At 70.8% G+C, this 55,939-nt stretch carries 54 protein-coding genes, 1 tRNA gene and 1 pseudogene (1 of these 56 running past the window's edge); 37 read left to right on the top strand and 19 right to left on the bottom strand.

The window, feature by feature from the left end; translation table 11 throughout:
• Window positions 1-13: 13 nt before the first annotated feature.
• Window positions 14-1,843 (top strand): glycoside hydrolase family 3 protein, encoded by a 1,830-nt coding sequence (locus tag IE247_RS18220; protein WP_190124215.1) that lies wholly within the window; start codon window positions 14-16, stop codon window positions 1,841-1,843.
• A gap of 353 nt (window positions 1,844-2,196) precedes the next feature.
• Here the strand turns inward: IE247_RS18220 and IE247_RS18225 are convergent, their stop codons facing one another.
• Window positions 2,197-3,444, bottom strand: a complete 1,248-nt coding sequence (locus IE247_RS18225; RefSeq protein ID WP_190124216.1) for an MFS transporter — start codon at window positions 3,442-3,444, stop codon at window positions 2,197-2,199.
• A gap of 186 nt (window positions 3,445-3,630) precedes the next feature.
• Here IE247_RS18225 and IE247_RS18230 point away from each other — a divergent pair, with 186 nt between their 5' ends.
• Window positions 3,631-4,110 carry a MarR family winged helix-turn-helix transcriptional regulator gene (locus IE247_RS18230; RefSeq protein WP_229869199.1) on the top strand — a complete coding sequence of 160 codons (480 nt, stop codon included), beginning with the start codon at window positions 3,631-3,633 and terminating at the stop codon, window positions 4,108-4,110.
• 600 nt (window positions 4,111-4,710) lie between these two features.
• On the opposite strand, the gene IE247_RS18235 is transcribed toward IE247_RS18230, so the two are convergent.
• Window positions 4,711-5,271: a carboxymuconolactone decarboxylase family protein gene (locus IE247_RS18235; RefSeq protein ID WP_190124217.1), complete on the bottom strand. Its 561-nt coding sequence runs from the start codon at window positions 5,269-5,271 to the stop codon at window positions 4,711-4,713.
• Window positions 5,272-5,524: 253 nt separating this feature from the next.
• Between IE247_RS18235 and IE247_RS18240 the strand changes: the two genes are divergently transcribed.
• The 8 genes from IE247_RS18240 (at window position 5,525) to IE247_RS18275 (ending at window position 12,763) form a co-directional block, all read left to right on the top strand.
• Window positions 5,525-5,947, top strand: coding sequence for a hypothetical protein (locus IE247_RS18240; RefSeq protein ID WP_190124218.1), 423 nt, complete (start codon window positions 5,525-5,527; stop codon window positions 5,945-5,947).
• Window positions 5,948-6,036: 89 nt separating this feature from the next.
• Window positions 6,037-7,524, top strand: coding sequence for a hypothetical protein (locus tag IE247_RS18245; RefSeq protein WP_190124219.1), 1,488 nt, complete (start codon window positions 6,037-6,039; stop codon window positions 7,522-7,524).
• A gap of 35 nt (window positions 7,525-7,559) precedes the next feature.
• Complete coding sequence (locus tag IE247_RS18250) at window positions 7,560-8,189, top strand: hypothetical protein (RefSeq protein WP_190124220.1); 630 nt, start codon at window positions 7,560-7,562, stop codon at window positions 8,187-8,189.
• Between the two features lie 51 nt (window positions 8,190-8,240).
• Window positions 8,241-8,909 (top strand): hypothetical protein, encoded by a 669-nt coding sequence (locus IE247_RS18255; protein WP_190124221.1) that lies wholly within the window; start codon window positions 8,241-8,243, stop codon window positions 8,907-8,909.
• 83 nt (window positions 8,910-8,992) lie between these two features.
• A complete protein-coding gene (locus IE247_RS18260) occupies window positions 8,993-9,634 on the top strand; it encodes a hypothetical protein (protein WP_190124222.1) in 642 nt (213 codons plus the stop codon).
• Window positions 9,635-9,693: 59 nt separating this feature from the next.
• Window positions 9,694-10,524 carry a histidine kinase gene (locus tag IE247_RS18265; protein ID WP_190124223.1) on the top strand — a complete coding sequence of 277 codons (831 nt, stop codon included), beginning with the start codon at window positions 9,694-9,696 and terminating at the stop codon, window positions 10,522-10,524.
• A gap of 60 nt (window positions 10,525-10,584) precedes the next feature.
• Window positions 10,585-11,268: a response regulator transcription factor gene (locus IE247_RS18270; protein ID WP_190124342.1), complete on the top strand. Its 684-nt coding sequence runs from the start codon at window positions 10,585-10,587 to the stop codon at window positions 11,266-11,268.
• A gap of 94 nt (window positions 11,269-11,362) precedes the next feature.
• Window positions 11,363-12,763 carry a sensor histidine kinase gene (locus IE247_RS18275; protein ID WP_190124224.1) on the top strand — a complete coding sequence of 467 codons (1,401 nt, stop codon included), beginning with the start codon at window positions 11,363-11,365 and terminating at the stop codon, window positions 12,761-12,763.
• Here the strand turns inward: IE247_RS18275 and IE247_RS18280 are convergent.
• Entirely contained in the window at window positions 12,726-13,232 is a 507-nt protein-coding gene (locus IE247_RS18280; protein WP_190124225.1) for an SgcJ/EcaC family oxidoreductase, read from the bottom strand. The genes IE247_RS18275 and IE247_RS18280 overlap by 38 nt on opposite strands.
• Before the next feature lie 212 nt (window positions 13,233-13,444).
• Here IE247_RS18280 and IE247_RS18285 point away from each other — a divergent pair, with 212 nt between their 5' ends.
• The 10 genes from IE247_RS18285 to IE247_RS18330 all read left to right on the top strand — a co-directional run bounded on the left by IE247_RS18285 (window position 13,445) and on the right by IE247_RS18330 (window position 24,920).
• On the top strand, window positions 13,445-14,305 hold the full coding sequence (locus IE247_RS18285; protein WP_190124226.1) for an SMI1/KNR4 family protein: 861 nt from the start codon (window positions 13,445-13,447) through the stop codon (window positions 14,303-14,305).
• Window positions 14,306-14,417: 112 nt separating this feature from the next.
• Window positions 14,418-15,848, top strand: coding sequence for a chondroitinase-B domain-containing protein (locus tag IE247_RS18290; RefSeq protein WP_190124227.1), 1,431 nt, complete (start codon window positions 14,418-14,420; stop codon window positions 15,846-15,848).
• 170 nt (window positions 15,849-16,018) lie between these two features.
• Window positions 16,019-16,267 (top strand): hypothetical protein, encoded by a 249-nt coding sequence (locus IE247_RS18295; RefSeq protein WP_190124228.1) that lies wholly within the window; start codon window positions 16,019-16,021, stop codon window positions 16,265-16,267.
• A 109-nt stretch (window positions 16,268-16,376) separates the two neighbouring features.
• Window positions 16,377-17,801: an MFS transporter gene (locus tag IE247_RS18300; RefSeq protein ID WP_190124229.1), complete on the top strand. Its 1,425-nt coding sequence runs from the start codon at window positions 16,377-16,379 to the stop codon at window positions 17,799-17,801.
• Window positions 17,779-19,014, top strand: coding sequence for a tetratricopeptide repeat protein (locus tag IE247_RS18305; protein ID WP_190124230.1), 1,236 nt, complete (start codon window positions 17,779-17,781; stop codon window positions 19,012-19,014). Before IE247_RS18300 ends, IE247_RS18305 begins: the two co-directional genes overlap by 23 nt.
• Complete coding sequence (locus IE247_RS18310) at window positions 19,011-21,020, top strand: B12-binding domain-containing radical SAM protein (protein WP_190124231.1); 2,010 nt, start codon at window positions 19,011-19,013, stop codon at window positions 21,018-21,020. The genes IE247_RS18305 and IE247_RS18310 overlap by 4 nt, the downstream gene beginning before the upstream one ends.
• Window positions 21,020-21,955, top strand: a complete 936-nt coding sequence (locus IE247_RS18315; protein WP_190124232.1) for a multinuclear nonheme iron-dependent oxidase — start codon at window positions 21,020-21,022, stop codon at window positions 21,953-21,955. The genes IE247_RS18310 and IE247_RS18315 overlap by 1 nt, the downstream gene beginning before the upstream one ends.
• On the top strand, window positions 21,945-22,820 hold the full coding sequence (locus IE247_RS18320; protein WP_190124233.1) for a hypothetical protein: 876 nt from the start codon (window positions 21,945-21,947) through the stop codon (window positions 22,818-22,820). Before IE247_RS18315 ends, IE247_RS18320 begins: the two co-directional genes overlap by 11 nt.
• 44 nt (window positions 22,821-22,864) lie before the next feature.
• Entirely contained in the window at window positions 22,865-23,917 is a 1,053-nt protein-coding gene (locus tag IE247_RS18325) for an aKG-HExxH-type peptide beta-hydroxylase (protein WP_190124234.1), read from the top strand.
• Entirely contained in the window at window positions 23,910-24,920 is a 1,011-nt protein-coding gene (locus IE247_RS18330) for a metallopeptidase TldD-related protein (RefSeq protein WP_190124235.1), read from the top strand. The genes IE247_RS18325 and IE247_RS18330 overlap by 8 nt, the downstream gene beginning before the upstream one ends.
• Here the strand turns inward: IE247_RS18330 and IE247_RS18335 are convergent.
• Window positions 24,890-26,560, bottom strand: a complete 1,671-nt coding sequence (locus tag IE247_RS18335; protein ID WP_190124236.1) for an FAD-dependent monooxygenase — start codon at window positions 26,558-26,560, stop codon at window positions 24,890-24,892. The genes IE247_RS18330 and IE247_RS18335 overlap by 31 nt on opposite strands.
• A 152-nt stretch (window positions 26,561-26,712) precedes the next feature.
• Between IE247_RS18335 and IE247_RS18340 the strand changes: the two genes are divergently transcribed.
• Window positions 26,713-27,201: a DUF5709 domain-containing protein gene (locus tag IE247_RS18340; RefSeq protein WP_190124237.1), complete on the top strand. Its 489-nt coding sequence runs from the start codon at window positions 26,713-26,715 to the stop codon at window positions 27,199-27,201.
• Between the two features lie 22 nt (window positions 27,202-27,223).
• Here IE247_RS18340 and IE247_RS18345 read toward each other — a convergent pair whose 3' ends face one another.
• The 3 genes from IE247_RS18345 to IE247_RS18355 form a co-directional block, all read right to left on the bottom strand.
• On the bottom strand, window positions 27,224-27,937 hold the full coding sequence (locus IE247_RS18345) for a restriction endonuclease (RefSeq protein WP_190124238.1): 714 nt from the start codon (window positions 27,935-27,937) through the stop codon (window positions 27,224-27,226).
• Between the two features lie 79 nt (window positions 27,938-28,016).
• Window positions 28,017-28,226 carry a hypothetical protein gene (locus IE247_RS18350; RefSeq protein ID WP_190124239.1) on the bottom strand — a complete coding sequence of 70 codons (210 nt, stop codon included), beginning with the start codon at window positions 28,224-28,226 and terminating at the stop codon, window positions 28,017-28,019.
• Window positions 28,227-28,624: 398 nt separating this feature from the next.
• Complete coding sequence (locus IE247_RS18355; protein WP_373305579.1) at window positions 28,625-31,441, bottom strand: alpha/beta hydrolase; 2,817 nt, start codon at window positions 31,439-31,441, stop codon at window positions 28,625-28,627.
• 351 nt (window positions 31,442-31,792) lie between these two features.
• Between IE247_RS18355 and IE247_RS18360 the strand changes: the two genes are divergently transcribed.
• Together IE247_RS18360 and IE247_RS18365 are read left to right on the top strand one after the other, a co-directional pair.
• Entirely contained in the window at window positions 31,793-32,359 is a 567-nt protein-coding gene (locus tag IE247_RS18360; protein ID WP_190124240.1) for an RNA polymerase sigma factor, read from the top strand.
• On the top strand, window positions 32,352-32,615 hold the full coding sequence (locus tag IE247_RS18365) for a hypothetical protein (protein ID WP_190124241.1): 264 nt from the start codon (window positions 32,352-32,354) through the stop codon (window positions 32,613-32,615). Before IE247_RS18360 ends, IE247_RS18365 begins: the two co-directional genes overlap by 8 nt.
• Window positions 32,616-32,662: 47 nt before the next feature.
• Here the strand turns inward: IE247_RS18365 and IE247_RS18370 are convergent, their stop codons facing one another.
• The gene (locus IE247_RS18370; RefSeq protein ID WP_190124242.1) at window positions 32,663-33,151 is read right to left on the bottom strand and encodes a DUF309 domain-containing protein; all 489 of its coding nucleotides are present in this window, start codon (window positions 33,149-33,151) and stop codon (window positions 32,663-32,665) included.
• A 116-nt stretch (window positions 33,152-33,267) separates the two neighbouring features.
• On the opposite strand from IE247_RS18370, the gene IE247_RS18375 reads away from it, so the two are divergent.
• Window positions 33,268-33,344: transfer RNA gene (locus IE247_RS18375), tRNA-Pro, on the top strand.
• Window positions 33,345-34,131: 787 nt separating this feature from the next.
• Here the strand turns inward: IE247_RS18375 and IE247_RS18380 are convergent.
• From IE247_RS18380 to IE247_RS18390, 3 genes are all read right to left on the bottom strand, one after another.
• Complete coding sequence (locus IE247_RS18380; RefSeq protein ID WP_190124243.1) at window positions 34,132-34,872, bottom strand: carbonic anhydrase; 741 nt, start codon at window positions 34,870-34,872, stop codon at window positions 34,132-34,134.
• Window positions 34,873-35,014: 142 nt separating this feature from the next.
• Window positions 35,015-35,164 carry a DUF6126 family protein gene (locus IE247_RS18385; protein ID WP_190124244.1) on the bottom strand — a complete coding sequence of 50 codons (150 nt, stop codon included), beginning with the start codon at window positions 35,162-35,164 and terminating at the stop codon, window positions 35,015-35,017.
• Window positions 35,161-35,511, bottom strand: coding sequence for an ArsR/SmtB family transcription factor (locus IE247_RS18390; RefSeq protein ID WP_190124245.1), 351 nt, complete (start codon window positions 35,509-35,511; stop codon window positions 35,161-35,163). The genes IE247_RS18385 and IE247_RS18390 overlap by 4 nt, the downstream gene beginning before the upstream one ends.
• Before the next feature lie 559 nt (window positions 35,512-36,070).
• Here IE247_RS18390 and IE247_RS18395 point away from each other — a divergent pair.
• From IE247_RS18395 to IE247_RS18425, 7 genes and pseudogenes are all read left to right on the top strand, one after another.
• A pseudogene (locus IE247_RS18395) lies at window positions 36,071-36,190 on the top strand (transcriptional regulator); the annotation flags it as partial.
• 41 nt (window positions 36,191-36,231) lie between these two features.
• The gene (locus tag IE247_RS18400) at window positions 36,232-37,947 is read left to right on the top strand and encodes a SulP family inorganic anion transporter (protein WP_190124246.1); all 1,716 of its coding nucleotides are present in this window, start codon (window positions 36,232-36,234) and stop codon (window positions 37,945-37,947) included.
• A 29-nt stretch (window positions 37,948-37,976) separates the two neighbouring features.
• Window positions 37,977-38,354, top strand: coding sequence for a pyridoxamine 5'-phosphate oxidase family protein (locus IE247_RS18405; protein WP_190124247.1), 378 nt, complete (start codon window positions 37,977-37,979; stop codon window positions 38,352-38,354).
• Window positions 38,354-38,770 (top strand): ATP-binding protein, encoded by a 417-nt coding sequence (locus tag IE247_RS18410; protein WP_190124248.1) that lies wholly within the window; start codon window positions 38,354-38,356, stop codon window positions 38,768-38,770. The genes IE247_RS18405 and IE247_RS18410 overlap by 1 nt, the downstream gene beginning before the upstream one ends.
• 25 nt (window positions 38,771-38,795) lie before the next feature.
• On the top strand, window positions 38,796-39,215 hold the full coding sequence (locus tag IE247_RS18415; protein ID WP_190124249.1) for an STAS domain-containing protein: 420 nt from the start codon (window positions 38,796-38,798) through the stop codon (window positions 39,213-39,215).
• Window positions 39,216-39,224: 9 nt separating this feature from the next.
• The gene (locus IE247_RS18420) at window positions 39,225-39,446 is read left to right on the top strand and encodes an alkylphosphonate utilization protein (RefSeq protein WP_190124250.1); all 222 of its coding nucleotides are present in this window, start codon (window positions 39,225-39,227) and stop codon (window positions 39,444-39,446) included.
• Window positions 39,447-39,748: 302 nt separating this feature from the next.
• Window positions 39,749-40,195: an SDR family oxidoreductase gene (locus IE247_RS18425; protein WP_229869200.1), complete on the top strand. Its 447-nt coding sequence runs from the start codon at window positions 39,749-39,751 to the stop codon at window positions 40,193-40,195.
• Here the strand turns inward: IE247_RS18425 and IE247_RS18430 are convergent.
• A complete protein-coding gene (locus IE247_RS18430) occupies window positions 40,184-41,935 on the bottom strand; it encodes a hypothetical protein (RefSeq protein WP_229869201.1) in 1,752 nt (583 codons plus the stop codon). The genes IE247_RS18425 and IE247_RS18430 overlap by 12 nt on opposite strands.
• Before the next feature lie 285 nt (window positions 41,936-42,220).
• Between IE247_RS18430 and IE247_RS18435 the strand changes: the two genes are divergently transcribed.
• Entirely contained in the window at window positions 42,221-42,754 is a 534-nt protein-coding gene (locus IE247_RS18435) for an EF-hand domain-containing protein (RefSeq protein ID WP_190124251.1), read from the top strand.
• Window positions 42,755-42,973: 219 nt separating this feature from the next.
• Here the strand turns inward: IE247_RS18435 and IE247_RS18440 are convergent, their stop codons facing one another.
• Window positions 42,974-43,876, bottom strand: coding sequence for an oxygenase MpaB family protein (locus IE247_RS18440; RefSeq protein WP_190124252.1), 903 nt, complete (start codon window positions 43,874-43,876; stop codon window positions 42,974-42,976).
• A gap of 238 nt (window positions 43,877-44,114) precedes the next feature.
• On the opposite strand from IE247_RS18440, the gene IE247_RS18445 reads away from it, so the two are divergent.
• Genes IE247_RS18445 through IE247_RS18460 form a run of 4 tightly spaced genes read left to right on the top strand, consistent with a single transcriptional unit; the run spans window position 44,115 to window position 48,347 of the window.
• Window positions 44,115-44,891: a (5-formylfuran-3-yl)methyl phosphate synthase gene (locus IE247_RS18445; protein WP_190124253.1), complete on the top strand. Its 777-nt coding sequence runs from the start codon at window positions 44,115-44,117 to the stop codon at window positions 44,889-44,891.
• Window positions 44,892-44,923: 32 nt separating this feature from the next.
• Entirely contained in the window at window positions 44,924-46,315 is a 1,392-nt protein-coding gene (locus IE247_RS18450; protein ID WP_229869202.1) for an aldehyde dehydrogenase family protein, read from the top strand.
• Between the two features lie 17 nt (window positions 46,316-46,332).
• Window positions 46,333-47,421 (top strand): NAD(P)-dependent alcohol dehydrogenase, encoded by a 1,089-nt coding sequence (locus tag IE247_RS18455; protein ID WP_190124344.1) that lies wholly within the window; start codon window positions 46,333-46,335, stop codon window positions 47,419-47,421.
• Window positions 47,422-47,450: 29 nt separating this feature from the next.
• Window positions 47,451-48,347 carry a class I SAM-dependent methyltransferase gene (locus IE247_RS18460; protein ID WP_190124255.1) on the top strand — a complete coding sequence of 299 codons (897 nt, stop codon included), beginning with the start codon at window positions 47,451-47,453 and terminating at the stop codon, window positions 48,345-48,347.
• 87 nt (window positions 48,348-48,434) lie between these two features.
• On the opposite strand, the gene IE247_RS18465 is transcribed toward IE247_RS18460, so the two are convergent.
• Genes IE247_RS18465 through IE247_RS18480 form a run of 4 tightly spaced genes read right to left on the bottom strand, consistent with a single transcriptional unit; the run spans window position 48,435 to window position 52,042 of the window.
• Window positions 48,435-49,076, bottom strand: coding sequence for a response regulator (locus IE247_RS18465; RefSeq protein WP_190124256.1), 642 nt, complete (start codon window positions 49,074-49,076; stop codon window positions 48,435-48,437).
• Entirely contained in the window at window positions 49,069-50,355 is a 1,287-nt protein-coding gene (locus tag IE247_RS18470) for a sensor histidine kinase (protein ID WP_190124257.1), read from the bottom strand. Before IE247_RS18470 ends, IE247_RS18465 begins: the two co-directional genes overlap by 8 nt.
• An 8-nt stretch (window positions 50,356-50,363) precedes the next feature.
• The gene (locus tag IE247_RS18475; protein WP_190124258.1) at window positions 50,364-51,140 is read right to left on the bottom strand and encodes an ABC transporter permease; all 777 of its coding nucleotides are present in this window, start codon (window positions 51,138-51,140) and stop codon (window positions 50,364-50,366) included.
• On the bottom strand, window positions 51,137-52,042 hold the full coding sequence (locus IE247_RS18480; RefSeq protein WP_190124259.1) for an ABC transporter ATP-binding protein: 906 nt from the start codon (window positions 52,040-52,042) through the stop codon (window positions 51,137-51,139). Before IE247_RS18480 ends, IE247_RS18475 begins: the two co-directional genes overlap by 4 nt.
• Window positions 52,043-52,237: 195 nt before the next feature.
• Between IE247_RS18480 and IE247_RS18485 the strand changes: the two genes are divergently transcribed.
• Window positions 52,238-53,422, top strand: coding sequence for an acyl-CoA dehydrogenase family protein (locus IE247_RS18485; protein WP_229869203.1), 1,185 nt, complete (start codon window positions 52,238-52,240; stop codon window positions 53,420-53,422).
• Between the two features lie 85 nt (window positions 53,423-53,507).
• On the opposite strand, the gene IE247_RS18490 is transcribed toward IE247_RS18485, so the two are convergent.
• A complete protein-coding gene (locus tag IE247_RS18490) occupies window positions 53,508-54,659 on the bottom strand; it encodes an IS701 family transposase (RefSeq protein WP_229869204.1) in 1,152 nt (383 codons plus the stop codon).
• Window positions 54,660-55,049: 390 nt separating this feature from the next.
• A protein-coding gene (locus IE247_RS18495) for a 3-hydroxybenzoate 6-monooxygenase (protein ID WP_190124262.1) crosses the window boundary here: on the bottom strand, window positions 55,050-55,939 show its 3' portion. 343 nt of this gene lie beyond the right edge of the window; only the last 890 of its 1,233 coding nucleotides appear in the window; the start codon falls outside the window, past its right edge; it ends in the stop codon at window positions 55,050-55,052.

Consider the following 55,939-nt stretch of genomic DNA (forward strand, 5'->3'; position numbering starts at 1 on the left):
CCGGAAGGTAACCATGCACAACCGGAGTCTCTCCAGACGTACCCTCATCGCCGCTTCCACCGCGACTGTCGCCACGGTCGCCGTCGCCCAGGGCAGCAGCCCCTCCCTGGCCGCCGAGAGCCCCGGGTCCCGGGACGAACGGCTCAGGAAACTCATCTCCGGGATGACCCTGGAGGAGAAGGTCGGCCAGGTCTTCGTGCCGTTCGTCTGCGGCCCGTCCGCCACCGAGCCCGGCGAGGAGGCCGCCGAGGCGAACCGTTATCTGCTGGGTGTCAGCACCGGGGCCGAGGCGGTCGCCAAGTACCACCTCGGCGGGGTCATCTACTTCGTCTGGTCGGGCAACCTCAGAAACCCGAAGCAGATCGCCGGTCTCTCCAACGGGCTCCAGCGGGCCGCGCTCGAAGCCCCCGCCGGACTGCCGCTGCTGATCTCCGTCGACCAGGAGTACGGCGCGAACGTCCGGATCGGCGCACCGGCGACCCAGCTGCCGGCCGCGATGGCCCTGGGCGCGGGCGGCTCGGTGCGCGACGCCCGCTCCGCCGCCCGTATCGCCGCGACCGAGCTGGCCGCGATGGGCATCCGCCAGAACTACGCCCCGGTCGCCGACGTCAACATCAACCCGGCCAACCCGATCATCAACGTACGCGCCTTCGGCGCCGACCCCCGTGCCGCGTCCCGGATGGTCACCGCCCAGGTCGAGGGGTACCAGCGGGCGGGCGTGTCCGCCGTCGCCAAGCACTTCCCCGGCCATGGCGACACCGCGGTGGACAGCCACTACGGGCTTCCGGTGATCACCCACACCCGCGAGGAATGGCAGCGGATCGACGCCCCGCCCTTCCGGGCCGCCATCGCGGCGGGCATCGACTCGATCATGACCGCGCATCTCCAGATGCCCGCGCTCGACCCGAGCGACGACCCGGCCACGCTCTCCCACCCCATCATCACCGGAGTGCTGCGCCGTGAACTCGGCTACGACGGCGTCGTCGTGACCGACGCGCTCAATATGAAGGGCGTCCTGCTCAAGTACGGCGAGGAGCGCGTCCCCGTACTCGCCCTGAAGGCGGGAGTGGACCAGCTCCTCTACCCGAACAACCTGCCCCTCGCGTGGAACGCGGTCCTCAAGGCGGTCAAGGACGGTGAACTCGCCGAATCCCGTCTGGACGAGTCGATCCTGCGCATTCTGCGCCTCAAGGACAAGCTCGGGCTGTTCCGGAACCCGTACACCGACACGGAGCAGGTGGCCTGCCGGGTCGGCACCCGGGGGCATCTCGCCACCGCCGACCGCATCGCCGAGCGCACCACGACCCTGCTGGTCAACAAGGGCGAACTGCTGCCCCTGAACCGGCGCAAGCAGAAGAACCTGCTGGTCGTCGGCGCGAACGAGAAATTCCCCCACGACGAGACCCTCAGCTCCCTGCCCACCCTGGCCGACGCCCTCACCGAACTGCGCTTCACGACCACCGCGCTGCCCACCGGGCTCACCCCGGACACATCGCAGATCGACGCGGCCGTGGCCGCCTCGCGCGACAAGGACGCGGTCGTCGTCCTCACCCACGACATCGCGCCCGACGACGGACAGCGGACCCTGGTCCGGCGGCTGATCGAGACCGGGGTGCCGGTCGTCCACGTCGCCGCGCGCAACCCCTACGACATCGCCCACCTCGACGGGGTGGAGGCGTCACTCGCCGCCTACTGCTGGACCACCGTGGAACTGCGCGCCGCCGCCCGGGTGATCGCGGGCCGCGCCGACCCCCGGGGCGAGCTGCCCGTACCCGTGCAGCGGGCCGACGACCCCGCCCGGGTGCTCTTCCCCATGGGCCACGGACTCTCGTACGACGACTGAACCGGCACCCGGCACCCGGTACCGGGTCCGGGGCTCCGGCGGGCCGGGGGAGTGGTGGGGTCTCCCCGGGCCGCCGTGGTCGCGGCAGAGCGGGATCAGTCCGTCCGGATCCTGCGAGCGGACGTACTCGGCGAACGACTCGGTCGTCCAGCCCTCCACCTTGCCGCCGCCCTGGGCGGCCGTCTCCACCTGGCGGCGGCTGGGGACGAGCATCAGACGGCGCTGTCCGCGGTAGGCCACCTGTATCGCTGCGTCCACCGCGTTCTTCGGCATCGGTCCGAGAGATGGCCGAGACAGGGGAACGGGTCGGCCGGGAGGGCGGGGACGGCGGGGACGGTAGGGGACGGCTGGGCTCATCGGGCTTCCACGGGGGAGGTTCCGATGTCGTCGGCGGTGCCGCCCGCGGTGGTCCGTGTCCCCTCGTCCGGACCGGCGGGGAGATCGCGGTCGGCCGGTTTGCCGTGGGCGTCGAGCCAGCCCGAGTAGACGGCGATGCCCAGACCCACCAGGGAGATCACCGCGGCGACCGGCCCGAGGACCGGCAGGGAGTATCCGGCGGCGATGACCCGGCCGCCGATGAACGAACCGGCGGCGTTGGCGACATTGAAGGCGGAGATGTTGAAGGAGCTGGCCACGGCGGGCGCGTCGCCCGCCTTGGCGAGGATGCGCATCTGGAGGGGCGGCACGGTGCCGAACGCGGTGGCCCCGAGGAGCAGCACCGAGACGGCGGCAGCCGTCTTGTTCTCGCTGGTGACGCTGAAGGCCAGCAGCACCAGGCTGAGCGCCAGCAGCACTGCGTACACCGTGGGCATCAGATGCCGGTCGGCGGCCTTGCCCGCCAGCAGATTGCCGCCGAAGAGACCGACGCCGAAGAGGACCAGCAGCCAGCTCACGGTGGACTCCGCGTACCCGGTGACATCGGTGAGCAAAGGGGTGATGTAGGTGAAGAGGGTGAACACGCCGCCGTAGCCGAAGACGGTGATGAGCAGCGCGAGCAGCACCTGCTTGCGCCGGAGCACGGCGAGTTCGGCGCGGAAGCTGGGCTGGTTCTGCTGCTCGATGACCGGTACGAGCACGGCGATCCCGATGGTGGCGATCACCGAGATGCCCGAAACGACCCAGAAGGTCGAGCGCCAGCCGTAGTCCTGCCCGAGGAAGGTGCCCAGAGGCACACCGAGCACATTGGCCATGGTCGCGCCGGTGAAGACCATGGCGATGGCGCTCGCCCGCTTCTCCTTGGGGACCAGATCGGCGGCGACGACCGAGGCGATGCCGAAGAACGCGCCATGGGCGCAGGCGGTGATGAACCGGGCGCCCATGAGGATGCCGTAGTTGGGCGAGAGCGCGCACAGCAGGTTTCCGGCGAGGAAGATGCTGCTGAGGATCAGCAGGGTCCGCTTCCGCGGCAGCCGGCCGAGCAGCGCCGTGAGGGTGGGGGCTCCGACGACGACCCCCAGGGCGTACCCGGTGACGAGCAGGCCCGCGGAGGTGATGCTGACGCCTAAGTCGTCGGCGACATTGGGCAGTAGGCCCATGATCACGAATTCTGTGGTGCCGATGGCGAAGGCGCTCAGTGAGAGCGCCAGGAGAGCGATGGGCATGGAGGTGTCCTCTGTCTGTGCCAGGAGGCCCGTAACGCGCAATGAGGCATGGCTTGTCGAGAATCGGCGGCGCCAACATATATGCTCGCGCATAGAATGGCAACACATCTATTGCTTATGCATATGATGCAAGGGCGTGCTAAGGTTCCGTGAACCCGTCTGCTCGCACGGGAAAAGGAGACTTGCGTGCCACTCGTCAATCAGGTGAGCCCTCACATCGAGCTGCCGACCGTCCTCGAACAGCGCTGGCAGACGGTGCGTCTCCTCGCGGCACGCCTGGAAGAAGCGCTCTCGAAGGCGCTCCAGGCCGAACACCAGCTGTCGGTCTCCGAGTTCTCCGCGCTGGCCGCGCTCGCCCACTCCGACGACGGCGGCCATCTCCGCCAGCAGTTCCTGGCCGACGCCATCCCTCTCAACCAGAGTTCGGTGAGCCGCCTGGTGGGCCGACTGGAGAAACTGGGACTGACCGAGCGGTATCTCTGCCCTCATGACCGTCGCGGCGTCTACACCCAGATCAGCGACGAGGGGCAGGCCCGGGTCACGGCGGCCCGGATCACCTATGTCCGAGTGCTGGAGGAGACCCTGGGGGAAGCGGCCGAGAACGAGGCGTTCGCACCCCTCGCCGCCTGGCTCACCAGGGAAGCCGCCCCCCAGCGGTCCGCCTGAACCCGCGGCCCTCGGAGCGCCGGGGCCCGGCCGGAGGCCCGACCCCGGTTCACGGTCTCGACGTCCCGCCGCCCGGGCAGCAGCGGGTGGACCCGGTCCATGAACGCGGTATTCGCACAGGTCACCCACGGGTTGCATACCCGCTTGAACTTAAGTTGCATGCACATAAAATGCTTGCGCGTGGATTACGGGTGACGCATTGCCATTCAGAGTGGCCCGCGTCGCATGGTGATTTGCGCGGTGTGGCCGGTTCCGCACCCTGACGGAGAGCCGCCACTCGGAGTTCCCGCAAGCCGTGCCGAGAGGGCGGCCGGTGGCGGATATTCGCACGATCTTCACCGTCTTCGGTCCCGGCTTCGGGAGTGCTATTACGCGGCGATTCCCGGCGGCTGGTTCCCGAGTGGGTGTATCCGCGGGCAACCGCACGGCCGCACGGGGCCGTCCTGGGCCGCCCTGGGTCGCTCCGGCGGGCCGGGCGCGTGTGCCGCCGCTCTCGACGGCGGTGCCGGTGTGCTCGCCCAGCGACGAGGGCCGGCCCCCCGACGGGGGACCGGCCCTCGCTGAAACGTTTCTGACGGAGTCGACCGATACATGAACCTTTCAGTCGGTGCTGCCCGCCGCCGCCTTCGAGTTCACATAGCCCTGGCTGGTGATCCGCCGCGCGGCTTCGGTGTAGTAGCCGGGTTCCGCTGGCAGCGCGGTGTCGAGTGCGTCGACATACCGGTTGTACATGCAGAACGCGGCGGCGATCAGGACCGTGTCGTGGATCTCGGTGTCACCGGCCCCCTCCGCCCGGGCGGCCGCCAGCGCGGCGTCCGACACCGGGTGGGGCTCTTCCCTCACCTCGGCCGCGATCCGCAGCAGCGCCCGCAGCCGCTCGGACACGGGCGCGGTGTCCGCCTGGTGGAGCACCGACTTCACCAGGTCCTGGCCGCCTTCGAGCTGCGCGGCGGCGAAGGCGCTGTGCGAGGCGGAGCAGAAGCGGGTGCCGTTGAGCTCGGAGACGTACGCCGCGATCAGCTCGCGCTCTCCGCGGCTGAGCGGTGACGGGCCGCGCAACAGTGTTTCGACAAGCTGGGACAGCGGCGCGCCGGTGTCCTTGCGGTGGGCGAGCAGCCCCGAGATGCCCGGCAGATCATTGCTCAGTTCGATGTGCGGCACTGTGCGCTTCCCTTCGTGGGGCGAGCGGTTCGAAGTTTCATCCTCATCAGCTCTCGTTGCCGGGAGCAACTCCCAGATTGCGGCGGTTCGGTGAGGACGCGGTGACCGTCTCCCACGGGCGGTCGCACGAGGGCATGACGCGCCATGGCCTGATTCATATAATCGGCTGGGTGTGGTCGCGGCGATGAGCGGCACACGCGCCGCCCGCCCTGGCGGGCGGTGGGGCGGGAAGAGACGATACGGGGATCACAGCATGGTGTTTGGGCAAGGAGCCGGGCCGGGCGGCACGGCCGGGGAGCAGTCCGTACGGCTGAACGGACTGCCGCCGGACGGGCCGATGGCCCCGGCCGGCGGCCAGGGGGACCTGGCATCGACACCGGCCGCCAAGCGCGCCGCCGCCAACACCATCGAATCGGAGCTGGAGCCCCGCACCAAGAAGGCCGGCGACCGGCCCGACGACGCCAACGGCAAGATCATGAGCGGCCTCGACAACTGGGCCACCGCCGCCGGGATGAAGACGGTCCAGGAGACCTGGGACCAGCAGGTCAAGTCGCTGATGGGACGGCTCGCCGGGGAGAAGGGGGCGCTGCGCGCGACCGCCGGCACCCTCCAGGCCACCGACGGGGAGCGCAAGGCCCGTATCGGCGCCGTCCAGTCGAACTTCGACAAGTACTAGACCGCCGCGCCCGACGGGGCCTCGCAGGCCGCCGCCGCCGTCGGCCGCCGCCGTGCCGAGGCGCTCGAACGCTCCCAGGGGGACACACCATGCTGACGTATCACGATGTCATGACGGCCGACTTCGGCGGTCTCTCCGCCGCCGCCGACAAGTGGCAGGAGACGGCCGACGAGTTCGGCAAGGTGGAGAAGCGCTACCGCGACAGCGTGGAAAAAATCACCATGGACCGCACCTGGCTCGGCGACAGCGCCAACGCCGCCCGCGCCAACTTCGCCGCCACCCGCTACGAGTACGAGGCCGCACAGACCCAGGCCAAAGCCACCGCGACCCTGCTGCGCAACGCCCACACCCACTTCACCGAGCTGAAGAAGCAGCTGGAGTCCTCCCGCGCCGACGCCATCAAAGCCGGGATGAAGGTCTCCGACCAGGGCGAAGTCACCTACGACTACGACCGGCTCACCGCCCAGGAGCGCGGCACGGCGATGAACCACCCCGGCCACGCCCAGGAGATCCAGACCGCCGTCCAGAGCTGGCGCGACCATCTGCGGGACCGCGTCAAATTCGTCGACGACGCCGACAACGACCTCAAGAAGGACCTGGAGGCGGTCGTCAAGGACGCGGGCGGCAACAAGAACGACGCCACCGTGGGCGGCTTCAACGGCGACGCGGGGAAGGTGGCCGCCGCCGACGACCAGGCGAAGAAGGCGCGGACCGAGCTGGCCTCCGTCATGGAGATGAGGGAGAACGAGAGCCTCGACGACTATCTGAAGAGGCTTCAGCGCGAGGGGATCACCCGGCTCACCGGCAATGAGCAGCTCGCCAAGACCATTACCGCGTACCTCGCGGGGACGGCAAAGGCGGCCATGGTCATCGAGGCCCTGAGCACTGTCGGGTCGGGGATCTTCAAGCTCAGCAAGTACGCCATCCAGCGAGGCGAGGTTGCGATGAATGCTCCCGGAAGCATGGTCGCGAAGTTCGTCAACACCAAGCTGGCCGCAGCGCAGCCGGGAAGTCTGCTCAGCAAGATTCCGCCGAACCTGCCGCGGGCGATGTACGGCTCCGATCTGGCCGCCGAGTTCGGTGCCCATATGCGGAAGGGCGAGTACTTCATTCCCAAGTCGTATCAGGCGAATCTGGCCACGGTCGCCAAGAACGGCGGTCTGGGGCAGGCGGCCAAGGCGGCCGGCTGGTTGCGCGGCGCGGGCATCGTTGGCAGCGCGGGGGCGACGGTCTACGGCGTGGCGAACCTGGCCACGTACAACACCGACATGATCAAGGCCGATCCTGCCAAGTTCGCCACCGAGGTCACCGGTACGGCGTTCAACGCGTCCCTGACAGCGATGGCGGTGGCACCCAACCCGATCACCGTAGGTTTGGCTCTCGGTACCGGCGCTGCCTATCTCGGTGCCACGGTCTGGGACAACCATGAAGAGATCATGGACGCCGGGCGTGCGGCGGCGGACTGGACCGGTAAGACTGCCGAGAAGATCGGAGACGGTGTTTCCAAGGGCCTCGACAAGGTCGGGGACGGCATCGCGAGCGGTGCGAAGAAGATTTTCAACAACCCCTTCGACTGACACCACGGTGCGTATCAGAGCGAGAAGGGAGACGCATGCGAACCGAGATCACCTCCTTCCGGATGGATTCCCACCGGACGCACAACGGAAGGCAGAGGCCTGATTTTCTGGGCTGGCGGGGAACATCCCCGGAGTTCGGTGAGATCACGGTCGCCTACCCCTTCATGACTGGCGAGTACGAGATCCGCGCCACGGTTCGGGGTGAGAAAGTTCCGACGGTCCTTTTCGACGCCAAGGGCTTCCATGTGCCCGGTCTGCTCATGCCGACGCTGAATCGGGGCACTCTGCGGGTGGGCGAGCGCGAGGTCGCCATGGCCCGCAACCGGCTCGGCACCACCCGACAGGGGCGCGCGCTCCATCTCACCGATGGGGAGGACCGGTACAAGCTCTGGGCGATCAGCCGCAAGCGCTACGCCCTGGCCCGGAAGCCGTCCGGCGAGAGGTCCGGGGTGACCGTCAAGGTCAAGCAGTCCGGTGTCGGCGGCCGTCGGCACTTGTCCGGCGGTCTGTATCTGACGGTCACTGTTGAGGGGCGCGCCGAGCCTACGGACATCGCCCTCGCGGTCATGTTCTCCGGCGTCGACCGTTCCAATCTCACTCGGGGAGGTGCTATCCGATCGATCTTCTCCCGGGGTGCCAACCACATCGTGCACCTCGGCTCCTGAGCAGCGGCTGAAGCGCCCCACAATTGCCACATAGTGAAACGAGTAAATTTTATGCCGTCCCCACCCGAGCAGGGAGCAAAGGTACAGATTGCCACCAAGCCCTTCCGGCTGAACTCCTTCAGGGGCGCCCCCTCGTACCCATCCGGCTTCGAGGGCTGGCGGGGGACTTCCCCGGAGCTGGGCGATGTCTCGGTCACCTATCCCTTCAGGCCTGGTGAGTACGAGCTGAGTTCCATCGTTCAGGGCGAGGGGATCCCGACGGTCCGCTACCACACCAAGGGCCTTCATGTGGTGAGCGGCCTGTTCATGCCGACGCTGAATCGTGGCACTTTGAGGGTGGGTGAGGATGAGGTGACCATGAGCCGTAATCGGCTCGGTGTCACTGAGCAGAGCCGTGCGCTTCATCTGACCCATGGGGGCGACGAGTACCGGTTGTGGGCGATCAGTCGCTTGCATTACGCCCTGGCCCGGAAGCCGTCCGGCGAGAGGCCTGGGGTCACCGTTCAGGTGGAGCAGTCAGGCAAGCACGGCATGCGGGCTATGAAAAGTGGTCGAATGCACCTTTCCTTCACGATTGAGGGCTGTGCTGAACCCACGGACATCGCCCTTGCCGTCATGTTCTCCGGTGTCGACCGATCCACCCTGACCGCGGGAGGCTCCGTTCGGGCGATGTTCGCCCGGGGGAGCGACCAGGCAGTGGAGCTCGGCACCGGGCTCTGACCGTCGGCTGAAGCGCGCCGACATCTGCCGCACAGTGAAACGAGCGAATTGTATGGCTCCTCTATTTGAGCAGGGAGTAGAAGATGCAGACCGTCACCAAGCCCTTCCGGCTGAACTCCTTCCGAAATCGCCATCCCGAGCACGTGGCCGGCTTCGAGGGCTGGCGGGGTACGTCCCCGGAGCTGGGGGAGATCTCGGTCACCTATCCCTTCAGGACCGGTGAGGAGGAGATCCGATCCATCGTCCGGGGTGAGAAGGTTCCGACGGTCCTCTATGACACCAAGGGCCTTCATGTGGCGGCCGGTCTGCTGATGCCGACGCTGAATCGTGGCACTTTGAGGGTGGGCGAGGATGAGGTGACCATGAGCCGTAATCGGCTCGGTGTCACTGAGCAGAGCCGTGCGCTTCATCTCACGCACGGGGAGGACAAGTACCGGTTGTGGGCGATCAGTCGTCTGCATTACGCCCTGGCCCGGGAGCCGTCCGAGGGAAGGCCTGGGGTCGCCATTCAGGTGGAGCAGTCGGGCAAGAGCACCCTGCGGGCGATGAAAAGCGGTCGGCTGCATCTCGCCTTCACGATCGAGGGTCTTGCCGAGCCCACGGACATCGCGCTCGCGGCCATGTTCTCCGGGGTCGACCGAGCCAACCTCACCACAGGGGGCTCCATCCGGGCGCTCTTCACCCGGGGTCGGGACCAGGCGATGGAAATCGCCTGGGGGACCTGACCGTCCGCCGAAGCCACACACGCACAAACACCCGCCACACAGCGAAACGAGCGAATTGCATGCCTTCCTTCGACCTCTCCCGGTACCGGTTCCGCCTCAGTGACGACGACTTGGCGGCCGTCGCGCTGCTGGCGACCGGGGAGCCTGTGCCCGACCGTTTGGCCCCGGCTGTCGCGGGGCTGCGGGAGGCAGGGCTGATATGGCCGGACGGGAGGCTGGCTGAGGCGCTGCTGCCGCTGGTCAACGCGTTGCTTGGGCCTTCGGTCATTGTCGGGGTCGAGACGGCGGGTCGGCAGGGGAAGCTGGCGCACGGGCTGTTGGTCGGATCGGAGGATGTCTTCTCGCACGAGGCATGGCCCGGGGAGGGGGAGTCGGAGTACGTCAGGGTCGACCGGAACATGGTGGTCTGGGAGCTGGCCCGGATGGTGAACCTCCAGCGCTCCGGGGTGCCGCTGACCGGGCCGGGGACCGTCGATTCGACGCTGGGGGTGCTGGACGCGGGGCTGGCCGCCATGGATCACGCGGCCTCGGCCGCCGATGAGCCCGTCGCCGTGCGGGCCGCGTTGGCGGCCGCGGCGGGGCCGTACGCGCAGGCCCCGGAGGGTCTGGCGGAGCTGATCGTTCAGCTGCGGTGCAGCTGGCGGATGACGGCGGCCTGGCCGGGCCACGACGGCACCGGGCCCGGGGTCACGGCTCGGGGCTTCGCGATCTGGGACTGTGGTCCGCTCGGCCACTGGTACCGCGAACTCCCCGCCGAGCCGGTCATGGAGGACGCGACCGGACCCACGACTCCGCTCCGGCTCACCCGGGTCCTCCCCAAGGAGATCTGGCGGATGATCGCCGATCTCCTCCCCGACGACTCGGAGACAGCCGCACCCTCGGCCGCCTGACCGTCTTTTCGTACGTACAGGGATTCGGTCATCGCCCATTAGGGTGCACCCGTGCAAGCATTGCGGGTATTGCTGGTGGAAGACGACGAGCCCGTCGCCGAGTCGCTGCGACGCGGCCTGCTGCGTTACGGCTTCACCGTGGAGTGGGCCAGTACAGGGACGGCCGCACTGGCCGTCACCGACCCCTATGACCTGGTGCTGCTGGACCTGGGGCTGCCGGACACCGACGGGCTGGACGTCTGCCGGGAGCTGCGCAGGCGCGGTGATGTGCCGATCATCGTCATCAGCGCCCGCAGCGACGAGACCGACCGTGTCGTCGGGCTGGAGATCGGGGCGGACGACTATGTCTCCAAGCCCTTCGGCGTCCGCGAGGTGATCGCCCGGATCCGGGCGGTGATGCGGCGGGTCCAGCCCGCGCAGAAGGCGGCCGCCGGGCCGGACCGCTACGGCTCCCGGCTGCTGGTGGACCGCAAGGCCGCACGGGTCAGACTGGACGGGGCGGAGGTCGCGCTCACGCCGAAGGAGTACGACCTGCTGGCGTTTCTCACCGAGGAGCCCGGCGCGCTGATGTCGCGCGAGCAGATCATGGAAGCGGTCTGGGACGCCAACTGGTTCGGCCCGACCAAGACGCTGGACGTGCATGTGGCCGCCCTGCGCCGCAAGCTCGCCGGAGCGGTGGTGATCGAGACGGTGCGCGGAGTGGGCTTCCGGCTCGTCCTCACCGAGAGCACGGACGCCGAGTGAGGGCCGTAGCGGTCCTGAGCGCGGCGGTCCTGAGCGCGGCGGTCCCGAGCGCGGCGGGCCCGAGCGCGACGGGCCCCGGCGGCGGGACGACGGCATGATCCGGCGGCTGATCGTCAGTTACGTCCTCCTGGTCGGCGTCGCCCTGGCGGCCTTCACCGTCCCGGTGGCCTTCACCCTGACCACACAGCTGCGCGGCGACACCGAGGAGTCGGTACGGCGCGAGGCCACCACCATGGCCCTGCTGTTCGGCGGCGGTGACGCGCCCGCCCGGCAGGCGCTGGCCAGGGTCGCGGAGGCGTACGCGGACGAGACCCCCGGAAGGGTCGAGGTGGTGTCCGCCGACGGGGTGGCCGTACCGCCGCTGCCGATGCCCGCCCACCCCGCCGACGCCGCGTTCACGAAGGCGCTGCGCGACGGCCGCACCACGAGCGACTGGGGCGACCGCCCGGTCTGGGGCCCCGAACTCGTCGTCACCGTGCCCGCGTACGCACAGGCCGACGACCGCCGGATCGTCGGCGCGGTGCGCATCCGGTACGCGACGGAGGAACTCAGCGACCGGCTCTGGCGGATCTGGGGATTCCGGGCCTTCCTCGCCGTCGGTGTGCTGGCCGTCGCGGCCGGGCTGGGCGCGATCGTGGCCCGGCTGCTCACCAAGCCGCTGCGTCAGCTCAACGACATGGCCAGCCGCTTCAGCGACGGCGATCTCACCGCGCGCTCGCCGATCACCGGCCCCCAGGAGACCCGGACCCTGGCTCGCACCCTCAACCAGGGCGCCGAGCGCCTGGACACTCTGGTCGCCGCCCAGCGGATCTTCGTCGCGGATGCCTCGCACCAGCTGCGCACCCCGCTGACCGCGCTGCGCCTCTCGCTGGACAACATCGCCGACGGTGTCGACGACGAGTTCGTACGGGAGGACGTGGAGCAGGCCACCGCCGAGGTGGTCCGGATGAGCCGGCTGGTCAGCGGGTTGCTGGTGCTCGCGAGGGCGGAGGCGAAGGTGTCCGCGCCGGAGCCGCTGGCGCTGTGGGAACTGGTCGCGGAGCGGCTGAGCGTCTGGCGTCCGGCGGCCGACGAGCGAGGGGTACGGATCATGCTCATCGGCAGCGTCGACGAACGCCCGCATGTGCTGGCCGGGCCCGGAAACCTCGACCAGGTGCTCGACAATGTGCTCTCCAACGCGCTGGAGGTCTCTCCCGACGGAGCCACCATCGCCGTCCGGCTGACGGTGCCGGACGGTGAGACAGCGGTGCTGGAGATCCTGGACCAGGGGCCGGGGATGTCCGCCGCCGAGCAGTCCCGCGCCTTCGACCGGTTCTGGCGCGGCCAGGGGCTGACCGGCCGGTCGGGGACGGGCCTGGGGCTCGCCGTCGTCCGGCAGCTGGTGACGGACGACGGCGGGACGGTGGCCCTGGGCGACACACCCGGGGGCGGGCTCTGTGTACGGATCGGTCTGCGGCTCAGCCCGCGGCCGGGAGCACCGAGGAATGGTGGTTGACGATCAGCCACTTTCCGCCGCGCTTCTCGTACTGGTAGGTGTAACGGGCCACGACGGGGGCGGTCTTGCTGGTCTTGGGGTCGGTGAGGTGGAAGCGGTACAGACCCGTGTCGACCGCCGAGTTCCCGTCCAGCACATGGATGACCGAGCGGATCTTCTCGCCCTGAGGCTTCTTCTGGAGGAAGTGCTCGAAGTAGTCGACGATCTGGGTGCGGTCGGTACGGATGTCCGGCGACACCGTGGGGAGCAGTACGGCGTCGGTCGCGTAGCGGTCGGCGACCTTCTCCGGGCTCCCGGTGAGCAGGGCCGCGTTCCACTGACCGAAGAGCGCCGCTATCTCCCGCTCGGCGGCCTTGGTGTCGCGCTTGTCGTCCGTGTCGCCGGCCTGGGCGACGCCCACCGCGACGGTGACGGCGACCGCGGCGGCCGTCGTCGCGATCAGAGCGCGGGTACGGAAGGTGCGCTTCATGGGGAAACTCCTGCTCAGTGGGGGTGGGTGAGTCCGGTTGCATCACCTTCCCGGCAGCAGGGTTAGCGCCCGTACAGAGGACGGCAAGGCCACGGACAAATCCCGCCCAAGACCGGGAGACCCGTGGACCCGTGGCCCTGCGGACCCGTGGCCCTGCGGACCCGGGGTCCGGGACCGGGGCGTTGTCAGTGCCGGGTGATTCACTTTTCGGTATGGAAGCCGAACAGTTATTGAGGGCCGTGAGCCCGCTCGCATGGCCGGACTCCGCCGAGCTCGTCTGCGCGGAGCCGGGACATCGGCCGGGGCACACCTGCCTGCCCGTCCCCGATGGAACGAACTCGTCGGACGTCCTGGAGGTGTTCGGCGACTGGTACGGGAGGCCGCTCACCGAGGAGAGCGGGCTGCCGGCTGTGCTGCCCTGCGGTGAGGAGGCGCGCTGGACGCATGTCTGGCCGTTCGCCGGACGGTGGATAGCGTTCGGCAGGGGACGGAGTGAGGACGCTCGGTCGCTGCTGGCCGTGGCCCGGCGGCCCGCCCCGAGCCTGGACGGGCTGCCGCCGGACGCGTCCTGGCTGGACCGGCTGGTCGCCGTCACGGGCCGGTCGTCGTCAGGGGCGCGCGATGAGGTCGACTGGACGGCGGTCGAGTCCCGGTTGGGCACCCGTCTGCCGAACGACTACAAGCGTCTCCACGAGACGTTCGGGGAGGGGCTGTTCGACGGATTCCTCAATGTCCACTCCCCCGACGACGTCATCTGGCACGCGGAGTACGCGGCGCGAGTCGGCCAGGAGCCGTGGGAGCCCCATCCGCCCTTCCCCGCACCGGGAGGAGTGCTGCACTGGGCGAACAATGAGCACCACCAATCGTTCGCCTGGGTCACCGAGGGCCCGGATCCCGACCGTTGGGGTCTGTACGCCACCTATGAGGGACCCGAGGAGGGAATCCGGTTCGAGTGCACCATGACGGAGTTCCTGTTCCATCAGCTCACTGATCCACAGCATCCCTTCGGAGTGCCCGCCGAAGTCGGCGCGCACTGGTTCCAGGACCACAACGAGCCAGAAGGGGGCGGCTGATTGGCGAACACACCGCCCGTCGAACGGTGCTTCCCCCTCTTACCTCCTCACGTAGAGTCGCTGCGTCAGCAAGGCTTGGACCAGCACTTATCCCTTTCGTTCAGGAGGCATCATGCACCGACGCTCACTCCTCAAGGGCACCTTCTCCGGCGCGATGCTCGCCGCCGTGCCGCTCTCCGCGCTGCTGCCGGCCAGCGCGTCCGCCGCCACGACGAGGGTCACTTCGCTGAGCGACCTTCAGACCGAGATCAACCGCGCGGCCCCCGGCGACCGAATCGTCCTGGCCAACGGCACATACACCGTCCCCTCCGGCGGCGCGATCAATGTCTCGGGCAAGCACGGCACCAGCGGTGCACCGATCACCATCGTCGCGGAGTCGCGCGGCGGCGCGGTGCTGAACGGCGAGCGCAGCTTTGTCTTCAGCAACTCCAGCGACATCGCCGTCAGCGGATTCGCCCTCCGGCAGAGCACCACGCTGGAGATCCCGGCGAACAGCCCGCGCATCCGGCTGACCCGCAATGACTTCCGGTTCGCCGACATCAGCGGGCTCGACTGGGTGGTCGTACGCGGCGACGATGCCAAGATCGATCGAAATTATTTCCACGACAAATCCACCGAGGGCATCTTCGTGGTGCTCGACGGCCCCGGCTCGACCGCGCTCGCCCAGCGTCTGCACCTCTTCCGGAACCATTTCGCCAACCACAGCTTCGCCGGTGCCAACGGCGGCGAGCCGATCCGGCTCGGCGTCAGCGGCCGGGCGCTCTCCAGCGCCCACGCGGTCGTGGAGTACAACCTGTTCGAGAACTGCGACGGAGACCCCGAGACCATTTCGGTGAAGTCCTCGGACAACACCATCCGTTACAACACGATCCGCGACAGCCTCGGCGGAATCGTGCTGCGCCACGGCAACAAGACCACGGTGGAAAGCAATTACCTGATCGGCGGCACCGACGGTGTGCGTGTCTACGGCAATGACCATTTGATCGTCAACAACTATCTGAGCGGGCTCTCGGGACGGGCCCTGGTGATCGGCAGCGGCACCACCCGTGACCACCACTCCGGCGAGACCACCGAGCAGCGACGTGGGAACGACGCCTGCGACCGTGCGGTGATCGCGCACAACACCCTGGTCAACAACGCCCGTACGCTCTCCGGCGAGAGCAGGGCTCATGAGCCCCGCGACGTGGTCATCGCGGACAACCTGCTGGTCGGCAGCGTAGGCAGCCTGGTCGAGATGGGAGCGACCACGGGCTTCAGCTGGCAGAGCAACATCCTGTGGGGCGCGGCGTCCAACGGCAACATCCCCGCCGGAAGCCACACCCGGGTCGACCCGCTCCTCCAGCAGGGGGCCGACGGGGTGTTCCGGCTGTCGGCGGGCAGCCCGGCGATCGGCGCGGCGACGCTGGCGAGCCCCGCCGTCGCCGATGACATCGACGGCCACGCGCGTGGCGCCGCCCGTGACATCGGAGCGGACGAGTACACGACGGCCGCCCCCGTCCGCCGTCCGCTCACGACGACGGACGTGGGCCCGAACGCCTCGTGAAGGGTCGATCGCGGCAGTGGCCCGACTCTGGCCTGATTGCGAGGACCGTGTGAAAGGGGCGGGGGTTTCAGCAGCCACGAAAATGTGACTGCCAGGACTCCCGCTCCGCAGGTTCAGGATGAGGCCGATGGGGTGACCTCTCAATCACCCGTGTGCATTAAGTCATTCATATGGCAAAACCATTTCTGGCCAATCCTGGCCGCCAGTATTTCGCTCAAGGTGATCGCGGTAGCATGGAACATCGCACGCGGCAAGAATTCTTGTCGCGTCAACTTCCTTTTTCAGGAGGGGTCATGGGCGAGCCGACCGGTCAGGAAAACATTCTTGAGGAGATCGAGGATCTCGACAGCCTTGAAGTTCTTGAGGCCGAGGATCTGGACGAGAGCGTGGCTTTCCATGCTTTCCGCTTCGCCGCGTGAGCGGATGAAACACTGAAGGGCGCATGCCGTCGACCGCATAGGGGCGGGGTCGGCGGCATGCTTCATCGAGAAAGGTTTTGTATTCCCGGTGGGAATCTACCTCCGTCTGTTGAGAAGCGGCCGGTTCGCCGGACTCTGTTTCGGTCAGGCCGTCTCCCTTCTCGGTGACGCGTTCTTTCCCATCATCGTGGTGGTCGCGGCGGCCCGGTCGGGGACGGCCGCGGAGATCGTCGGAGCGGCGTTCGCCGCCCGTTTCATCGCCCTCGGCGGTGTCGTGCTGTTCAGCGGCGCGCTGCTCGACCGCGTCAACCCGGTCACCGCCGCCGTCACGGCGGACGCCACCCGATTCCTCGCCCTGATCGCCCTCGCCCTGATGTGGGACGGTGAACTGGACGCGATCCTTCTGACCGTCGCCGTCCTCATCGGTCTGTGCGAGGCGGTGAGCGAGCCCGCCCTGCTGCTGATCGCGCCCCGCACACTGCCACCGCGCGCGGGCGCGGGCCCGCGCCCGGAGGGCGGACCGGCCCTGCCGTCCGGCCCGACGGCCGCGGACGACGAAGCCGCGACCACCGCCATGTACGGACTCCTGGAGGGCATGCGGAACATCTCCGGCATCGTCGGACCGACGCTGGCCGCCACCCTGGTCGCCGTACTCGACTCCTCGGCCGGCGCGGTCGCCGCCGCGGCCGCCTTCGGGCTGTCCGCCGTCGCCACCCGCTGGGCCGGAGCGCGCTTCGCCGGCCGCCCGCCGGCCGCGAAGGAACACCCCTCGGCGGACCCGGGCGACGGCACCCCGCCGGACCCCGCCGACCAGGGGGAAGAACCTCGGGAATCCCTGGCGCGATCCGCCCTGGCGGGACTCGCCGTGCTCTGGCGAGTGCCCTGGCTGCGGCAGATGCAGATCCTCGCCGTGGTCCATGTCCTGCTGGCCGTCGGCCCCTGGATGGTCGCGCTGCCCGTCTTCCTCATCGAGGAGGGCCGCAGCGCGAGTGTCTACGGCTTCGTGCTCGGGGCCTTCGCCATCGGCACCGTCGTCGGAGCCCTGGTCGGCGGCCGGATCACCGGCCGGCGGCGCGGGCTGTACGCCCTGGCCCTGCTCGGTCTGTTCGGCGTCACCGCCCTGTCGCCCGTGTTCACCGGATCCGTCCTCCTGCTGGCGGCCGCCTTCGTCGCCGGAGGCATCGGCCAACAGGCCTTCGACGTCGTCAAGATGGCCGGGCTGCGCAGGGAAGTGCCCGAGCGCCTGCACGGCCGGGCGTTCTCGGCGGACTTCTTCTTCTCCTTCGCCTCACTGCCCCTCGGCCAGCTGCTCGGGGCGGCGATGCTGCGCTTCCTCGCCCCCGGCACCATCATGCTCTGGGCCGGTCTGCTCGTGCTCGTCACCACCGCCGCGGCCACCCTCGGCGCGGACGCCCGGCGCTTCTCCTCCCGCAAGACACGCCCCGAGCCCGAGTCCGCACCCGTCGCCGCACCGGCGACGCCCCGCGCACCCCGTACGGAAGGGGCCCGGGATGCGGACGCGGACGCGCGTTGATCTCTTCGAGGAGCACGGAGAGGTCGCGGCGCTGTGGCCCGACAGCCCGTACCGCGACCGGACCGTCGTCTGCTTCGACCGGCACCTCGACCTCAAACCGCTCGCCCCCGGGGGCGAGGAAGCACTCCGCGCGGCCGTCGCGCACTCGGCCTCCCCCGCCGGGCTGGTGCGCGAGCTGCCGGTCCGTGGCGTGCCCGGCGCGTTCGGCCTCGACGACTTCTGGTCGGCCGCCGCCGTCGCCGCCGACCTCAAGCACCTGGTGTGGGTGCCTTCCTGGAGCGCGGGGGAGGGGTGGGAGGCGCGGGCCGTCGCCGGGGTCTCCCTCATAGCCACCGGAGGAGAGCCCGCCGAACCGGTCGTCAGCGACTGCTGTCTCACCGTGACACTCTGCGGCGTACGGCTGGCCGTGGTGCCGCCGGAGCTCCTCTCCCGCCATCTGGCACGGCATGTGACCGGCGAGGTGGTCACCGACATCGACCTGGACTGGCTGGTCGACGAGCACGGCACGGCCGAGCACTCGGCGGACCGCCTCGCCGAGCTGGTCACGGTCTGCGGGGGCGAGGTGTCGGCCATGAGCTGGTCGACCAGATCCGGATTCCTGCCCGCCGAATTCCGCTCCGTCGGCCCCGACGTGGCACGACGGCTCGGCCTCGAAGCCCGCGAGTCCTCCTATCTGCCGCCGCTCCCCTGGCCGGAGGATCTGATGCTCCGGGTCCACCAGGGCGCAGGCCCGGGCGATCCGGGCGATCCGGGCGGGGCGGCCGGGGCTCCCGGCGTACTGCTGGCGCTGCTCGGCCTCTCCCTCGCCGACGGCGACCCGGACGAGGCCCAGACCCTCTTCGAGCGGGCCGCCGCCCTCGGACACCGCTCCAGCTGGCTCGCGTACCGCATCGGCGCGACGCGATACGCGCGGGGCGAGCACCGCGCCGCGCGGACCTCACTGCGGGAAGCGGCGGCCATCGACCCCCGCGACACCCTCGGCATGCACGCGCGCGTCCTCTGCGCCCGCGCCACCCTGCGCCTCGACGGCCCGGGCCCCGCCCTCGCCGAGCTGCGCCCCGTCGCGGACGAGCTGCCGCTGCGCTCGAACGTGTGGCGGACGGTGGCGCTGCTCGCCGCGGCCGTGGACGACCGGGAGGCCGAGGAGACCGCCCGTCACCGGCTGTCGGCCGTCGACACCCTGACGAGGGGGAGGAGGACGGACCGGCCATGAGCGACGTACTGCTGGCGATGCCGCCGGTGAGCGAGGCGGTGCAATTCCCGTATCTGGCCCTGCCCCAGCTCACGGCGGCCTGGCGGGCCCGGGGCCACGAGGTGCGCACGGTCGACCTCAACCTTGAGTACCGCGCCCGGGTGATGCTGCGCGACGCTCCCGGCACCGGCGGCCCGAGCGGCGCACCGCCCACCGCCGGGGCCGTGTTCAGAACCGTCAGCGAGCGCTACCGGGCGCTGCACGGCTCCCGGCTGCTGCGGACGGCGGGGGACCGGACGTCGGGGTTCGCCCAGGAGGCCGCGATCCGGGCGACGGGCCGCTATGTCACCCAGCAGGCCGACCGGGACGGCTGGATCCTCCACGGCCCCCTCCTCCTGTCCGAGCTGGACACCCTGGTCGCCCGCAGCAGGGAGCGCTGGTCGGCACAGTGGTGCGCCGGACGGCTCGACGAGCTGCTCACCGGGGATCCCGCGCGGATCCTGGGCTTCTCCGTCCCGTTCTTCAGCCAGGTCGTCCCGGTGCTCACCCTCTGCGCGCTGGTGAAGGAGCGCAGGCCCGAGCAGCGGATCATGCTCGGCGGCCCGACCGTCCAGATGTGGGCCGCCGCGCTGCGGAAGAGGACGGCGGCGGCACGGCAGGTGGACCACTGGTGCCTGGGCCACGGCGAGGAGTATCCGACCCGTCTCCTCGGCGGCACCGGGCCCGGCGGCCGTGGCTCTCGTACGCGGATACGCACTGGTCGTACGGCCGGGATCCGCCGCGCGGAGGCCGTGGAGGCGGTGGAGGCGGTGGCGGCGGAGGCGGCGGAGGCGGCGGAGGGCGCGCCGGACGACGCCGGGAGCGCCGGGCTCGCGGACGGATTCGCCCTCAATGAGCAACCCGCCCCGGATTTTGGCCCGTTCGACTTCCGGGACTACAGCAATCAGGCGCATCAGTTTCCCTACCGGCTCACCGTCGGCTGCTTCTGGGGAAAATGCACCTTCTGCTCGTACGGGAACCGCTACCGCGACGCCCGCGCCTTCCAGCAGATCGATCCGGAGACCGCCGCCCGCCAGCTCGTCGGCCTCTCCGCGGGCCTGGGGATCACCGATGTGGCGGTCGCCGACGAGAACACGGGCCTGCGGCATCTGCTGCGGGTGATGGAGGCGGTCCGCGCGCGCGGAGCCTCGCTGACCTTCCGGATCCGGGCCCGGCTGGAACCGGAGCTGGCCGACCCCGCGTTCTGTCTGCGGCTCCGCGAGGCCGGATGCGTACAGGTGTCGACCGGCTTCGAGACCAGCCGGCAGGAGATCCTGGACTCCCTGCGCAAGGGCCAGGACGCCGCCCACGCCGAACGCGCCGTACAGAATCTCGTCCGGGCGGGCATCGTCGCCAATCTCTCCTTCATGGACGGTTACGGGCATCCACTGGCGGCCCGGGGCTTCCACGACACCGTCGACATGATCCAGCGGCACCCGGCCGAACTGGGCCTGGACACCATGCAGCTGCTCGTCGCGGAACCGGGCAGCTATCTGTGGGCCGAGCGGCTGCGGTCGGCGAGCGACGACGAATACCTCGTCACCAATGACGGGCTGGCCTTCGCCGCCGGTCGCGTCGGCGGCGCGATGCTCGACGGCGAGGCCACCGAGGAGGCCCGCCGACGGCTGCTGCGGATGACCGTGGAGGCGGTGCCGGACGTCGAACGGGCGAGCCGTCCCGACCTGCCGCAGGTCCAAGTCCAGGTCCCAGTTCCAGTCCCAGTCCAGGTCGGCCGGGGCGGGGAGGTGACCGCCCTCCGTCAGGGGCTGAGGGCCCGGCCGCGCTTCGCGGTGGCGCTCGACTCCGTACAGACGCGCTGGTTCCTCGCCGATGTGGCCTGGCCGAGGATGACGGCCGTCCCCGCCGGAGTGGTGCGCACCCCCGACGGCTTTCTGACCGCCGACCAGCCCGGCGCGCAGCGCTGGCTCACCCGGATGATCGACAAACGGTTGCTCGAACCGGAATCCCCGGAAGCGGAGAGTTCCTGATGGAGAAGCTCGGACTCGGGTTGGGCATGGACCTCGTATGGGGCGAGCGCATCGGCTTTGAAAGGGGCGGGCCCGGGCGTCCGACCGACCAGGTGGAGACCTTCCTGAAGCGGAACGCCCATGAGTACGACTACATGTTCGTCGCCTTCCAGCCCGTCGACCACGGTCCGCTGACACCGGAGCGCTACTTCCCCGCGTACGACCGGATCTTCGAGCTGTTCGGCCCGGAGCGCCCACGCGCCTTCCACCACACGATGCTCAACACCGGCAGCCCCGAGACCTACGAGGGCTCCGCGGTCGCTGATTTCACCAACGCCCTGGTCGAGCGGTACGGATTCCGCTGGATCATCGAGGATCTGGGCATCTGGTCACTGGCCGGGCGGAGCCTGCCGTACCCCATGCCGCCGGTGCTGACCGAGGAGGGCCTGCGGCTGTGCGTGGCGCAGGTGGGCCAGTGGGTGCGACGGCTGGACGCGCCGCTGTCGGTCGAGTTCCCCGGTTTCACCGAGGGCGGCAGCTTCCTGGTGGGCACGCTGGACGCCTTCGACTTCTACGCCTCGGTGATCCGGGAGACGGGAGCGCTCGCGACCGTCGACATCGGCCATGTGCTGGCCTACCAGTGGCTGATGGGCCGGACCGGTGAGCGGATGTTCGAAGGGCTCGACGCGCTGCCGCTGGAACGCTGCCACGAGGTGCATCTGTCGGGCTGTCAGATCGTCGACGGAAGATTCCGCGATCTGCACCACGGCGTTCTGCTGGACGAGCAGCTCGCCCTGCTGGAGCATCTGCTGCCCAGGATGCCCAGGCTCACCGGGGTGACCTATGAGGATCCGAAGTTCGGGGCGGACGGAGCGCTGGTGCCCAAGTCCCGCCCGAACGCCGAGCGCCTCTTCTCCATCGTCCGCTCCTGGAAGGAGTACGGCCGTGCCGTCTGAGGCCCCGGACACCGGGGCGTCTGAGGCCCCGGACACCGGCACCGGTGCCGGTGCCGGTCGGCACGAGCGGATCCTGCGGGTCCTGGACCGGCTGCTGTACGACGCCCCTTTCCGCGCCGCCTTCATCTCCGGCGGCCCCCGGAACCCGGAATTCCCTGTCGACGGCGATCTCATCGACGCCTTCGGCAGGGTGGACCCGCACGAGCTGACCCTTGTGGGCCGCCGTATCCGCTCCAAGGTCGTCGGCGGAACCGAAACCGGGACCGGAGCCGGAGCCGGAGCCGGAACCAGAACCGGTCCGGGACTCAAGGACGCGTTCCCGCGCACCCTCGAAGCCGTCCGCGAGCTGCACGGCGTCACGGCCAACGAGCTGGCCGAGGCGTTCATCGCCTCGCCGTCCTTCCAGGACTTCCGGGACGTCCCCTTCTCGCCCCGGGGCCGCGGCACGACACTGCCCGAGTGCTTCCACCACTTCATGGCGGCCCCGCCGCCCTTCGACCCCGGCGGCGCGCTGGAACCGCTCGTCCACTTCGAGGCCGCCACCGCCGTGGCCCGCGCGGTCGCCGCGGGCGCGGGCGCGACCTTCGCCGTCACCCTGCCGGAATCGGCGTTCCACGGCTCGGTGTTCTGCGCGTTCCGCGAGTACGACGAGGCCCCCGCCGCCTGGGCGCTGCGCCCGACGATGTATCTGGCCGACGCGGGGCGCTGTGTCGTCGGACCGGCCCGCCGCCCGGTGTTCGAAGCGCTGAGGACGATCCTCGCGGGGCGGGGAGAGCTGATCGCCGCCGAGGTCCGAGAGCCGCTGGAGCAGCGGCTGCGCGCATGGGGGTTCCGCCGGCAGGTCGGCGACCGACCCCCGCCCTGAGCATCCGCACGCACACCGGCACCGGCACCGACATCGGGAGAGGCATGCACATCAAGGATCTCGCGGCGGACCGGTCGGCGGAGGGACTGCCCGACCTCTTCACCGTCGTACTGGCGAAGGACCGCGCGGCCGTCGCCGCCAATGAGCTGCTGCACCGGGTGGTCGCCCGGCAGTATCTGGTCCGGCTGCTCCGGGCGGTGCGCCGGCTGCGCACGGAGCGGCCGGCGGCACCGCAGCTCACCGCCGTGGCAGCACTGCTGGACGCCGCGGACCTCGACACCGCGTTCGACTGGGCGACCCGGCCGGATGTGACGGGCTGGATCTGGCGCAGCGGGATGAGCGGCGCGGACCCCGCCGAACTCCTGGACCAGCTCGGCCGCTGCCTGGCCGGGGAGCCGGCCGGAGCCGCCGCCTCCGTACCCCTCGGGCGGCACCCCGCCGTCCCCGTGATCACTCCTGGGACCTCCGCCCGGTCGGCGCAGCTCTTCGACTGGGCGTCGGAGGGCGACGAGCGCCCGCTCGCCCTCGATCCGGTGCGGGCCGCGGCCTTCGCCGCGCGGGTGCGGGCCGCCGCCGAGGTGCTGGGGAGGCTGTGGCCGGAGGGGCTCGACACGGCGGCCACGGACATCAGGGCGTTCGCCGCGCTCGGCGGCCACCGGGGGCTGCGGCCGCTGAACTTCAGCGTCCACGGTCTGCGCGGACTGGTGCTGACCAGCGAGCGGCCCGCTTACATGCTCGCCCAGACCCTCGTCCACGAGGCCACCCACCAGCGGTTCAGCGGGATCCTCGACTGTGTCGCGGTCGTCCGCAACCCCACCGCCACGCACTACTCGCCGTTCGTCGACGCGGAGCGCCCGCTCGGGCACATCCTCCACGGCATCCTCTCCTTCATCAACGATGTGCACGCGGCCCGCCGCTGTCTCGCCGCGGAGACCGACGAGAGCGAATCCCGGCGGATCGAACGCTATGTGGCGCTGAAGACCGACCAGCTCCGGCTGGCGGAGAAGAACTTCCACGAGGTCGCGGAGCCGACCGCGCACGGCGAGCGGCTCTTCGAGGGGTGCCGTGCCGCGATCGCGTCCCTGAGCCATGGCTGAGACCCTGGCCGCCGAGCTGGGACGGGCACGTGTCCTGCTGGGGCCGGGGGCCAGGGTCACCGCCGGTGAGACGGACGGGCTCTGGAGCGTACGGATGAGCCTGGGCCCGCCCCGCCACGGCCACACCCCGCAGTGGGGCGTGGCCGCGTACGACAAGGCCCATGTGACGGCCCGGATCGGCGAAGGCGTCGCCGAGCTGACCTCGGACCGGGAGCTGCTCAAGGCCCGCGGACCGCTGACGGCGCCGGTCACGGGCCCCGCGCTGCTCACCCCGACCGCCGCCGGAGTGCTCGTGCACGAGTGCTTCGGCCACACCAGCGAGGCCGACAACTACCTCGCCCACGGCGGCGCGCTGAACCGGGGGGTCGGCGACCTCTGGACCCGGGCCCCGCTGACGGTACGGGACCGGCCCGGGGCCCATCCGTACGCGGGCAGCTACACGCGCGACGACGAGGGTACGGACGCCCGGACGGTGACGCTGCTGGCGGACGGGCGCTGGGCCGGACTGCTCACGGACCGCGCGACCCGGTGGCTCAGCGGCGGACACAGCACCGGCCACGGCCGGGGCGGCGGGGGAGCGATCGCCCCCCGGTGCAGCGTGCTGGAGGTGCGCCCCGGGAGTCACCCGCCGTCCGCGCTGCTCGGCGGCCTCGGCGACGGCTGGCTGCTCGGAACGGCGATCGGCGGGTTCTCCGTGCGCGAGCACGCGATCATCGAGCTGCTGTGGGCCCGCCGGGTACGCGCCGGACGGCTCACGGACGAGGTGATCGGCCCGGCGGCGATCTGCGCCCGCAAGACCGCGCTGGCCGCGCGCATCACCGCGCTGGGCGACGATGTCTCGGTGCTCAGCTCGCCGTACACCTGCGTCAAGGGCGGGCACGAGGTCGGCTCCACCCTCATCAGCCCCTCCATGCTGCTGGAGCGCTGTGTGCTGCGCCCGCTCAAGGACGTCCGGCGGCTGGTGTCCCGCGCTCACCCGGGCGCGGACAGGGCCGCGCGGTAGCCGGCCAGGGCCCGCGCGGCGTCGGCGAGCGGGAAGCGGGCGGCGAGCTGTCCGTCCGGGCGGACGGCGAAGCCGGTCGGTCCGCCGGGGCGGTAGAGCCGGGCGAACTCCCCGGCGGAGTCGCGGTATCCGGGGACGGTCAGGGCGTCGAGGGCGTCGAGGGCGGCCGTCGGCGCTTCGCGGGCGAGGACGGCGACGATGTCGGGGCCGCCCCCGGCGCTCAGCGCCGCCTGCGCCGCCTCGGCCAGTTCGGCGGGGTCGGCCGAGTACAGGAGCACCACATGCCCCGTACGGCCGCGCAGCACGTCCAGCAGCCGCAGCGGGTAGGCGGCGACGGAGGCGGTCAGTCCGGCGCAGTCCGGGGCCCGGTCGCCGGGCTGGGGCGCGTCGGCCGGGCCGTGGGGGCGGCCGGTGAGCGGGCCGCCCCGGTAGCCGACGAGCAGTTGGGCCTCGCGGAGCAGCAGGGTCCGGGGGCCCTCGGGGTCGGCCTCGACGCCGTGGGCGGCGTGGCGCACGGTCCGGCCGACGACCTCCTCGCCGACCGGGCGGCGCTCGGCGTCGTAGCTGCCGAGCAGGGCGCTCCCCGCCTCCCCGCGGACGACGAGGGCGAGTTTCCACGCCAGGTTGCAGGCGTCCTGGATACCGGTGTTCATACCCTGGGCGCCGGTCGGCGGGTGGATGTGGGCGGCGTCGCCCGCGACGAAGACCCGGCCGTCCCCGTAGCGGTCGACGATCCGATGGCTGACGCGGAAGACGGAGGACCAGCGCATCCGGGAGAGCACGGCCGGCTCGGGGGCGAGCCGGTCCACGACGGCCTGGATCCGGGACAGCTCCGGGAGCGCACGGCCGTCCTCCGGTCCGCCCTCCAGCCCGTGCGCCACGCCGTCGCCGCCCGCGCTCTCCCCGCCCCCGCCCCCGCCCTCGGCCCGCGCGGAGAGCTCGGGCGGGACCAGCATCGACATGCGGTAACGGCCCGTACCGGGCAGCGGAACGCAGGCCAGCAGATCGTCGGTGGAGCCGTCGTCGGCCAGATGGCTGGAGCGCACGACGTATCCGTACGGCAGATCCCAGTCGGCCTCGACATCGGCCAGCATGTACTCCTCGGGGAAGGCCCCGCCCCCGAAGGCGAGCCCCAGCCCCTTGCGGACGGTGCTGTGGGCCCCGTCGCAGCCGATCAGATGGCCGACACGGACCTCCTCCTCGGCACCGGAGGCGGTGCGCAGCGCGGCGGTCACCCCGTCCCGGTCCTGAGCGAACGACAGCAGCTCGGTGCCGCGCTCGACGGCCGTGCCCAGCCCCGCGACGTACTCCTCAAGAAGGCGCTCGGTCTCGTACTGCGGCAGTGCGGCGAAGCCGTACGGCACCTCCGGCGGCAGCGCGAGCTCGATCCGCGCCCGCTCCCGGCCATTGACCCAGACCAGCTGGCCACGCAGCGGAATGGCAGCCTCCAGGGCGGCGCGCGCCAGGCCCATCCGGTCCCAGATCTCGAAGGTGCGCGGCTGGACGCCGACCGCCTTGGCGTACGGCAGCCGGGCCGGCAGCCGGTCGACGAGACGGCAGCGCACCCCGCGACGGCGGAGTTCGGCCGCCGCGCTCAGTCCGACCGGACCGGCGCCCACGATCAGTACATCGTCGGTCATCACGGGTCTCTCCCAGCGGCTGTCCCCCGGGACCGGCCCCGTACTCCATGGTCGCCCGCCGGTGCGCGGACGGCGATCCGGGCCCGCCGGAGGAAGATCCTCATGCGCTCATGACCGAACGGCGGAACAATCTTCAGTGGAAGGGAGCGGTCATGGCAGATGTCCAGGAGTCCGAGGACGCCATGGGCGACGAGGTCTATCAGCCCCAGGGCCCGGGAGACAGCGAGGTGCTCGACGACGTGGGCATCCTCGACTCCGAGGACACCCTTCTCAACCGGGGCGTCGACCCTTACGACGAGGGCTGGTCCCCTCCGGAGCGCCCCCTCGGCGTCGACCACACGGGCGTCACCGCCCGCGAGCAGCGGGAGGGCGAGACGCTGGACGAGCGGCTCGCCGAGGAGGTGCCCGAGGACTGGGACCGGGCGTACGAGGGCGACGGCGTCGGCGACGCGGCCGACACCGACGGGGAACTCCTCGACGACGAGGTGGGCGACCGCCGCGCGGGCCGTCTCGTGGCCCCCGACGAGGGCACCCGTCCCGACGAGGAGAAAGACCTCCTGGCGCGCGACGAGGGCTTCGCCGGAGGAGCTGCTTCCGCCGAGGAGGCCGCCGTCCACGTCGTTCCCGACGACGACTACTGAGTCCTCTGAGTCCTCTGAGTCCTCAGGACAGGGCGTTCGGACGGCGCGGCGGCGGCACCGCCCGCAGCAGTTCCCACAGCGGCGCCGAGCCGCCGGCCCACCGGGCCAGCAGGGCGCGGTCCACGAGGTGGAGGCGCTGCGAGCGGGCGAAGTCGACGGCCTTGGCGGTGAAGCGGCCGTTGGTGACGAGGACCACGACATCCCCCTGATGCACCGGACGTCCGGTGCCATTGAGGACATGCAGGTCAGGGGTGCCGACCGCGGCCCCGGACGCGCCCGCCCTCCGGTGCTTGCACTGGATCACCCACCGGCGGCCGTACGGATCGGTCGCCTTCACATCCGCGCCGTTGTCGCCCGCGCCCCCGACCTGGACCGCGTCGGCGCAGCCGTCCCGGCGCATCAGATCGCGGACGGCGTACTCGAACTGCCGGTGGTGCAGGGCGTCGATCTGCGGCATCGCATACCGCAGCCCGCGCTGCCGGGCCCGCTCCCACTGCCCCCGCTCCCGCCTGCGCGCCGCCCAGACGCCCGCGCCCCCGGCGACGGCGGCCAGGAGCAGGACGACGACGCCCGGATGCGCGGCCAGCCACCGCAGCGCCCCCGCGACCATGCTCCCCGCCACCACGGCCACGAACACCCCCAGCACCAGCTTCTCCCCACCGCTCCCTCCACCCCTCCGCCCGGACCGCCGCCGCGGCCTCCTCACGGTCCGGCGCACCGGACGACGGCCGCTCATCGGCCACCGTCCGCACGTCCGCGGTCTTTCGACGCAGGCACCATGTCCCTGTTTCTCCTCCGGCTCATGAAAGCGGCGTTCAGAAGGTGATCTGTGCGATGCCCTCCGCGAGTTGGCCGATGGCGTCAAAGAGCCACTGCCCGGCCTGGGTCGGGGCGATCACCACTCCGAGGGCCAGGACGATGAGCACGGTCGTCCTCTCCTCCACACGGCTCCTGGCCTGGGTGCGGCGGCGCAGCCGGAAGAAGACGATGACAGCAAGCAGCAGCGCAATGTTGATCGTGAGCACGCGCCCGGTCCTCCTGACAAGCCACGGCAGAGCCTCGGAGAGCGGATCCCCCCGGCCCTCCTGTGTAGCCACGGCCGGACGGTCTCATGGCCCGATCGCCCGGAATTGGCGTCAAAACGGCTGCTCTGGCCGGAACGGTCGCCGACGGGCCGGCCACTCCCGCCACGAGCGTCACGGAGATCGACGCGGCGAGCAGGCCGATGCCGAGGTTCTGATGCCGGGTGAGCATTCTGACGCAGGAACCCGATTGCTCATTGCCCGTCGCCCGGTTTGGTTCCGCCCCTGGCAACTGGCCGGATGGATCCGCCCGCTGGAACGATTCCGGCCGCCGACCCCGCGACGGGGCCGGCGGCCGGAGCCGTTCTCATGCCGGTGTTACGAGGCGTTTCCGCCCGGTGTCACGGGGCGTTTCGCACCGTGCCGGTGAACTCCGGGCCCTCCCGGGGCTCCCAGGACTCGTCGTAGAGGACCGTACGCATCCGCAGCCGCTCCTCCGGCTCGGCGACCGCGTCCTTGACGGTGGGCACGACCACCTCGGTGCTCAGCTTCCCGGCGGGAACCACCGCGTGGAGGTAGGCGGTGTCCACCAGGCTCGACAGGGGCCGCTCCGGGCTCGCCGCCACGCCGAAGACCTCCTCCAGCCAGGCCGGGTCGATGTCCAGGCTGGAGAGTTCCGGCCCGCCGGCGGGCGGCAGGATGTCGAATCCGGTCACGATCTCCGTACCGGCGGCCTCGGACAGCGAGACCCGCCAGGTGAGCGGCTTCCCCTCGACGACCTTGTCCGCGACCGGGGTGACGGTGACCTTCGGCATCGGGTCGTCCTCCTTGACGATCAGCCCGCCCAGGTGCGAGCCCACCGCCGTGCCCTGAACGGCCTTGACGAAGGCGGTGTGCTGGGTGCCGTAGCTGTACAGCTTGTCGCCCTTCACCTTGACCTGGGCGACGATCTCACGGTTGCCCGGGCTCAGCGTCACGAGCCGGGAGGCGATCTTCCCGGAGTTCGGATCGGGGAGGAACAGCCGGACCTGGCCGTCGCCCTTGCCGGAGACTCGGACCGGAATCCGATGGGTCCGTACGCCGGAGTCGCCCTCGGCGACCTCCGTCCGGCCGACGTCGACGCGCGCCAGCGGGGCCGGATGCGTCACGGGGGTGCCCGGACGCCAGTTCCACGCGTCCATCAGCCATGCCTGACCGGCCCGGCCGCGCGGGGTGAGCTCCAGGGTCGTGATCCGCCGCAGATCCAGCTTGGCCCGGGTGGCCGCCGACATCGGCAGCCGGACCTCCCGCGCCCAGTGGGAAGCGGTCCGCCCGGTGCCCGGCAGGCCGTCGACCTTGGCCTGACCGAGCTTCGCCCGCCGCCCGGAGGCGTCGATGAGCGTCACGTCCAGCTGGGTGCCCGAGGTGTTGGGCGGCACGATCAGCCGCAGCGCCAGCGAGCTGTCGCCCCGCAGCGAGACCGGGCGCGCGGGGCGCACCCGTACCGGCGAGCCGGGCTTCGACCATTTCATCCGCACCGAGTGACGGCCCGGTTCGGAGGCGGTCTCCCAGACGGCGAAGTGCGGTGAGGCGCCCCTGACGTCGGACGGCAGACAGGCGTCGGCGGAGTCGGCGTCGACCTGGGCGCAGAGCCGGGCACCGGCCCCGGTCACGGTGACCGAGGAGTCCGGTACGAACGCGGGCCTGCGGTTGCCGCCGACGGCGTGGCTGAGCACCCGCGCCGGGCCCGCCGAGGGCGCGCGCCGGTCCGAGCCGTCCAGCAGCGGACGCACCCGGTCGTCACCGGCGACGAACAGCCGGGCCGCGGCGGCGATATAGGTGGAGCCCGCCTTCTGCTGCTGCTTGGCGGTCAGCCGGGTCTTGGTGCCGGGCGAGCAGACCGCGTCGGGGGTGTCATCCGTCCAGAAGTCGTCCTCGGCCGGTGCCTCGGCCTGGCCCGGCGTCCACTCGGTGTTGAAGAAGTTGTGGTTCGCGCCGACCATGTAGACGGCGCTGTGCAGGGCGGTGCCACTGCTGACACCGCGTGTGCCGTCGAGGTAGATCTGGCCCTGAAGGTCGCTCACATCGCCGTCGCAGCCCGGCAGGATCGTCATGGAGGGCACGTCGGGGACCGGGTTCTGCCCGAAGATCGTAGGGCCGATCAGCACCGTGCCCCGGATCCGCCAGCGCACCGGACCCTGGTATCCCTCCTGATCGGCGGGCGGCCGGGAGAGGGTATCGAGCGCGGCCCGGTTGACTCCCTCGCCGCCGCGCGAGTGACCGACCAGCAGAACGCGGGACAGATCGGCGGGAGAGGCCGCGCGCACCGCGGCCGGGGCCTTGGCCGGATCGGCCGACCACTGTGCCCAGCGGGCGAGATGCTGCCGGACCAGGGAGGAACGGGCCTGCGCGCCGCCGTCCTCCGCGTTGTAGTCCTGCCCGTTGATGCCGTTCGCGGAGACGGAGACCGTCACATAGCCCTGGGAGGCCAGCAGCTTCTGGTCGTGCAGATAGCCGCGGTGGCTCGGCACCTCCTTGCTGTTCGCCGGGCAGGGCCAGCCGCCGAGCGGTTCGCCCTTGGCGTCGTAGCAGGTGAAGTGACGGCCGTGCAGGAAGAGCGCCAGCGGGCGGCGGCCGCTCGCGCCGACCGGCCCGGTCACGGTGGCGCGCATCTCCACCGGCTCGGGGAAGCCGGGCAGCTTGACCGGGTCCAGCTCGTACTCGCCGCTCACCGTGCGGAACGAGCCCGGTACGCCGGGGTCGACGCCGTTCGCCTTCGAAGGAGCCGGCCGCTCGGCCGGCGGGGCGGAGCCGCGGGGGCCCTTGGCCGCGGCGGCCCCGGCCCCGGCCTCGTCGAGGCGGCGGCCGCCGGCCAGCACTTTCAGCTCCCGCACCGGGCCGATGTCGACGCCGTCGAGAGGCAGCCGGAAGGTGTGCCGGTCGTCGTCGGCCAGCGGCCGGCCGAGAAGGCCGGAGCCGGAGTGGAACTCGACCCGGGCGTCCCCCATGGGCACCGGGACGGGCGAGACCCAGACCAGCTGCCGGTCCTCCCCGGAACCGGATATTCGCCAGCCGTCGGGGAGCCGCTCGGCGGCGCTCCCCGACGGGCCGTCGGCGGTGGAACCCCGGGTGGAAGGCGGGGAATCGGCGGACGGCAGCGCTTGCGCCACCCCCGGCGATCCCGCTGCCAGCGCGAGTACCGCCAGACCGGCGGTCACCATGCGCGAGACACGGATCAAGATGGTCCTCCTGGTTGTCGAGCCTTGTTGCTGAGTCTGCGTCAAGTGCCCCAGGAGTCTCAAAGAACCCAGGGGTCACTCCCGCATCCCCATGACGTCCGGCCGGGGCACCGAGGTTGCCTCGGCTCGCGGACTGTGAGGAAAACGTTGTTCACCCCGCGATCCGGGTGAATCCTTCGGCGCGGTCCGCGCCTCTTGTTCCTGTGCGGACGAGACGTCGGCACAGAACATTCGGCACAGGACACTCAGTACGGAACATGGAGGCTGTCATGATCGAAGGTGCTGTCATCGGCGCGATCGTGCTCATCTGCGCGTGCGTGGTCGTCGTGATGCGGCGGAAGGGGCGCTCCCGTGGCTGACTTCGACTGGCCCGGCGAACAGCTGATCACCGCCGCCCGGGAGGGCGACCCCGAGGCGACGGCCGCCCTGGTCTCGGGCTCGCACCCGCATGTGCGGCGATTCGCCCGGACCCTCTGCGCCTCGCCGCAGGACGCCGAGGACGCCGCGCAGGAGGCGCTGATCATCCTCTACCGCAAGATCGGGATGCTGCGGGCCTCCGGGGCGCTGGCCTCCTGGATGTTCCGCATCGTGCGCAACGAGTGCGTGCGCCGGACCCGGCTCGCACTGCGCGGCGGCCACGGGCCGCTCCCGGACACCGTCGCGCCCTCGTTCGAGGAAGAGGTGTTCCTGCGGCTGGAGGCGGGCCGGGTGGCGGCCGCGATAGCCGCCCTCCCCGCCGACCAGCGACGGGTCCTGATCATGCGGGACGTCCAGGGCCACAGCGGGCGGACCACCGCCGACGCCCTCGGACTCAGCACCGCCGCCATGAAGTCACGGCTCCACCGGGCCCGCACCACCGTCCGCCAGACCCTGGGCGACCAGGACGGCCCCGACCACCCGGGCGGCGGCCATGACTGACACACCGGACTTCGCCAGCGCGACACTGCCCCGCCATGTGCTGCGCGGCGCCGTGGGATTCGGCGCCCTGGCCGGCTCCGTACTCGCTCTCCCGGCAGTGGGCCCGGTCAGCCTGCTCCTGGTGCCGGTGGGACTGCTCGCACTCCGCGGCTGCCCCATGTGCTGGACGATCGGCCTCGTGCAGACCCTCTCGCGAGGTCGGCTGCGGCGCTCCTGCGCCGACGGCCGCTGCGAGCTGAGCACCACCGGCCGGTGACATGGCGGGCTCCGCGCGGCGAGTGCGGTGCGGAGCACGGCCCGTCCCTACCGGGCCAGCCGGGGGGCCTCCGCCACCGCGTCGACCGGAGCCCCGCCCTCGCCCCCGCCCTCGCCGACCCGCGCGGCGAGGGCGCGCGCCCAGGCCACCAGCCCGGAGACATCGACCCCATACGGATCCCGATAGCCGCCGATCCGCTCCGCCCCCCTCAGCAGCAGCCTCGCCCCGCCCTTCGCATTGCCCCGCGCCGCGTGCGTCAGCCCCACCGCCAGCTGCGCCAGCCCCCGCCACAGCTCACGCTCCGGCTCCGGGCCCGACTTCCAGGCGTCCTCGAAGACCTCATGCGCATGAAACGGCTTCCCCTCGTCCAACAGCCTCTGCGCCTCCACCAGCGTCCGCCCCGGCGAACGCACCACCCCCTCCGGCTGCCGCTCCACCCCCGACACCCCATACGGCAACGGCCGCCCCAGCCCATCACGAGGCCGCGCACTCCGGGCACGTCCTTCAGAGTCACGATCACGCGCTGCGCCGCTCATCCCCCGATTCTCCCCGACACCCCGCCCGACCTCCGGCAAGGCGGTCCGACCTGCCCCGCGAGTGGGGTAATGTTGCTTCTGCGCGCCCGGCCGGAAGGCCGAACAGGGCACGCGATCGGGACGTGGCGCAGCTTGGTAGCGCACTTGACTGGGGGTCAAGGGGTCGCAGGTTCAAATCCTGTCGTCCCGACCAGCGTTTTCGCAGGTCGGAGGCGGTATCGGAGTAATCCGGTGCCGCCTTTCCGTCGTTCCTGGGGGCCGGTTGGGGACCAGGCGGTCTGGCGACGTCTGCCAGGGGCGGGGTTGAGGTGGGTGGTGAGGGCTGTCCCGGCACTGGTGATCTGGGGCGTGTCGGGGTGGAGATAACGCTGGGTGGTGAGCAGGGAGCCGCGTCCGGCGATCTTGCGCAGGACGTGGGCGGGGACTCCGGCGTCGGCGAACCAGGTGAGTGCCGTGGACGGTGCGGCCGACAGCCCCGTTGGTGATTATCCGGACGGGGAAGTGGCCGAGCGCGGGGGCCACTCGGCGGCGCCAGCCTGCGAGATACGGATCGGGCGTCTTCGGTTCCAGGCCGCGCAGGGCCAGGTCCATGGTGGTGGTGCCGTACTCGGTCAGCGACATGGTGGCCATGTTCGGCGCGATCCCCGCCTCCGCGGCCTTGAGGATGCCGGAGATCCAGTCCTCCTTGGTATCCCCGGAACGTACTGACTACGGCACCACTGGCACCACCGAACGCATCGTCAGAGAACACCCCCGCCTGCGCGGGGACCGCCGGGCACCCGCCAGGCTCATCCCGGAGCTATTGGTTTGTGTCTTCTTGTGTGCATTGAGGGCTCTGGCTGGATTTTCGTAGCCGGAGGTCATCTCGGTGGCGTGGTCGGCCGGTCCCGAGTCATGGGCAGCCGGTGACTGTGTCCTGCTGAACGGTGTGCCTCGGCTTCATCGTTCAGCGGGGTTTTCGCGGGATCCGTGCTGGGAGTTCAGTGCACGGCGTGTACGCGTTGGGTGGTCAGTTCGTAGCGGGCGCCCATGATGGTGAGGGTTCCGGCCTTGACTCTCCCGGCGAGGTCCGGTTGGGCGGTGAGCTGTTCGCGGACGTGGCGTACGTTGGCGGTGACAGCGGCATCGATCTGGGCTTCGCCGATGAGACGGTGGTCGATCGCGGGCCGGATCCGCTCCGCGAGATACCGCACAGGCGCGGGCAGTGCGGTGTTCTTGCCGTCGGTGTGGACGGCGGCGGCAACAGCTCCGCATCCTTGGTGGCCCAGGACGACGATCAGGGGGACGCCGAGTTCCAGGGCGCCGTAGGAGACACTGCCGAGGACGGCGTCGTCGAGGACTTCGCCTGCTGACCGTACGGTCAGCAGGTCTCCCAGGCCCTGGTCGAAAATGAGCTCGGGCGGGACGCGGGAGTCGACGCACCCCAGGACCACGGCGAACGGGTGCTGTCCGCGGACCAGGGTGCGCCGGACGGCCCGGCTCTGATCGGGGTGGCGCTCGTGGAAAGTCCGCCAGCGTTCGTTCCCGGCCGTCAGCTCCCGCCATGCCGATCCGGGAGCCAGTTGTCGTGCGGTCCGCGCCGGGACCGTGGTGTCCGGTGGGGCCGAGCAGCCGCCCAGCAGTCCCGTCCTCAGGGTGATCACACAGCTCAGTCCTGTCCGCACGAGCCGCCGCCGCCCGACGGCGGCATCGGTTTCGCACCATCCACGATCAATGTTCATTCCCGCGAGTGGACCTTTCGTCCTCCATCACCCCAGCTCCGCAGGCGGCTTGGGAGTTCCTTGGCCAGTACTTGCCCCTGGCGCGGACGCCGGGCAGGGGGGCGGACCGGGAGCCGAGTTCCGCATCGGGAGCTGATTCCCGTTACTTTTTCGCGTGTTCGCCGACGTAGAAGAGGATCCACACGAACCCGGCGAAGAGGTGGGTCCCGAAGACATAGATGAAGACTCGGAGCCAGACGCCCTCCGCCCGGCGCTCGGTGCCGCCCTCTTCCCGCGTGCGCCGTCTGCTCATGAGGCATCGCGTACGTCCGTGGTGGTCAGCTCGGCGAGGAGTTCGCTCTGCCCGGCGAGCATCTCGGTCAGGATCCGCCGGGCGGCGAGCAGCAGGTCGGCCACGTCACCGCCCGCGAGCGCGTAGATCACGGTGGTGCCCTCGCGGGTCGCGGTCACGATGCCCGAGCGGCGCAGTACCGCCAGCTGCTGGGAGAGGCTGGAGGGCTCGATCCCTATGTCGGAGAGGAGGTCGCGTACCGGCAGGGGGCCGTCCTGGAGCAGTTCCAGGACGCGGATGCGGACGGGGTGGCCGAGCATCCGGAAGAACTCCGCCTTCGCCTGGTACAGCGGAACCGTGGACTTCATCGCTCACACACCTGGTCTATGGATCGGTTCGGGCTCGGGTCGTTGGAATGCCGGGCGGCCGGCCGCAGCACGTTCGTCCAGCTCTTCGCGGGCCAAGTCTGCACCGTAGGCGTCCTCAGCGGCACACGCCGGCTTAGGCCGGCCCCTCGCTTCCCGGCTGCGCCCCTGGGCAGCTTCGGCGAACGCACTCACAGCATGCCTCCTGGCCCGGCCTGCGTCATGTATGAAAAATTGAAGAACTCTTCAAGTCTACCTGGCGGGTCCCGCCGGGGCGACCGTGCGGGCCCCGGAGCGGCGCCTCCCCTGCTCAGTCCCCGATCCGGGAGGCCAGGCTGTCACAGCTTGTGAAATTGCAAAGTTTTGCAATTCCCTACATGATGGGCCGGGGTTTCTGTGCGGAGCGGGTTTCCCTGGCCTGCTCGTCCGCTTGGCGGTGGGGCGCACAAAGGCCCGCGCTGTCGGCCACCGCTGTCGTCATCTGGCGTTGTCTGTGGTGGCCGACAGCTTCCGGTTCGCATGATCGTGGCCGATGTGTCGGCAGGTGAGAGGAGAGCAGGCGATGAGGGTTCCGCCGTATCAGGCGAAGGCGGAGCCCTTGCGGATGCTTGGCCACCCCGTCCGCATCCGCGTCCTGGAACTGCTCCAGGACGGCCCCCTGCCCGTACGCGGCCTCCTCGCCGAACCGCGGGAAGCCGGGAAAACGATCCGGTGGGTTCTCCGATGACACGGGGGCGTGCCCGGGTGCGTTCCCTGCTGCCCTCCCGTGCGGATCTGGCCATGATGGCCCGTGACCCCAGGCGTGATCTTCTGGCCGGGTTGACGGTGGCGATCGTGGCCCTGCCGCTGGCGCTCGGTTTCGGTGTCTCCTCCGGGCTCGGCGCGGAGGCGGGACTGGCGACGGCCGTGGTCGCGGGCACGCTCGCCGCACTGTTCGGCGGTTCGAACCTTCAGGTGTCCGGCCCGACCGGAGCGATGACCGTGGTCCTCGTGCCCATCGTCGCCCGGTACGGAACCGGTGGCGTGCTCATGGTGGGCCTGCTCGCCGGAGTGATGCTGCTGGCGCTGGCCGTGATGCGGGCGGGCCGGTACATGGCGTACGTCCCCGCTTCGGTGGTGGAGGGGTTCACTCTCGGGATCGCCCTGGTGATCGGCCTCCAGCAGGTCCCGAACGCCCTGGGTGTCGAGGCGGAGGGCGAGAAGGTCCTCACCGTGACCTGGCACGCCCTTGAGGCGTTCGCCGCGGCACCGGACTGGACCGCCGGCGCGCTCGCTGCGGGTGTCGCGGCGGTGATGCTGCTCGGGGGGCGCCGGTGGCCGACCGTTCCGTTCTCGATCATCGCCGTGATCGCCGCCACTGTCATCGTCCAGGTGTTCCGCCTGGACCGGGCGACGCCGATCGGTGATCTGCCGCCGGGGCTGCCCGCCCCCTCCTTCGGTTTTGTCGACCCTTCCGCGCTCGGCTCACTGCTGGCCCCGGCGGTGGCGGTCGCCGCGCTCGCCGCCCTGGAGTCGCTGCTGTCCGCACGGGTTGCCGACGGCATGACGGTCGGGCAGAAGCATGATCCGGACCGGGAGCTGCTCGGGCAGGGGCTGGCGAACATCGCCGCGCCGCTGTTCGGAGGGGTTCCCGCGACCGGCGCCATCGCCCGTACAGCCGTCAACGTCCGCAGCGGCGCCTCCTCCCGGCTGGCCGCTCTCACTCACGCCGCAGTCCTTGCGGTGATCGTGTTCGCCGCCGCCCCGCTCGTCTCCCGGATTCCTCTGGCCGCCCTGGCCGGGGTCCTCATCGCCACGGCGGTCCGGATGGTGGAGGTCATCTCGTTGCGCGCGACGGCCCGGGCCACCCGTGCCGACGCCGTCGTGCTCGCCCTCACCGCGATCGCGACCCTCATGCTCGATCTGGTGTACGCGGTGGTCATCGGCCTGGCTGCCGCCGGTGCCCTCGCCCTGCGGGCGGTGGCCCGCCAGGCGCGTCTCGATCAGGTCGACTTCCGGCACGATCTGCCCGGCGGTCACAGTGCCGAGGAGCATGCCCTGCTCGCCGAGTACATCGTCGTGTACCGCATCGACGGCCCCCTGTTCTTCGCCGCCGCGCACCGATTCCTGCTGGAGCTGTCGGAGATCTCCGACGTCCGCGTGGTGATTCTGCGTATGTCACGCGTCACCACCATGGACGCGACCGGAGCCCTCGTCCTCAAGGACGCCGTCGAGAAGCTGGCCGGCCGAGGGATTGCGGTCGTGGCATCCGGCATCCGCCCCGGACAGCACCAAGTCCTGGACTCCGTCGGGGCGCTCGGCCTGCTTCATGGCGACGGGCACGTGCACGCCACCACCCCCGACGCCATCGCCGCGGCCCGAACACACCTGGAGCGGGCCGGGCTCCTGCCCGCGACTCCCCTGCCCCGTCCACGCCCTGCCGGGAAGGCCACACGGTGACCCTGCTCAACGCCCGCACGATAACCGACATGTCCGGGACGGAGGCCCTGTGGCTCCTCGAAGGCTCCGCCTGCGGCCACATCGCTCACATCCACCGCGGCGCGGTGGTGATCCGGCCGGCCGTGCACGTCCTGCGGTACGGCCAGTTGATCGTCCGCGCCCCCGTCCAGGAGAACATCCTGACCGGGCGTCCCACACTCACCTACCACACCGGCGACGTCCGTCCCGACGGCAGCGGCTGGAGTATTACGGCCACTGGACCCGCCGAACTCGTCACCGACCCGGACGAGACCGCCCACCACCGCCGCACCCTGCCCGGCTGGGCCCACGGACCCCACGACACCCTCCTGCTTCTTCACCCCCAGACCGTGACCGGCCACCGTCTCCACCCGGGGCAGGCCCTGTGATGTTCCCCGAAATGGAGGCTCTGCCACGACGGCTCGTCCTGGTCCTCCCCACCACCGGGAAGGCTGTACGCACTGCCCGGGAGACCACCGAACAGGTGGTGACTGAATGGGGGATCTCCCTGAGTCACCCGTCCGTGGGCCCAGCCCTGCTGATCGTCTCCGAACTGGTCACCAACAGCGTCCGCCACACCGCCACCGTGTGCGAGGCCCTGACTGTCCTGTACGCCGCCGGCCGGGACACGTTCGCCTTCGCCGTCCACGACCGTCACCCCCACCGGCCGCCCCTTTACACAGCCGCCCCCGGCAGCGGCCTCGCCACCGTCACCGAACTCACCCTGGAACTCGGCGGGACCGCCGTGATCCGGGCGGACACCGACGGGCGCGGCAAGACCATCTGGATCACCCTCCCCCTGTGACATCCTCAAGGAAGGCGCGACGGCCATGACGATCGAGTGGCGCTACACCACCCAGCCTGGCCTGGGTGTCCTGTCCCTGGCCGGATACCTCGGCCCGAGCGCCATCAACCGGTTCCACGGCGCAATCGGCTGGGTGACCGCCCGCGGCACCGGCCCGGTCATCCTCGACCTGACATCCCTGCGCGGCTGGTCCGCCGACGGCCAGCTCGCCATCATCCGGGCCGCGCGCCTCCTCACCACCAACCACCGCCCCCTCCACCTCGCCGCCATCCCCGCCGACGGCTCCCTCGTTCCCGACGAGAAGGAACCCCACATCCCCGTCCACCGCGACCTGCCCACCGCGCTCGCTGCTCACCGCACCACCACCGGCAAACCACGTGAATGGCGCACCAGCCAGTGGCCCGACACCCACGAACCGACACCACCAGAGCGAACAGAGAAGTAGAGGAAGACCATGAACAACATCGTTGTCAAGGACAGCAACGGCACCCCTCTCAAGGACGGAGACTCCGTAATCCTGACCAAGGACCTGAAGGTCAAGGGAACCTCCGAGAGCATCAAGCGCGGCACCCTCATCAAGAGCATCCGCCTCACAGCGAAGCCCGGCGAGATCGAATGCAGTACCAAGAAGGTCAAGGGTCTCGTCCTCAAGACCGAATTTCTGAAGAAAGCCTGACCAGCCCCCGCATGCCGCGACCTCGCGCGGGTCACCCGTTTCCAGGGGTACGTCCCGCCGCCGCCTAGCTTCCGTCATCGACTGCTTTCCTCATGGCCACCAGTTCAGCGGATTGGAGGCGTGCTGGAGCAGGGATTTGCATGCAACACGTGCCCAGGGGCCCGCAGATGCCGTCCGGCTGATACTGCGCCGCGAGGGGAGCCTGGAATCACCTGTTCGCCCCCAGGGGATCTGCCGTACCCGCCGGCGAGCCGTCATGTTCCGAGTTGCGGTGTTCCTGCGGTGGTGGGCACATTCGTGGGATGGGAATGGTTCCGCTCTCGGCGGGAACGGCGGGTTTGATGGCGGCGGACTCGGTGCTCCCTGCCGACGCCGTGGGAAAAGGGCCGGCTGTGGTGCGGGGGTCGTTGGGGCGGCCCCGGTTCGGGCTGTCCGAGGCGGAGTACCGGGAACTGGCCGAGGTCGCGGGGGCGGTCTATCACTGCGGGGCGTGGGTGAATCTGGTGTCCGGGTACGAGGCGGTGCGCGGGTCGAATGTGACCGGGACGCTTCAGGCGCTGGAGTTCGCGGACCGGGCGGGCGGGGTGCCGGTGCACCATGTGTCCACGCTGGGGGTGTTGCTGCGGCGGTTCGCCGAGGGGGTGGGGCCGATCGCGATCCGCGATCGGCCGGTCGCCGTGTACCGGCCGGGGGGCGTTCTGCCGTCGACCCAGGGGATCCCCGGGCGGGTGGCTGGTTCATGCGGCTGACGGAGGCGAGCGCCCGGGCGGAGTGTTTCCCAGCGCACCGGTTCCTGCTGCCCGTGTCGGCCGTGGACCGGACCAGCCGGATGATCGTGAACCTGTCCCTGGCCGGCCCGGTGCCCGGCGAGGTCTTCCATTCAGAGCTCCGTGTAGACGGTGTCGGCGACCGGGTGCAGCCGGGGGCGCAGCCCGAAGGCGATCAGCCGGCCCGCGTCCTCCGCCTCGGCGGTGGTGTGGGTGGGACTCACTCGGGTGTTTCCTCCGGTGGAGTGTCGGTTTCTTCCTCGGCCCGCAAGGCCGGCAGCAGCGGCACCGTCCCGACCAGTAGATCGTCACTCCTATGAGCGGGGTGTTCAGCAGGGCTCCGGCCCGCACGCTCACCAGCATCCGGTCGTCCACCTGGTCGAGATGCTCGCCCACGGGGGGACTGAAGGCGTGGGCCACCCGGTGGGTCAGCAGCGAGGCCACGGCCGGCCCATGGGCGAGGGCTCGGGTCAGCAGCTCGCCGAGGCGTCGCGGGCCGCCTTCAAAGGAGAGCAGCTCATCGGTGATACGCCACTCCTCCACCCCGAAGGTCTCCATGGGCTCGGGTGTCTCCAGCTCCGGTTCGGGCACGTTCCCGCCCAGCCGTTCCCGCTCCCGGGGAGGCAGCAGCAGTCGAGGCACAAGAGTGGCGAGAGAGGTGACCGCTGGGACCTGGGGGGCGGTGGCCGAACGAAAGTACACGGTCGCCGCCGGCAACGCGTCCCGAACGGTCAGGCTCAGCAGAGGGCGGAGAAGCTGTCCGTGGAGGTCGACCGCTTCCCGTACCGGAAGGTCGGCGAACTGCTGCCGGTCCTGCTCGGAACGGAAGAGATCCCCCGCCTCCAGCAGCCACTTCTGCAGCCGCATATGGCGGCGGATGCAGTCGCGCACGATATCGACCAGCTCCGCCGCCTGCTGTTTGTGCGTGGGGTCCTCCGAGGCGTCACGCGCCTGGCTGATGTTCCGGAGGATGCTGTGCTCGGCACGGTAGCGGGCCTGGACATGGTCGAGGGCCTCTGCCAGCAGTTTCGGGACTTCGTGTTCCCAGTCGACCGTGCGGACGTCACGGCGGGTGGCATCGAAATGGCGCCGGATCGTCTCCCCGTACTGCACCGTACGGTAGCGGGCCTGTTCGGCGGCGAGCTTGGCCTCAGACAGCCGCCTCCTGCGAATGAGGTGCTCCAGTTTCACTTCGGCGGCGATCTGGGCGGACTCCACATCGGTGTCGAGCGCGCCCACCAGGACGTTGATGGCCTCGTCCGTGGCGCGTACATAGGTCTTCCCCTTGAAGGGGCGCTCCACGAGCAGCCGGAAGGGGAAGTGATGGAGCCGGTAGCCGCCCTCGCCGTCAATGAGCCCGTAGTCGCGGCCGAAGCTCCGGTCCGCCGTCCCGATGTTCAGCAGCCGCTGGAGCACCAGGGCCGTGATCCGCTCGTGTTCCTCGGTGCTGCGGTCGGGCGTCTGGACGGCCACGAACGGCATCACCCCGGCCAGGATGTCTTCGTGATCGGCCCCGGAGTCGAAATCCATCGAGACCGTGACATGGTCGATGGTGTGCAGCGCGATCTCCGCGAGTTGATAGTCCTTGGCGGGGCCGAAGCGCAGGGACGCCTTGTTGTCGTCAAGGGCGAGCAGCGGTGCCGTGCACGCCATGGACTTGATGCGGCGTGCCAGCCCCTCGTCGGGCAGGTGCCGGGATGCGACCGCCAGTGAGTCACGCATGCCAGCGACCCTAATCATCCTGCCGGAACGACGGCAAGATGATCATGGCCTTCGCTCCCGGGTGCGACAGCCCGCAGTCCCGGAAACCGGTCCCTCGCGCCGGGGACCGCCCGGGAGACCAAGGCGCGCGCCGTTCGATGTCCCGATGCCCCTGGTTCATCCGATTCGGTGGATTGGGGCAACGCCCCGGGGAGACGCCGAGAAGCGGGGGCCACAGTGGGGGAAACGCGGCTCCACGACACGCCACTCCCTGGCGTGTCGGCCTCATGAAAGGCGGCACCACCGATGCGGACGGAAGCGCTCAACCGGGTCCGGCTCGTCTTCGCTCTCTTCGATGTCAACGGCAATGGGGTTTTGGAGGCGGCGGACTTTGAACTGATGGCCGACCGGGTACGGGATGCCGTCCCGGGGGCGGAGGCGGCGGCGCAGGAGGCGATGGCGGCGGCGTTTCGGCGGTATTGGGACACGTTGGTGGAGGAGTTGGACACGGATGGGGACGGCAGGGTCGACTTCGACGAGTATGTGGCCTGTGTGCTGGTGCCGGAGCGGTTCGAAGGAGCTGCCGCGGAGTTCGCCGGCGCGCTGTCCACCGTCGGTGATCTGCGGGGGGACGGCAGGGTGGGGCGGGCGGAGTTCGTCGCGCTGATGATCGCGATCGGCTTCGCGCCGGCCAATATCCAGGCGCTCTTCGACGCTCTCGGCCCCGACGAGGAGGACCGTGTCGCCTCCGAGGCGTGGGACGCGTCGATTCGCGAGTACTACCAGCCCGATGCCGACGGGACGGTCGGCGACCTCCTCGTCGCCGCCCCGGCGGGCTGATCCGAACGAGGGGGCCTAGGGAGTGTCTTCGAAGTAGCGTCGTCCGCCCGTAGGGCGGGTCTGGCGGGGTCTGGTGCGTGCGATCGCAAGGCGGAGGAGGGAGTCGACGCGGTGGGGGTACCTCCCGGGCGAAGCCCAGGGGGCCGTCGGCGACCGACGACAACGCGGCGAGCGTGCGCACCAGGGCACGACAGGCAGACGGGACTTTGAAGATACGACCTAGTCGGCCCGTTCCGCTTCTCTGAGGCGGTGGGGCACCGGGCAGGCCCCGATGCCGGGTGTCGGGTGTGTCCCCAGGTCTGCCAGACGGTAGCCCCGGGGATACCCCTTGATCTCCGGGTTCAGTCGCCCGAAGTGCGGTGCCCGGCGCGGCGGCAGCAGTCGTACCGCGCGTCCGCGCAGCCGCAGGGCTCCCCCGACCGCGCCGCGCAGCAGTGGTGATCGTGCCGGGAGGCGGAACGCCTTGAGGAGGGGCTCGTCGAGCAGGGCGATGCCGGCTGCCCGGACGCCGGGGGCCAGCGGGCGCGGATACCACGAGGCCATCAGATCGAGTGTGGCGTCGGCGACCGCGCGGCCGCCCTCGTCCCAGCCGAAGTGCTCGGCCTCGTAGGTGTCGAGGAGCTCCTCGAACTCGGCGAAGGTCTCCGGGATGTCGGGGATCCCCATGTGCTGTCCGAAATGCCGGTAGTACGCGGTGCAGGCCCGCAGCTCGTGGTCGGTGAGCCGTCGCCAGCCGTAGGCGTCGATCCAGCGCTTGGGCACGACCACGAAGGTGGACAGCACGTACCGCATGTCGCCGTCGCCGATGTCGTAGCGGCGGTGCATCTGATTGATCCGGCGGATCGCCGTCCGCCCTCGCTCACTCGCGAAACCGTGCTCGACCACCGCGTCCAGCAGCAGGACGGTGTCGTCGTACCGCTTCTGGGTCCGCTCGGTGAACTCCGCGGTACGGAACAGCAGAGACCCGATACTGGGCACCGCGTAGGTACGGAACAGCGCCAGTTCCAGGGCGCGGGTGAAGTCCCACGGGAATTCGTACGCGGCGATCAGCCGGTACATCTCGTGGAAGTCCCGCTCCGGATCCATGCGCCGGATCTCCTTCAGCCGGTCGTACCGCCGCACCGTGCCGCCCCCTTGGTCGCCGTTTCGTGACCGCCATTCTCCCATCCAGTGGGCCCATTGCCATGAGGGGATCGTCTCCGCCGCCGACAGTTGGCGGAACCTGAGGTTCGAACCGGCGCGTACGGCGCACTGGCGTGACGCTCGTGTGCGCCCTACCGAGGGTCGGGGGCCGAGGTGATGATGAGCCGTCCGCAAGTGATCCATACGGCTCCGCACACCTGCCCCCGGTCAGGTGGACATGCGGTGGAAGGAGTCCGCGTTGCTGCTTCTCATCTCTCCGGACAGTGTCGATGAGGCCCTCGACTGCGCGAAGGCGGCGGAACATCTCGACATCGTCGATGTCAAGAAACCCGACGAGGGCTCGCTCGGCGCGAACTTCCCCTGGGTCATCAGGGAGATCCGCGAGGCGATCCCGGCGGACAAGCCGGTGTCCGCGACCGTGGGAGACGTACCGTACAAGCCCGGCACGGTCGCACAGGCGGCGCTCGGCGCGGTCGTCTCCGGGGCCACGTACATCAAGGTCGGTCTCTACGGGTGTACGACACCCGAGCAGGCCGTCGATGTCATGCGAGGGGTCGTCCGCGCGGTGAAGGACTACCGGCCGGACGCGCTCGTCGTCGCCTCGGGCTACGCTGACGCCCACCGGATCGGCTGCGTCAATCCGCTGGCCCTGCCCGACATCGCGCGGCGCTCCGGTTCCGACGCCGCCATGCTCGACACCGCCGTCAAGGACGGGACACGGTTGTTCGACCATGTGCCGCCGGAGGTCTGCGCGGAGTTCGTCCGGCGGGCGCACGAGGCCGGTCTGCTCGCCGCCCTCGCGGGCAGTGTGAAGGCGGGGGACCTCGCCGAGCTGACCCGCATCGGCACGGACATCGTGGGGGTGCGCGGGGCGGTCTGCGAGGGCGGCGACCGCGACGCGGGAAGGATTCGGCCGGAGCTGGTGGCCGCCTTCCGGGCGGAGATGGACCGGCACGCCCGGGAACACGCGGCCGCCGTCAGCGCCGCGAGCTGACCGCCCGCATGACGGCACATCAGCCCCGTCGCATGCCCGCAGCAACCGGAGCCCCAGGCGGGCGCTTCGCCGTCCTCGATCCGGCGACGGGCGAGGCCTTCGAGGAAGCTCCTGACCAGCGGCCGGACGAGTTGGACGCCATCGTCGGCCGGGCCCATGACGCCTGGCGCGGCTGGCGGGCCGACCCCGCCGCCCGCGCCGGCGCGCTGCTCGCGGCGGCCGACGCGGTGGAGGAGGCCGCGCCGGACATCGCTCCGCTGCTCACCCGTGAACAGGGCAAACCCCTGGCCGAGTCGTACGCGGAGATCGCCCGCACGGCGGCTCGCATGCGCTACTTCGCCGGGCTGGCACCCGAGACCGAGCGCATCGCGGACGGCCGTCCGGTGCGCAGCGAGATCCGCTGGCGGCCGCTCGGGCCCGTCGCCGCGATCGTCCCATGGAACTTTCCCCTCCAGCTCGCGTCGGCGAAGTTCGCGCCCGCGCTCGCCGCGGGCAACACGGTGGTGCTCAAACCGTCCCCCTTCACGCCTCTCGCCACGCGGCTGCTGGGTTCCGTCGTCTCCGCCGCCCTCCCCGAGGATGTGCTGACGATCGTCACCGGTCAGGAGCCCCTCGGCGCCCGTCTGGCGTCCCATCCGGGCATCCGCCACGTGACCTTCACCGGCTCCGTCCCCACCGGGCGGGCCGTCGCGGCGGGCGCGGCGGCCTCGCTCGCCCGGGTCACCCTGGAGCTCGGCGGCAATGACGCCGCCATCCTGCTGGAGGACGTGGAGGTGGAGCGGATCGCGGACCGGCTGTTCTGGTCGGCGTTCCGCAACTGCGGGCAGGTCTGCATGGCGGTCAAGCGCGTCTACGCTCCGGCCCGGCTCTGCTCCGATGTCGTCGAGGCACTCGCGCAGCGCGCCAGGACCGCCGTCGTCGGATCCGGCCTCGCCCCGGACACCCAGCTGGGCCCGGTCAACAACGCCCCCCAGCTGGCCAGGGTCGAGCGCTGTACGGCCCGGGCCCTGGCGGACGGCGGCCGCGCCGCGGCCGGTGGCCACCGGCTGGAGAGGCCGGGCTACTTCTACGCGCCGACGATCCTGGCCGATGTCCCGCCCGACAGCCCGGTGGTGACGGAGGAGCAGTTCGGTCCGGTCCTGCCGGTCCTGCCGTACGACAGCCTCGACGAAGCCGTCGAGGCGGCCAACGACACCGGCTTCGGGCTGGGGGGCTCGGTGTGGGGGACCGATCTCGACCGGGCCGAGGCGGTGGCCGACCGGCTGGAGTGCGGTACGGCATGGATCAACCACCATGCCGAACTGTCCCTCGCCCAGCCCTTCGCGGGCATCAAGGAGAGCGGTGTCGGCGTCGCCGGCGGCCCCTGGGGGCTCTACGGGAACCTCAGGCCGTTCGTCGTGCACCGCCCCGAGGAGGAGGCGTGACGAGAGGAGGCGTGACGATGAGGTTCGGCGCGGCGGTACTGCGCTCGCCCGAGGCGCGATTCGCCATCGAGGAGGTGATCCTGAACGCGGGGCCCGCCGACGGCGAGATCCTCGTCAGGATCGCGGGCTCCGGTATGTGCCGGACCGATCTCGCGGTCCGGCGTCCGGCGAGTCGCTCGCCGCTGCCCGCGGTGCTCGGCCACGAGGGAGCCGGGGTCGTGGTGGAGACGGGCGGCCCCCACACCGGTCTGAGCAAGGGCGACCATGTCGTACTGAGCTTCGACTCCTGCGGACACTGCCGGAGCTGTGTGTCCGCCGCCCCCGCCTACTGCGAATCCTTCGCCTCGCTCAACCTCTTCGGAGGGCGGAAGGAGAACGCCGCCCGGTTCACCGACGCGGCCGGGGGCGCGCTGGCCCCCCGGTGGTTCGGCCAGTCGTCGTTCGCCGAGTACGCGATGGTTCCGGCCCGCAACGCCGTCCGGACCGACCCCTCGCTCCCCGTCGAACTGCTCGGACCACTCGGCTGCGGCTTTCTCACCGGGGCCGGAGCGGTCCTCAACTCCTTCAGGGCCGGGCCCGGCGACACCGTCGCGGTCCTCGGCGCGGGAGCGGTGGGGCTGGCCGCGGTCATGGCGGCCGCGGCCAGCGGAGCGGTGACCGTGGCCGTCGACCGGCACCCCGAACGGCTGGCCCTCGCCGAGCGGTTCGGCGCGATCCCCCTGCATGCCTCATCGGCCGACCTGCCCGGCCGCATCCGGCGGCTGACCGACGGCGGGGCGCGGTACGCGCTGGACACCACGGCCTCCGGCCGACTGATCAACGACGCCCTCCGGGCCCTGCGGCCGACCGGCCGCCTCGGTCTGGTGGCACGGCTCCACACCGCGCTGCCGCTCGAACCGGGGACCCTGGACCGGGGCCGGGGGCTCTTCCACATCTGCGAGGGGGACGCGGTGCCGGGAGTGCTGATTCCACGGCTCATCGGGCTGTGGCGGGCCGGACGGTTTCCCTTCGACGAGCTGATCCGTACCTACCCGCTCACCGACATCAACGAGGCCGAACACGACTGCGAGGCGGGCCGCGTGGTCAAACCCGTCCTGATTCCGTGACCCCCGAGGGAGTGCATGTGGTCGGCACAATGCCCGAGAGCACCGGTGTGGAAGGCATGGAAGGAGGCGTCGGCCTGACCGCTCTCATGGTCGCCGCGGCACGGGCGATCGAGACCCACCGACACGACGCCCTGGCACAGGACGTCTACGCGGAGCACTTTGTCCGCGGCGCGCCCGCCTCCGCCGGCTGGCCGGTCCGCCCGCGACAGGCCCCGGACGGCGACGCGAACCCGCTGTGGGGGCGATTCGCGCGGTACTTCGGTCTCCGTACGAGGGTTTTCGACGACTTCCTCCTCCGGTCGGTGCGTACGGGAGAAGCCCGCCAAGTGGTCCTGCTCGGAGCGGGTCTGGACGCACGGGCGTTCCGGCTCGACTGGCCCTCCGGCTGCGTGATCTTCGAGATCGACAGAGAGGGCGTCCTCGCCTTCAAACACAAGGTGCTCGACGCGGTGTCGGCCACCCCGACGGCGGCGCGCGTACCCGTCCCGGTCGATCTGCGCGACGACTGGGCCGGAGCGCTGGCCGACGCCGGCTTCGACCCGGCCGCACCGAGCGTCTGGCTGGCGGAGGGGCTGCTGTTCTACCTGCCCCCCGCCGCCGAGACGTACCTCATCGACACGGTGGACCGTTTGAGCACGGGAGGGAGCGCCCTGGCGTTCGAGGTCAAGCTGGAGAAGGACCTGATGGTGTACCGCGACAGTCCGATCTACACGTCGACGACACAGCAGATCGGCATCGATCTGCTCCAGCTGTTCGACAGAGACCCCCGCCCCGACTCCCAGGGCGATCTGGCGGGCAAGGGCTGGTCCACCTCGGTCCACACCCCCTTCGAATTCACCCGCCGCCACGGCCGCGGCCCGCTGCCCGAGCGGAACGACGCGCTGGAGGGCAACCGCTGGGTGTTCGCGGACAAGCTCCGATCGTGACGCTGCTGCCGTGCGTGATGCGTGATGCCTGATGCGTGATGCCGCCTGTGGTGGCGGCATCAGGCCCGGCGCGCGGCCTTCCGCGGCTCACCCGAGAATGCCGCGGTCGTACGCCACGGCCACTGCCGCGGCCCGGTCCTTGACTCCCAGCTTGCCGTACAAGTGGGTGAGATGGGTCTTGACCGTCGCCTCGCTGATGAAGAGTTCCCGGGCGATCTCGCGGTTCGAGGTGCCCCTGGCGACCAGTTCGAGCACCTCGCGCTCGCGGGCCGAGAGGACCTTTGCCGCGGGGACGGCGGGGTTTCTGACGGCGCTGACGAGGCGGGAGGCGATGGCGGGCGACAGGACGGTGCGTCCCTCGGCGGCGGCGCGGACCGCGGTGAAGAGTTCGCCGCGGGGGGCGTCCTTGAGGAGGTAGCCGGTGGCGCCGGCCTCGATCGCGGGGATGGTGTCGGAGTCCGTGTCGTACGTGGTGAGGACGAGGACCTTGGCGCGGGTGCCGCGCCGGGCGAGTTCGGCGATCGCCTGGACTCCGCCGCCGGCGGGCATGCGCAAGTCCATGAGGACGACGTCGGGGTCGAGGCGCTGGGCGAGTTCCACCGCCTCGACGCCGCCCGCGGCCTCGCCGAGGACGTCGAAGCCGGGATCGGAGGCGAACATGCCGCGCAGGCCGTCCCGGACGACGGGGTGGTCGTCGACGATGAGCAGGGTGATGATCCGGTCAGTCATGGCGCACCAACGGTACGCGGGCGCTGATCGCGGTGCCCTGACCGGGTTCGGACTCGACGGCGAGGGCGCCGGCGATGCGTTCGGCGCGGGCGCGCATCCCGTCGAGGCCGAAGCCGCCGCTGCCGGTGCGCGGTACCGCGGCGAGGGGATCGAAGCCGCGTCCGTCGTCGCGTATGTCCAGGGTGACCTCGTCGTCCATGTAGGAGAGGGTGACGCCCGCGCGTTCGGCGCGGGCGTGGCGGGCGGTGTTGGCGAGGGCCTCCTGGGCGATGCGCAGAAGGGTGGCGGCGACCTCGCCGTGCAGGGGCTCCTCGGTGCCGGTGACGGTGAACCGGGCGGTGACGCCGGTGTGCTCGGACCACTCGCCGACGGTCTTCTCCAGCGCCCGGGAGAGCGTGTCGTGCTCCAGGGCGGCCGGAGAGAGGTTCTGTACGGAGCGCCGGGCCTCGCCCAGGGAGCGGCGGGCCAGCGCCTGGGCCCGGCCCAGATGCTCCTGGGCCAGGTCCGGATCGGCGGTGGAGGAGACCACCTGGAGCTGGGCGATGACGCCGGTCAGGCCCTGGGCGATGGTGTCGTGGATCTCGGCGGCGAGCCGGCGGCGCTCGTCGGCGACGCCGGCCTCCCGCGCCTGGAGGACGAGCTGGGCGTGGAGAGCGGCGTTCTCGGCGAGGGCCTTCTCCAGGGCGGCGATGGTCCCGGCCCGCTCCTCGGCCTTCTCCGTCTCCTTGGCGCCGAGGTGGTCCAGGCCGAGGGCGAGGCCCGCGTTGAAGACGAACATCGTGCCGAAGACGATCCACTGCGCCGGTGAGTCCGGCGGCAGACCGCCGGACTGGGCGCCCGCCAGGGCGACGGCGGTGACCATCAGCCCGGCCCGGACGGCGCGCGGCGGCAGCAGCTGCACGGCGTCGAAGCAGCTGAGGCACGCGTAGATCGCGAAGAAGGGATTGAGCCAGGTCAGGGCGAAGGCGAGGGCGGTGCGCAGCGTGAAGTGGACGCGGCCCGCGGTGGTCCCCTCGGGCAGCACGGGAGCGCCGGCCTCCCGCCGCCCGCCGTCGCCGGCGGGCTCGGCCGGTGCCGCCGCGAGCAGCCGGGGCACGGCCCGCGACCACCACGCCTGCACGGCCAGCGCGGCGAGAAGCAGGGCCCCCGCGGCGTACATCTCCCGCCGGGTCATCAACAGGGGGGCGGCCACGGCTCCGAGGAGTGTGGCGAGGCCCAGCAGGGCGTACGGGCCGTACCGGAAGAACTGGGCCCAGCGCTCCTCGACCGTCATCGTCATGGATCGAGCTACTCCCACCTGAACCAGCGGCGGGCCGCGGCGATCAGCAGCACCGCCCACAGCGCCGTGACCCCCAGATGCGTCCAGCCCGGCCACTGTCCCGCGGCGGCCTGGTCGAGGGCCCGCGCGGCGGCGCCCAGCGGGGTGAGGGTCACGACGCGCTGGAGGATGTCGGGCATGGACGCGACCGGCAGCCAGACCCCGGAGGCGAACATCGCCGGGAAGAACACCGCCGAGCCTACCGCCTGGGTGATCTTGGTGGTGCGGCAGACGGCGGAGACGGCGGCGCCGAGTCCCAGGGCGGCCAGGGTGACGAGAGCGAGCGCCACCAGATATCCGAAGAGCTGGCGGGGCAGGGCCACGTCGAACACGATCCGGCCCACGGCGAGGGCGAGCAGCGCGGAGACCGCGATGGCGGTGCCGTGCAGGGCGATCTGCGCGCCGACGAGGGAGCCGGCCCGCACAGGGGTGCTGGACATACGGCGCAGGATGCCGCGCTCGCGGTAGCCGGTGAGCACGGGCGGCAGGGCCTGGAGCCCGGCCATGAGCACGGCGATCAGGATCGCGACGGGGACATAGAGATCCACGACGCGCAGACCGCCCAGGTCGGCCTCCTGCTCCCGGTTGGACGGTATGGCCCCCAGGATGCACAGCAGGATCGTGGGGAAGGCCAGCACCCAGAACAGGGAGGCGGGCTCGCGCAGGATCAGACGAGCCTCGGCCTTGAGGACGGCGACGCCGCTGCCCTTGACGGCCGTCGTGCGGCGGTGGAGGGGAGTGCTCATGCGTCCGGTCCCGTCGTCAGGTCGAGGTAGGCGTCGTCCAAAGTGGCCTCGGTGACGCGGAGCTGGTGGGCGGAGAGACCCAGCCCGGCGAGCAGCGAGAGCACGGCGTGCACGGTCTCGTCCGTGCCGTTGACCACGATCCGGCCGTCCTCGTGCCTCACCGACGTCACCGAGGGCAGGTCGGCCAGCAGCCGCGTCTCCAGCGGGGCCGAAGGGACGAAGGAGATCGCCGTGCCGCCCGCGGTGCGTCCGATCAGCCCGGACGGGGTGTCCAGCGCGATGATCCGGCCCTTGTCGATCAGGGCCGCCCGGTCGCACAGACGCTGCGCCTCCTCCATGAAGTGTGTCACCAGCAGCACCGTGACACCACTGTCGCGAATGTCCTGGATGAGCCGCCAGGTCTCCCGCCGCGCGCGCGGGTCGAGACCGGTGGTCAGCTCGTCCAGTACGACGATGCCGGGGTTGCCGACCAGCGCGAGGGCGATGGACAGCCGCTGCTTCTGCCCGCCGGAGAGCTTCGCGAACCGGGTACGGAGCTTGTCGGCGAGCCCGAGGCGCTCGGCCAGGGCCCGCCAGTCGGCGGGGTTCGGATAGCAGGCCGCGTACAGTTCGAGCGCCTCACGGACGGTGATCTTGGGCTGTAGCTCGCTCTCCTGGAGCTGAGCGCCCAGGACGCGAGTGACGGCGTCCCGGTCGGCGACGGGGTCGTACCCGGCGACGCGGACGCTGCCGCCGTCGGGCCGCCGCAGTCCCTCCACGCACTCGACTGTGGTGGTCTTCCCGGCGCCGTTCGGGCCGAGTATCCCGAAGATCTCTCCCTCCTGGACGTCGAAGGACAGGCCGTCGACGGCCCTCTTCTCCCCGTATGCCTTGCGCAGGCCTCTGACTTCGATGATTGCCATGCGGATGAGCCTGCCGCCGCGGAGCAGGGGCGGACATCGGCCTTCGCGCTCGAAGGAGCATCAGCCGATCGGCTGATGGAGGGGTACGACAGGGCGGAGGAGGAGCGGTCGCGGCGCCCCGGGGCGTCATTGACAGCCGCCGGGATCGGCGTCACGGTGAGGGTTCCCCTGTGGCCCGAGACCGGAGGTCGACCCTTGGCCGGTTCGTCAGCACCTCGTTCGGACGCCGACCTCGTCGAACGGGTACGCGGGCTTCATCCGCTGATCCGCTCGCACTCCGCGGAGGCGGAGCGGCGACGGCGGGTGACGGGAGAGGTGGTCGAGGCCCTCTCGGGGGCCGGGGTCCACCGTATGAATGTTCCCCGGCGTCACGGGGGGTATCAGACCTCGCTGCGGACCCAGATCGAGGTGCTGAGCGAGGTGTCCGCCGCGTGCGGGTCGGCCGGGTACATGGCGTTGATCCAGGCGGGGTCCGCGTTCATCGCGGCGCTGTTCCCGGACGAGGCTCAGGACGAGATCTTCACCAGCCCTGATGTACGGGTCGGGGGCACTCTCGTTCCGGGCTCGAAAGCCGTTCCGGTGGACGGCGGTTATGCGGTGAGCGGGAAATCCCCCTTCGCGACCGGCTGCCAGGACGCGGACTGGCATCTGCTGACGGCGCTGGCCGACACGGAGCAGGGCCCGCCGGAGATGCTGTGGCTGGCGATTCCCCTGGCCGATCTCGAAGTGCTGGACGACTGGGAGGTCACGGGTCTGGCGGGGAGCGGCAGCAATACCGTCGTCGCCGAGAAGGTTTTTGTGCCCGCCCATCGGGTTCTGCCGGTGGGGCCGCTGCTGGCGGGTGAGTTCCCGTCGCTGCGGAACAGGGACGACGCCTTCTACGGGATGCCGTTGCTGCTGCTGTTCAGCGCCTGGACGGGCGCGAACGCCCTCGGTCTCGGGCGGGCGGCTCTCACGGAGTTCGGGGAGCGGGTCCGGCGGAGGGGGATCACGTACACCTTCTACGAGCGCCAGTCCGAGGCCCCGGTGACGCATCTCCAGTTCGCCGAGGCCGAGATGAAGGTGTCCGCCGCGGAACTGCTCGCCGCCGACCTGGTGGAGTCGATCGAGTCCAAGACGGCCGGCGGGGAGCCGTACACGACGGAGGAGCGGGCCCGGATCAGGGCGCAGTGCGGGTATCTGGCGCGGCTGTGCAAGGAGGCCGGCGATCTGATCGGGTCGGCCTCGGGCGCCTCGTCCCTGCACCGGGAGGTGCCGATCCAGCGGATCGTGCGGGACCTGAACGCCCTGAGCCTGCACTCGTACGTCAATCCCGCCACCAACCTGGAGCTGTACGGCAGGGTGCTGTCGGGGCTCGACCCGGGGACGCCCTTCCTCTAGAGCCAACGGCGTCGCCTCCGGATCCGCTTCGACGGCCGCGGGAGGCTCCCGGCCCCGGCCCCGGCCCCGGCCCGTCCGGCCGGGCTTACGCCGCGGCCCCCAGGGCGATCGCCGTGTGTGCCATGGAGGCCATTGTCATATGGCGGTGCCAGCCTCGGAAGGAGCGCCCCACGAAGTCCCGTAACCCGGCTCGGTCGCCGATGCGCGCGAAGTCCTCCTCCACCCGGCCGTTCAGCTTGGCGATGCGCAGCAGCGCCCCGACCGACAGATGCGTCATGTCGGTGACCCACAGCTGGGAGGGGGGCTGTGCCGGGCTGGTCCACTCGCCCAGCAGGAGCAGACGGCGGGACCTGGTCCCGGCCGGGCCCGGCAGTGTGACGGGCACGGTCGCGGCCATGGTCGTGCGCATGGTGTTCCCGTGCGCGGCGTCCCGCCAGGCGACGGGGACCCGCATGCCCTTGATGAGTTCGAGTATCCGCTGAACGGCCAGCGAACCGGCCCGGTAGCCGGGCAGCGCCGGGTCGGCGACGGCCATCCGGCACGAGGGGCTGACCCGGGCGACGAAGTGCACACCGCCCGCGGTCAGCCGGCCGGTCGCGGTGGAGATCCTGTCGCGCCGCAGGTCGAGAAGGACCGGTCGCCGGGGAATGTTCCACCCCTGCGCCATCTGCACGACGGCCGACACGGCGCACTCCTCCGCGCTCTCCGCCCTGAGCCCTTCGGGTACTTCGGCCTGCTCACGCCGCTCCGGGTCATTGATCCACGGTTCCGGAAGGATCATCCTCCAGTTGACGGGCGCGCTCAGTTCGGTGGAGGCGAGCCAGACCCCGAGCGCCTGCTGGCCGTGGAAGACCTGACCCAGATGGGGCGCGAAGTGCTGGTCCACGCCCACCGAGTGCTTGCCCGCCTTGGGTATGTGGATCGGCCGTATCACCCACGCCTGCGGTGTCGCGGTCTGTTCGAGGTAGTCGGCCAGGGCCATGCGCAGGGGCCGCCAGTCCCAGACCGAGCTGGAGATGAAGTGCTGCAGGCTCTGCTCCACGGCCGGTCCGCCGAGATGGGCCGCGATGTTGCGGATCGACTTGCGCCCCGGCGTCGCCAGCAGACCGCGCAGGTACTGCTCCGCGCGCAACCGGCGGTCCCTCCGGCTCAGCAGGGAGAGCAGGACGGTGCACAGCTCGGCGACGATGTCGTCGTACACATCGGCGTCGAAGGGCGCGTCGAGCTGGTGAGGCACTGTCAGTGTGTCGGCCGAGTGGTCTGTCCCGAGGACGAAAGTATTCACGAAGCTCCAGCCGTGTGGGGCGCCACTGTCGGGGGTGCCTGTACACCATGGCTGGGACGGCCGTGGTCTCATGAGGTGTTCCGGGCACCTGATTTCACGACTCGACGAGCTGCCGATCACATGTCGTAGGCATATGTGAACTGCGCGTGTCCGCGCCCCCTGGTGCGACCGTGCACGGCGCGTCGCGCCGCCGGGACGGACGGTGCCGGGACAACCGTGGATCAGGGGGCGGAGTGGGGTGCGGTCACCCCGGCCACCGGTGATCTCGGAGGATGCGCAGGCTGTCGAGGCAGGACCGTGTGCCACGGCGGGGCCGGGCCGCGATGCCGGCCGCGATCGGCTTCACCGCCGCGCGCTCGGCGGCTCCGCCGAGGTCGCGGCGCCTTCGGCTCCGCTGTCGGTGAAGTGATGGTCGCCGTGAAGCCAGGACACCTTGTCGTGCATCTCGCGCTGTGTCAGTGCGGAGAGCATGGCGTTGCGCGCCTTGGCCTTCTCGCCCGCCGGGTGGTACAGCTCGCTGCCCATGTACCGGGCGATCAGCTGAGTGCGTCCCGTTCGTTCGCGGCGTACGGCGTTGAACTTCTCCAGGTGCTGCACGACGTCGTCCGCGTCCATGCCGTCCAGCAGATCGCCGAGGACCACGGCGTCCTCCAGCGCCTGGCAGGCACCCTGGGCCGCGTACTGGAGCATCGGGTGGGCGGCGTCGCCGACCAGGACGACGCGTCGGTCGGTCCAGGTCCGGACCGGGTCGCGGTCGCACAGCACCCACTCGCGCCACCCCTCGCCGAGTTCGAGCAGGCGGCGGGCGGTGGGTCCGATGCCGGGGAACTGGGCGAGGACATGTGCGCGTGCGGTCTCCCGCCCGGTCACGGGCACGGTCGCGCCGTCGTCGCGGGTGACCGCGAGGTTGAGGTACTTGCCGCCGCCGATGATGTAGTGCACGAAATGCCACTGGGGGCCGGCCCACAGGGTGACCGTGTTCCAGCGCAGTTCCTCCGGCACCTTCTCGATCGGGATCACCGAACGATAGATCGTATGGCCCGACACCCGGGGTTCGCCGTCGCCGAGCATCGCCGCGCGCACGGTGGAGCGGATGCCGTCCGCGCCGATCAGCGCCGCACCGCGGAAGGTCCGTCCGTCGACGGTCCGTACGGTGACGCCGTCGGCGTCCTGCTCATAACTTCCCACCGAGGCGTCGGCGAAGAGTTCGACGCCGTCCAGCTCCTGGCAGG

The sequence above is a fragment of the Streptomyces inusitatus genome (assembly GCF_014651115.1).
GTDB lineage: Bacteria > Actinomycetota > Actinomycetes > Streptomycetales > Streptomycetaceae > Streptomyces > Streptomyces amakusaensis.

Bases quoted from the DNA above. Each gene is read 5' to 3' on its own strand.
- IE247_RS18220 (WP_190124215.1), top strand. From the start codon at position 14: ATGCACAACCGGAGTCTCTCCAGACGTACCCTCATCGCCGCTTCCACC.
- IE247_RS18225 (WP_190124216.1), bottom strand. From the start codon at position 3,444: ATGCCCATCGCTCTCCTGGCGCTCTCACTGAGCGCCTTCGCCATCGGC.
- IE247_RS18240 (WP_190124218.1), top strand. From the start codon at position 5,525: ATGGTGTTTGGGCAAGGAGCCGGGCCGGGCGGCACGGCCGGGGAGCAG.
- IE247_RS18245 (WP_190124219.1), top strand. From the start codon at position 6,037: ATGCTGACGTATCACGATGTCATGACGGCCGACTTCGGCGGTCTCTCC.
- IE247_RS18250 (WP_190124220.1), top strand. From the start codon at position 7,560: ATGCGAACCGAGATCACCTCCTTCCGGATGGATTCCCACCGGACGCAC.
- IE247_RS18255 (WP_190124221.1), top strand. From the start codon at position 8,241: ATGCCGTCCCCACCCGAGCAGGGAGCAAAGGTACAGATTGCCACCAAG.
- IE247_RS18260 (WP_190124222.1), top strand. From the start codon at position 8,993: ATGCAGACCGTCACCAAGCCCTTCCGGCTGAACTCCTTCCGAAATCGC.
- IE247_RS18265 (WP_190124223.1), top strand. From the start codon at position 9,694: ATGCCTTCCTTCGACCTCTCCCGGTACCGGTTCCGCCTCAGTGACGAC.
- IE247_RS18275 (WP_190124224.1), top strand. From the start codon at position 11,363: ATGATCCGGCGGCTGATCGTCAGTTACGTCCTCCTGGTCGGCGTCGCC.
- IE247_RS18280 (WP_190124225.1), bottom strand. From the start codon at position 13,232: ATGAAGCGCACCTTCCGTACCCGCGCTCTGATCGCGACGACGGCCGCC.
- IE247_RS18285 (WP_190124226.1), top strand. From the start codon at position 13,445: ATGGAAGCCGAACAGTTATTGAGGGCCGTGAGCCCGCTCGCATGGCCG.
- IE247_RS18290 (WP_190124227.1), top strand. From the start codon at position 14,418: ATGCACCGACGCTCACTCCTCAAGGGCACCTTCTCCGGCGCGATGCTC.
- IE247_RS18295 (WP_190124228.1), top strand. From the start codon at position 16,019: ATGGCAAAACCATTTCTGGCCAATCCTGGCCGCCAGTATTTCGCTCAA.
- IE247_RS18305 (WP_190124230.1), top strand. From the start codon at position 17,779: ATGCGGACGCGGACGCGCGTTGATCTCTTCGAGGAGCACGGAGAGGTC.
- IE247_RS18310 (WP_190124231.1), top strand. From the start codon at position 19,011: ATGAGCGACGTACTGCTGGCGATGCCGCCGGTGAGCGAGGCGGTGCAA.
- IE247_RS18315 (WP_190124232.1), top strand. From the start codon at position 21,020: ATGGAGAAGCTCGGACTCGGGTTGGGCATGGACCTCGTATGGGGCGAG.
- IE247_RS18325 (WP_190124234.1), top strand. From the start codon at position 22,865: ATGCACATCAAGGATCTCGCGGCGGACCGGTCGGCGGAGGGACTGCCC.
- IE247_RS18330 (WP_190124235.1), top strand. From the start codon at position 23,910: ATGGCTGAGACCCTGGCCGCCGAGCTGGGACGGGCACGTGTCCTGCTG.
- IE247_RS18335 (WP_190124236.1), bottom strand. From the start codon at position 26,560: ATGACCGACGATGTACTGATCGTGGGCGCCGGTCCGGTCGGACTGAGC.
- IE247_RS18340 (WP_190124237.1), top strand. From the start codon at position 26,713: ATGGCAGATGTCCAGGAGTCCGAGGACGCCATGGGCGACGAGGTCTAT.
- IE247_RS18345 (WP_190124238.1), bottom strand. From the start codon at position 27,937: ATGAGCGGCCGTCGTCCGGTGCGCCGGACCGTGAGGAGGCCGCGGCGG.
- IE247_RS18365 (WP_190124241.1), top strand. From the start codon at position 32,352: ATGACTGACACACCGGACTTCGCCAGCGCGACACTGCCCCGCCATGTG.
- IE247_RS18370 (WP_190124242.1), bottom strand. From the start codon at position 33,151: ATGAGCGGCGCAGCGCGTGATCGTGACTCTGAAGGACGTGCCCGGAGT.
- IE247_RS18380 (WP_190124243.1), bottom strand. From the start codon at position 34,872: ATGAACATTGATCGTGGATGGTGCGAAACCGATGCCGCCGTCGGGCGG.
- IE247_RS18385 (WP_190124244.1), bottom strand. From the start codon at position 35,164: ATGAGCAGACGGCGCACGCGGGAAGAGGGCGGCACCGAGCGCCGGGCG.
- IE247_RS18390 (WP_190124245.1), bottom strand. From the start codon at position 35,511: ATGAAGTCCACGGTTCCGCTGTACCAGGCGAAGGCGGAGTTCTTCCGG.
- IE247_RS18400 (WP_190124246.1), top strand. From the start codon at position 36,232: ATGACACGGGGGCGTGCCCGGGTGCGTTCCCTGCTGCCCTCCCGTGCG.
- IE247_RS18405 (WP_190124247.1), top strand. From the start codon at position 37,977: ATGTCCGGGACGGAGGCCCTGTGGCTCCTCGAAGGCTCCGCCTGCGGC.
- IE247_RS18410 (WP_190124248.1), top strand. From the start codon at position 38,354: ATGTTCCCCGAAATGGAGGCTCTGCCACGACGGCTCGTCCTGGTCCTC.
- IE247_RS18415 (WP_190124249.1), top strand. From the start codon at position 38,796: ATGACGATCGAGTGGCGCTACACCACCCAGCCTGGCCTGGGTGTCCTG.
- IE247_RS18420 (WP_190124250.1), top strand. From the start codon at position 39,225: ATGAACAACATCGTTGTCAAGGACAGCAACGGCACCCCTCTCAAGGAC.
- IE247_RS18425 (WP_229869200.1), top strand. From the start codon at position 39,749: ATGGGAATGGTTCCGCTCTCGGCGGGAACGGCGGGTTTGATGGCGGCG.
- IE247_RS18430 (WP_229869201.1), bottom strand. From the start codon at position 41,935: ATGCGTGACTCACTGGCGGTCGCATCCCGGCACCTGCCCGACGAGGGG.
- IE247_RS18435 (WP_190124251.1), top strand. From the start codon at position 42,221: ATGCGGACGGAAGCGCTCAACCGGGTCCGGCTCGTCTTCGCTCTCTTC.
- IE247_RS18445 (WP_190124253.1), top strand. From the start codon at position 44,115: ATGCGGTGGAAGGAGTCCGCGTTGCTGCTTCTCATCTCTCCGGACAGT.
- IE247_RS18450 (WP_229869202.1), top strand. From the start codon at position 44,924: ATGCCCGCAGCAACCGGAGCCCCAGGCGGGCGCTTCGCCGTCCTCGAT.
- IE247_RS18455 (WP_190124344.1), top strand. From the start codon at position 46,333: ATGAGGTTCGGCGCGGCGGTACTGCGCTCGCCCGAGGCGCGATTCGCC.
- IE247_RS18460 (WP_190124255.1), top strand. From the start codon at position 47,451: ATGCCCGAGAGCACCGGTGTGGAAGGCATGGAAGGAGGCGTCGGCCTG.
- IE247_RS18465 (WP_190124256.1), bottom strand. From the start codon at position 49,076: ATGACTGACCGGATCATCACCCTGCTCATCGTCGACGACCACCCCGTC.
- IE247_RS18470 (WP_190124257.1), bottom strand. From the start codon at position 50,355: ATGACGATGACGGTCGAGGAGCGCTGGGCCCAGTTCTTCCGGTACGGC.
- IE247_RS18475 (WP_190124258.1), bottom strand. From the start codon at position 51,140: ATGAGCACTCCCCTCCACCGCCGCACGACGGCCGTCAAGGGCAGCGGC.
- IE247_RS18480 (WP_190124259.1), bottom strand. From the start codon at position 52,042: ATGGCAATCATCGAAGTCAGAGGCCTGCGCAAGGCATACGGGGAGAAG.